The 57671-nt window shown below is 46.7% G+C and carries 58 protein-coding genes (2 of these 58 cut by a window edge); 11 read left to right on the forward strand and 47 right to left on the reverse strand.

Annotation, left to right across the window (positions count from 1 at the left end):
* Nucleotides 1–1580, reverse strand: partial view of a methyl-accepting chemotaxis protein gene (locus KNO87_RS11415; protein ID WP_214787362.1) — the 5' portion only. 64 nt of this gene lie to the left of the window's left edge; the window shows 1580 of its 1644 coding nt (coding positions 1–1580); its start codon is at nucleotides 1578–1580; its stop codon lies beyond the left edge, outside the window.
* The gene (locus tag KNO87_RS11420; protein WP_214795689.1) at nucleotides 1577–2548 is read right to left on the reverse strand and encodes a BMP family lipoprotein; all 972 of its coding nucleotides are present in this window, start codon (nucleotides 2546–2548) and stop codon (nucleotides 1577–1579) included. Before KNO87_RS11420 ends, KNO87_RS11415 begins: the two co-directional genes overlap by 4 nt.
* Nucleotides 2549–2800: 252 nt before the next feature.
* Here KNO87_RS11420 and KNO87_RS11425 point away from each other — a divergent pair, with 252 nt between their 5' ends.
* Entirely contained in the window at nucleotides 2801–3025 is a 225-nt protein-coding gene (locus KNO87_RS11425) for a hypothetical protein (protein ID WP_214795687.1), read from the forward strand.
* 67 nt (nucleotides 3026–3092) lie between these two features.
* Here the strand turns inward: KNO87_RS11425 and KNO87_RS11430 are convergent, their stop codons facing one another.
* Genes KNO87_RS11430 through KNO87_RS11440 form a run of 3 tightly spaced genes read right to left on the reverse strand, consistent with a single transcriptional unit; the run spans nucleotide 3093 to nucleotide 5539 of the window.
* Nucleotides 3093–4613, reverse strand: coding sequence for a flotillin lipid rafts scaffold protein FloT (locus tag KNO87_RS11430; RefSeq protein WP_214795685.1), 1521 nt, complete (start codon nucleotides 4611–4613; stop codon nucleotides 3093–3095).
* A 3-nt stretch (nucleotides 4614–4616) separates the two neighbouring features.
* Nucleotides 4617–5138: an NfeD family protein gene (locus tag KNO87_RS11435; RefSeq protein ID WP_214795683.1), complete on the reverse strand. Its 522-nt coding sequence runs from the start codon at nucleotides 5136–5138 to the stop codon at nucleotides 4617–4619.
* Nucleotides 5138–5539, reverse strand: a complete 402-nt coding sequence (locus tag KNO87_RS11440; protein WP_214795681.1) for a hypothetical protein — start codon at nucleotides 5537–5539, stop codon at nucleotides 5138–5140. Before KNO87_RS11440 ends, KNO87_RS11435 begins: the two co-directional genes overlap by 1 nt.
* 119 nt (nucleotides 5540–5658) lie before the next feature.
* On the opposite strand from KNO87_RS11440, the gene rnhC reads away from it, so the two are divergent.
* From rnhC to KNO87_RS11455, 3 genes are all read left to right on the forward strand, one after another.
* Nucleotides 5659–6573 (forward strand): ribonuclease HIII, encoded by a 915-nt coding sequence (rnhC, locus tag KNO87_RS11445; RefSeq protein ID WP_214795679.1) that lies wholly within the window; start codon nucleotides 5659–5661, stop codon nucleotides 6571–6573.
* 71 nt (nucleotides 6574–6644) lie between these two features.
* A complete protein-coding gene (locus KNO87_RS11450; RefSeq protein ID WP_214787348.1) occupies nucleotides 6645–7457 on the forward strand; it encodes an alpha/beta fold hydrolase in 813 nt (270 codons plus the stop codon).
* Nucleotides 7458–7757: 300 nt separating this feature from the next.
* Complete coding sequence (locus tag KNO87_RS11455; RefSeq protein WP_214787346.1) at nucleotides 7758–8780, forward strand: PTS sugar transporter subunit IIC; 1023 nt, start codon at nucleotides 7758–7760, stop codon at nucleotides 8778–8780.
* 41 nt (nucleotides 8781–8821) lie between these two features.
* Here KNO87_RS11455 and pheT read toward each other — a convergent pair whose 3' ends face one another.
* The 9 genes from pheT to infC all read right to left on the reverse strand — a co-directional run bounded on the left by pheT (nucleotide 8822) and on the right by infC (nucleotide 16373).
* Nucleotides 8822–11197, reverse strand: coding sequence for a phenylalanine--tRNA ligase subunit beta (gene pheT / locus KNO87_RS11460; RefSeq protein ID WP_214795677.1), 2376 nt, complete (start codon nucleotides 11195–11197; stop codon nucleotides 8822–8824).
* A 12-nt stretch (nucleotides 11198–11209) separates the two neighbouring features.
* Nucleotides 11210–12232: a phenylalanine--tRNA ligase subunit alpha gene (pheS, locus tag KNO87_RS11465; protein ID WP_214787342.1), complete on the reverse strand. Its 1023-nt coding sequence runs from the start codon at nucleotides 12230–12232 to the stop codon at nucleotides 11210–11212.
* A 302-nt stretch (nucleotides 12233–12534) separates the two neighbouring features.
* On the reverse strand, nucleotides 12535–13281 hold the full coding sequence (locus tag KNO87_RS11470) for a TrmH family RNA methyltransferase (RefSeq protein ID WP_214787340.1): 747 nt from the start codon (nucleotides 13279–13281) through the stop codon (nucleotides 12535–12537).
* A 1-nt stretch (nucleotide 13282) separates the two neighbouring features.
* Nucleotides 13283–14362 carry a M42 family metallopeptidase gene (locus tag KNO87_RS11475; RefSeq protein ID WP_214795675.1) on the reverse strand — a complete coding sequence of 360 codons (1080 nt, stop codon included), beginning with the start codon at nucleotides 14360–14362 and terminating at the stop codon, nucleotides 13283–13285.
* Nucleotides 14363–14381: 19 nt separating this feature from the next.
* A complete protein-coding gene (locus KNO87_RS11480; RefSeq protein ID WP_214795673.1) occupies nucleotides 14382–14864 on the reverse strand; it encodes a dUTP diphosphatase in 483 nt (160 codons plus the stop codon).
* A gap of 24 nt (nucleotides 14865–14888) precedes the next feature.
* Complete coding sequence (locus KNO87_RS11485; RefSeq protein ID WP_214795671.1) at nucleotides 14889–15143, reverse strand: hypothetical protein; 255 nt, start codon at nucleotides 15141–15143, stop codon at nucleotides 14889–14891.
* A gap of 86 nt (nucleotides 15144–15229) precedes the next feature.
* Nucleotides 15230–15589, reverse strand: a complete 360-nt coding sequence (gene rplT / locus KNO87_RS11490; protein ID WP_012726696.1) for a 50S ribosomal protein L20 — start codon at nucleotides 15587–15589, stop codon at nucleotides 15230–15232.
* Between the two features lie 28 nt (nucleotides 15590–15617).
* A complete protein-coding gene (rpmI, locus tag KNO87_RS11495; protein WP_012726697.1) occupies nucleotides 15618–15812 on the reverse strand; it encodes a 50S ribosomal protein L35 in 195 nt (64 codons plus the stop codon).
* Nucleotides 15813–15842: 30 nt separating this feature from the next.
* Nucleotides 15843–16373, reverse strand: coding sequence for a translation initiation factor IF-3 (gene infC, locus KNO87_RS11500; protein ID WP_074033409.1), 531 nt, complete (start codon nucleotides 16371–16373; stop codon nucleotides 15843–15845).
* A gap of 340 nt (nucleotides 16374–16713) precedes the next feature.
* Between infC and KNO87_RS11505 the strand changes: the two genes are divergently transcribed.
* A complete protein-coding gene (locus tag KNO87_RS11505) occupies nucleotides 16714–16923 on the forward strand; it encodes a hypothetical protein (protein WP_012726699.1) in 210 nt (69 codons plus the stop codon).
* Between the two features lie 95 nt (nucleotides 16924–17018).
* Here the strand turns inward: KNO87_RS11505 and KNO87_RS11510 are convergent, their stop codons facing one another.
* From KNO87_RS11510 to KNO87_RS11550, 9 genes are all read right to left on the reverse strand, one after another.
* Complete coding sequence (locus tag KNO87_RS11510) at nucleotides 17019–17432, reverse strand: DUF2231 domain-containing protein (protein WP_214787332.1); 414 nt, start codon at nucleotides 17430–17432, stop codon at nucleotides 17019–17021.
* 98 nt (nucleotides 17433–17530) lie between these two features.
* A complete protein-coding gene (locus KNO87_RS11515; RefSeq protein ID WP_214787330.1) occupies nucleotides 17531–18403 on the reverse strand; it encodes a DUF1002 domain-containing protein in 873 nt (290 codons plus the stop codon).
* 104 nt (nucleotides 18404–18507) lie between these two features.
* Nucleotides 18508–20451 carry a threonine--tRNA ligase gene (thrS, locus tag KNO87_RS11520; RefSeq protein ID WP_214782220.1) on the reverse strand — a complete coding sequence of 648 codons (1944 nt, stop codon included), beginning with the start codon at nucleotides 20449–20451 and terminating at the stop codon, nucleotides 18508–18510.
* Between the two features lie 298 nt (nucleotides 20452–20749).
* Complete coding sequence (dnaI, locus tag KNO87_RS11525) at nucleotides 20750–21664, reverse strand: primosomal protein DnaI (RefSeq protein ID WP_214787328.1); 915 nt, start codon at nucleotides 21662–21664, stop codon at nucleotides 20750–20752.
* A 4-nt stretch (nucleotides 21665–21668) separates the two neighbouring features.
* Nucleotides 21669–23021 carry a DnaD domain protein gene (locus KNO87_RS11530; RefSeq protein WP_214795669.1) on the reverse strand — a complete coding sequence of 451 codons (1353 nt, stop codon included), beginning with the start codon at nucleotides 23019–23021 and terminating at the stop codon, nucleotides 21669–21671.
* Nucleotides 23022–23061: 40 nt separating this feature from the next.
* Nucleotides 23062–23529: a transcriptional regulator NrdR gene (nrdR, locus tag KNO87_RS11535; RefSeq protein WP_012726705.1), complete on the reverse strand. Its 468-nt coding sequence runs from the start codon at nucleotides 23527–23529 to the stop codon at nucleotides 23062–23064.
* Between the two features lie 12 nt (nucleotides 23530–23541).
* Entirely contained in the window at nucleotides 23542–23913 is a 372-nt protein-coding gene (locus KNO87_RS11540; protein WP_214787324.1) for a hypothetical protein, read from the reverse strand.
* A gap of 112 nt (nucleotides 23914–24025) precedes the next feature.
* Nucleotides 24026–24412: an adenosylmethionine decarboxylase gene (gene speD / locus KNO87_RS11545; RefSeq protein WP_026825618.1), complete on the reverse strand. Its 387-nt coding sequence runs from the start codon at nucleotides 24410–24412 to the stop codon at nucleotides 24026–24028.
* 231 nt (nucleotides 24413–24643) lie between these two features.
* Complete coding sequence (locus KNO87_RS11550) at nucleotides 24644–25675, reverse strand: glyceraldehyde-3-phosphate dehydrogenase (RefSeq protein WP_214787322.1); 1032 nt, start codon at nucleotides 25673–25675, stop codon at nucleotides 24644–24646.
* 157 nt (nucleotides 25676–25832) lie between these two features.
* Here KNO87_RS11550 and KNO87_RS11555 point away from each other — a divergent pair, with 157 nt between their 5' ends.
* Nucleotides 25833–26315: a site-2 protease family protein gene (locus tag KNO87_RS11555; RefSeq protein ID WP_214795667.1), complete on the forward strand. Its 483-nt coding sequence runs from the start codon at nucleotides 25833–25835 to the stop codon at nucleotides 26313–26315.
* A 15-nt stretch (nucleotides 26316–26330) separates the two neighbouring features.
* Here the strand turns inward: KNO87_RS11555 and coaE are convergent, their stop codons facing one another.
* The 15 genes from coaE to dnaE all read right to left on the reverse strand — a co-directional run bounded on the left by coaE (nucleotide 26331) and on the right by dnaE (nucleotide 45957).
* Nucleotides 26331–26936 carry a dephospho-CoA kinase gene (coaE, locus tag KNO87_RS11560; RefSeq protein ID WP_214795665.1) on the reverse strand — a complete coding sequence of 202 codons (606 nt, stop codon included), beginning with the start codon at nucleotides 26934–26936 and terminating at the stop codon, nucleotides 26331–26333.
* A 12-nt stretch (nucleotides 26937–26948) separates the two neighbouring features.
* Complete coding sequence (gene mutM / locus KNO87_RS11565; protein ID WP_214795663.1) at nucleotides 26949–27776, reverse strand: DNA-formamidopyrimidine glycosylase; 828 nt, start codon at nucleotides 27774–27776, stop codon at nucleotides 26949–26951.
* Between the two features lie 21 nt (nucleotides 27777–27797).
* Nucleotides 27798–30392, reverse strand: coding sequence for a DNA polymerase I (gene polA, locus KNO87_RS11570; RefSeq protein WP_214795661.1), 2595 nt, complete (start codon nucleotides 30390–30392; stop codon nucleotides 27798–27800).
* Between the two features lie 230 nt (nucleotides 30393–30622).
* On the reverse strand, nucleotides 30623–32350 hold the full coding sequence (gene pnpS / locus KNO87_RS11575; protein ID WP_214795659.1) for a two-component system histidine kinase PnpS: 1728 nt from the start codon (nucleotides 32348–32350) through the stop codon (nucleotides 30623–30625).
* A complete protein-coding gene (locus tag KNO87_RS11580) occupies nucleotides 32347–33048 on the reverse strand; it encodes a response regulator transcription factor (protein ID WP_074033421.1) in 702 nt (233 codons plus the stop codon). Before KNO87_RS11580 ends, pnpS begins: the two co-directional genes overlap by 4 nt.
* A 182-nt stretch (nucleotides 33049–33230) precedes the next feature.
* Nucleotides 33231–34163, reverse strand: coding sequence for a malate dehydrogenase (mdh, locus tag KNO87_RS11585; protein ID WP_214746459.1), 933 nt, complete (start codon nucleotides 34161–34163; stop codon nucleotides 33231–33233).
* Nucleotides 34164–34200: 37 nt separating this feature from the next.
* Nucleotides 34201–35469, reverse strand: a complete 1269-nt coding sequence (icd, locus tag KNO87_RS11590; protein ID WP_214795746.1) for an NADP-dependent isocitrate dehydrogenase — start codon at nucleotides 35467–35469, stop codon at nucleotides 34201–34203.
* Between the two features lie 99 nt (nucleotides 35470–35568).
* The gene (citZ, locus tag KNO87_RS11595) at nucleotides 35569–36681 is read right to left on the reverse strand and encodes a citrate synthase (RefSeq protein WP_214787305.1); all 1113 of its coding nucleotides are present in this window, start codon (nucleotides 36679–36681) and stop codon (nucleotides 35569–35571) included.
* A gap of 185 nt (nucleotides 36682–36866) precedes the next feature.
* The gene (locus tag KNO87_RS11600; RefSeq protein ID WP_214795657.1) at nucleotides 36867–37331 is read right to left on the reverse strand and encodes a DUF441 domain-containing protein; all 465 of its coding nucleotides are present in this window, start codon (nucleotides 37329–37331) and stop codon (nucleotides 36867–36869) included.
* A gap of 67 nt (nucleotides 37332–37398) precedes the next feature.
* The gene (pyk, locus tag KNO87_RS11605) at nucleotides 37399–39141 is read right to left on the reverse strand and encodes a pyruvate kinase (protein WP_214782199.1); all 1743 of its coding nucleotides are present in this window, start codon (nucleotides 39139–39141) and stop codon (nucleotides 37399–37401) included.
* A 90-nt stretch (nucleotides 39142–39231) separates the two neighbouring features.
* Nucleotides 39232–40200: a 6-phosphofructokinase gene (gene pfkA, locus KNO87_RS11610; RefSeq protein WP_214787299.1), complete on the reverse strand. Its 969-nt coding sequence runs from the start codon at nucleotides 40198–40200 to the stop codon at nucleotides 39232–39234.
* A gap of 160 nt (nucleotides 40201–40360) precedes the next feature.
* The gene (locus tag KNO87_RS11615) at nucleotides 40361–41296 is read right to left on the reverse strand and encodes an acetyl-CoA carboxylase carboxyltransferase subunit alpha (RefSeq protein ID WP_371816645.1); all 936 of its coding nucleotides are present in this window, start codon (nucleotides 41294–41296) and stop codon (nucleotides 40361–40363) included.
* Nucleotides 41289–42143, reverse strand: coding sequence for an acetyl-CoA carboxylase, carboxyltransferase subunit beta (gene accD, locus KNO87_RS11620; protein WP_214787295.1), 855 nt, complete (start codon nucleotides 42141–42143; stop codon nucleotides 41289–41291). Before accD ends, KNO87_RS11615 begins: the two co-directional genes overlap by 8 nt.
* Before the next feature lie 14 nt (nucleotides 42144–42157).
* Nucleotides 42158–42712: a FadR/GntR family transcriptional regulator gene (locus tag KNO87_RS11625; protein WP_214795653.1), complete on the reverse strand. Its 555-nt coding sequence runs from the start codon at nucleotides 42710–42712 to the stop codon at nucleotides 42158–42160.
* Between the two features lie 77 nt (nucleotides 42713–42789).
* Entirely contained in the window at nucleotides 42790–45957 is a 3168-nt protein-coding gene (gene dnaE / locus KNO87_RS11630; RefSeq protein WP_214795651.1) for a DNA polymerase III subunit alpha, read from the reverse strand.
* Nucleotides 45958–46060: 103 nt separating this feature from the next.
* On the opposite strand from dnaE, the gene KNO87_RS11635 reads away from it, so the two are divergent.
* Complete coding sequence (locus tag KNO87_RS11635; protein WP_214787290.1) at nucleotides 46061–46252, forward strand: YtzJ family protein; 192 nt, start codon at nucleotides 46061–46063, stop codon at nucleotides 46250–46252.
* A 16-nt stretch (nucleotides 46253–46268) separates the two neighbouring features.
* Here KNO87_RS11635 and KNO87_RS11640 read toward each other — a convergent pair whose 3' ends face one another.
* Entirely contained in the window at nucleotides 46269–47237 is a 969-nt protein-coding gene (locus tag KNO87_RS11640; protein WP_214787288.1) for a DHH family phosphoesterase, read from the reverse strand.
* Between the two features lie 75 nt (nucleotides 47238–47312).
* Between KNO87_RS11640 and KNO87_RS11645 the strand changes: the two genes are divergently transcribed.
* Nucleotides 47313–47627 (forward strand): YtpI family protein, encoded by a 315-nt coding sequence (locus tag KNO87_RS11645; RefSeq protein WP_074033432.1) that lies wholly within the window; start codon nucleotides 47313–47315, stop codon nucleotides 47625–47627.
* A gap of 40 nt (nucleotides 47628–47667) precedes the next feature.
* Here KNO87_RS11645 and KNO87_RS11650 read toward each other — a convergent pair whose 3' ends face one another.
* Nucleotides 47668–48978, reverse strand: a complete 1311-nt coding sequence (locus KNO87_RS11650; RefSeq protein WP_074033433.1) for a DRTGG domain-containing protein — start codon at nucleotides 48976–48978, stop codon at nucleotides 47668–47670.
* Between the two features lie 165 nt (nucleotides 48979–49143).
* Here KNO87_RS11650 and KNO87_RS11655 point away from each other — a divergent pair, with 165 nt between their 5' ends.
* The gene (locus tag KNO87_RS11655; RefSeq protein ID WP_214795649.1) at nucleotides 49144–50241 is read left to right on the forward strand and encodes a M24 family metallopeptidase; all 1098 of its coding nucleotides are present in this window, start codon (nucleotides 49144–49146) and stop codon (nucleotides 50239–50241) included.
* A 48-nt stretch (nucleotides 50242–50289) separates the two neighbouring features.
* On the opposite strand, the gene KNO87_RS11660 is transcribed toward KNO87_RS11655, so the two are convergent.
* Together KNO87_RS11660 and KNO87_RS11665 are read right to left on the reverse strand one after the other, a co-directional pair.
* The gene (locus KNO87_RS11660; protein ID WP_214795647.1) at nucleotides 50290–51012 is read right to left on the reverse strand and encodes a metallophosphoesterase family protein; all 723 of its coding nucleotides are present in this window, start codon (nucleotides 51010–51012) and stop codon (nucleotides 50290–50292) included.
* Between the two features lie 11 nt (nucleotides 51013–51023).
* Complete coding sequence (locus KNO87_RS11665) at nucleotides 51024–51749, reverse strand: SDR family oxidoreductase (RefSeq protein ID WP_214795645.1); 726 nt, start codon at nucleotides 51747–51749, stop codon at nucleotides 51024–51026.
* A 183-nt stretch (nucleotides 51750–51932) separates the two neighbouring features.
* Between KNO87_RS11665 and KNO87_RS11670 the strand changes: the two genes are divergently transcribed.
* Nucleotides 51933–52370: a universal stress protein gene (locus tag KNO87_RS11670; RefSeq protein ID WP_012726732.1), complete on the forward strand. Its 438-nt coding sequence runs from the start codon at nucleotides 51933–51935 to the stop codon at nucleotides 52368–52370.
* A 54-nt stretch (nucleotides 52371–52424) separates the two neighbouring features.
* On the opposite strand, the gene KNO87_RS15530 is transcribed toward KNO87_RS11670, so the two are convergent.
* The 4 genes from KNO87_RS15530 to tpx all read right to left on the reverse strand — a co-directional run bounded on the left by KNO87_RS15530 (nucleotide 52425) and on the right by tpx (nucleotide 56207).
* Nucleotides 52425–53021 carry a 3D domain-containing protein gene (locus tag KNO87_RS15530; protein WP_214795643.1) on the reverse strand — a complete coding sequence of 199 codons (597 nt, stop codon included), beginning with the start codon at nucleotides 53019–53021 and terminating at the stop codon, nucleotides 52425–52427.
* A 376-nt stretch (nucleotides 53022–53397) separates the two neighbouring features.
* The gene (locus tag KNO87_RS11680) at nucleotides 53398–54609 is read right to left on the reverse strand and encodes an acetate kinase (RefSeq protein WP_214795641.1); all 1212 of its coding nucleotides are present in this window, start codon (nucleotides 54607–54609) and stop codon (nucleotides 53398–53400) included.
* 119 nt (nucleotides 54610–54728) lie between these two features.
* Nucleotides 54729–55622 (reverse strand): class I SAM-dependent methyltransferase, encoded by an 894-nt coding sequence (locus KNO87_RS11685; RefSeq protein WP_214795639.1) that lies wholly within the window; start codon nucleotides 55620–55622, stop codon nucleotides 54729–54731.
* 96 nt (nucleotides 55623–55718) lie between these two features.
* Nucleotides 55719–56207 carry a thiol peroxidase gene (gene tpx, locus KNO87_RS11690; protein ID WP_214795637.1) on the reverse strand — a complete coding sequence of 163 codons (489 nt, stop codon included), beginning with the start codon at nucleotides 56205–56207 and terminating at the stop codon, nucleotides 55719–55721.
* Between the two features lie 149 nt (nucleotides 56208–56356).
* On the opposite strand from tpx, the gene KNO87_RS11695 reads away from it, so the two are divergent.
* Nucleotides 56357–57175 (forward strand): NAD kinase, encoded by an 819-nt coding sequence (locus tag KNO87_RS11695; protein ID WP_214694006.1) that lies wholly within the window; start codon nucleotides 56357–56359, stop codon nucleotides 57173–57175.
* 52 nt (nucleotides 57176–57227) lie between these two features.
* Here the strand turns inward: KNO87_RS11695 and KNO87_RS11700 are convergent, their stop codons facing one another.
* A protein-coding gene (locus KNO87_RS11700) for an amidohydrolase (protein WP_214795635.1) crosses the window boundary here: on the reverse strand, nucleotides 57228–57671 show its final stretch. 1128 nt of this gene lie beyond the right edge of the window; only the last 444 of its 1572 coding nucleotides appear in the window; its start codon lies beyond the right edge, outside the window — the gene reads right to left on this strand; the stop codon is at nucleotides 57228–57230.

Below are 57671 nucleotides of genomic sequence, written 5' to 3' on the forward strand. Positions count from 1 at the left end.
ATCAATGTAAAGATTTGATCAAAGCTAGCCTGTTGTTCTTTCATCGAGGCCGCCACTTCCTCGTTTCCAGCCGCCAATTCTTCCGTTACGCCCGATACTTCCTCGACTCGTCGCAACACGTTATTCACTTCAGTACTTGATGTCCGCATCTCTTGTTCAATCGTACGGACGAATGAAGCGACATGGTCTGTACGCTCATGGATTCGGTTAAAGGCTTCCTTCGTCAATCCAAACGCTTCAAGCTGCGCTTCTTGTTCACGTTTCGATTCATTAACCGTTTCCGTCAAACGTACAACTTCTTGTTGAATCGTCTCAACGACATGGAAAATCGAACGGGTCGCCTTATTGCTCTCTTCCGCCAACTTTTTCACTTCGCTCGCTACGACTGCGAACCCACGCCCTGCTTCTCCTGCGCGTGCCGCTTCAATCGCTGCGTTTAAGGCAAGCAAGTTCGTCTGGGCCGCAACATCTTCCACGAGCTTCGCCATCGATTCAATCTCGGCCGTCTGTTTAGCAAAGTGATCCATTCTCGTGACAAGTACTTCATTTCGTTCACTCGAGCGATCAAGGATATGTTCCTGATCAGTTAACGTCTCAATCCCTGCTGCCACTTCACGAGTCATCTCCGACGTCTCTTCTGTCGTCTGTTTCGTTTGATTCAAGCTCGTCTCGAACGACGTTGCCATCGTATGGACCGAACTTAGCGTTTCTTGCAATTCATTGGCAATCGACTGCGCACCATGTGCCATTTCATCCACGGCATTCGTGATATTTGACGTCGTGCTGACGACCGCTTCATTTTCAGCTGCTGCCGTTTCAGTCATCCCATTCACTTTCATCGATGTCACGCGAATCGAACCGATGACCGTTTGTAGCGATGCCGTCATCTCACGCATGGCGCGTTCGAGTCGTCCGATTTCATCATTTCGATTCGACTCCGGCAATGTGACGAGGCGTCCAGAAGCAATAGCTTCTGCCACCTTCACATTTCGCTCGAGCGGGCGAGTGATGGAACGTGCAAAGAAGAAGTTGTAAATTCCAAGCGCTATGACGACAAGAACCGTTAACAAGATCGAGATGAACAATAGACGTTCTGTCTCATTCGCTGCCTCTACTTGTAGCGCTTCATAGAACGAACCGTTCTTTGCAATCAACGTATTGATATCATTTAACAAGCCTTCGAGTTTGGCAGCTTGAATTCGAGCACCAATCCCGCCTTCTAATGCAGATTCGACATCTTCATTCACTTGTTCATACTTCATCGTGGCACGATCTAGGTGATTCGAAAATTCTGGAATCAAGTATGATTGTTTTAATTCATCAAACGTTTCCGCATTTAATTCACGGACTCGTTCAAGCTGAACAAGTGTGGACTGATTCGACTGCTCTCCGAGTGATGTCCAGAGCGACTGTTCTTGCAAGAGTGACGTCTCGAGCTGAGACAATTCAATCATTTGACTACCGTACTGTTCATTGTATGTCTGCAAGCGATTTAAGGTCGATAACACATAGCTCATCATAAGGACAATTAAGACGACGGTGAACACCGTTGAGAAGATAAAACGTTTACGCAAACTCATTGTAGTGTCCCCTCCTTCAGTTGACGCTCGACCGATTCATACTGGGTCATCTCTTGTTCATCCCACTGAATACGACGAAGCGGCGCTAGGCCGACACCACCTTCTTCAATACCTAGAATGACATGATCGTTGAATGGTTGTTTTGTCACACGACCAGCGATTTCAACGATTGCCAAATCGACTTGTTTCAACATTGAAGTCACGACTGCATCAGGTGCAATCATCGATTGATCGCTATCGACTCCGATTGCTTTTATTCCATACTTTTCAGCAGTCTCAAGTACCCCGACTCCAGTGAGGCCCGCCGCTGCATAGAGAACGTCCGCTCCTTCTTTGATTTGTTTCTCCGCTAACTCGCGTCCAAGCTCTGGTGAGGCGAAGTCGTTGGAGAAGTCGACGAGCATCTCGACATCCTCGTTTACAGATTTTGCTCCTCGTTCAAATCCAGACTCGAACTTCTGGATAAGTTCAATATCCATTCCACCGATAAAACCGATTGTATCGGACGCTGTCTCGAGACCTGCAACCGCTCCCGCGAGCGCACTGCCTTCTCCTTCTTCAAACGTTACATTTAAGACGTTCGGCAGTTCTGACACGCCATCAATAAGGGCAAATTGTTGATTCGGATGCGCTGTCGCTACCGTCTCGAGATCTTCCTGACAAGCAAAACCAAGACCGACGATTACATCATGGCCCTCTTTGACCAACTCTTCAAACCCTGCTTGATACGTCTCGGTCTCAGATAATTCACGATAGTCAACGAACCATTCGCCCGTCTCGCGTAACTCCCCCATACCACGCATCGCCGCATCACTGAACGATTGGTCCCCGAGACCAACATCCGATAGGACGACACCCATCGTCTGACGTTCTTCAACAGCGGCAGTTGGGTCATCGATGACCGACTGGCAACCAGATAGCCACAACGAACAGGCTGTGAATGTACTGATTATTATACTTTTCTTCATGTATTCCATACTCCCTCTCTCTATTGGTCTGACAACTCTTTTATCGACAGAGAGGAAGCGGTTCTCCATAATTTTTTTTAAAAGTTGTGGGAATAAAATGTCGGGGATATCTGACAATGTGAGATGTTTCAAAAGGGGATTTTTCCCAATTGTTGAATTTATAAGATGAATGACGATGATGACAAATCCGAAGGGAGGATTGAGGGAATGATTGAAAAGATGATTTGACATAGTTGGAACGTCATATCTGGATTGTTTGTACTCGGATTATCACTTTGGTTGAGTGGTCCTGGTATAGCAGAAACAGATATCCCACAATATCATTGGTATTTCATGCTATGGTTCGCACTATGGACGGTCGGCTTTATCTTACAGTTCAGACCGCGGATGAAATGGATCGGCCTATTCATCACATTCATACCAACATTGTATTACTTGATTGATGTTCTAAAAGTGACAGAAGTCATCTCGTACTAGTCAATCATGCGTAACATCGTGCTACACAAAAAACAGAGCCATAGACATCGTCTATGGCTCGTGTCGTTTATTCTTTTGAAGCAGCGACTGTCGTATCTGCTAACTCTCGCTCCGGTGCAGGAGCTTTTGCGACATTCCCTTTACCTGCAAAGTTTTCAAGCAAATCTTTAATATCGATGCCTGATGATGCTTTCAACGTTTGTTGCAATGAAGCCATGAGGTCCGTTGCATATCCCGTCACTTTCCCTGCTCCACCGTTTTGACCACCGCCAGTATCGACGACCGTGATTTGATCGATATTGCCAAGTGGTGCAGCAATCTCCTTCGCATAATCTGGAAGCATTTTGACGACCATATCGAGAATCGCAGCCTGTCCATATTGAGCGAACGCCTCGGCGATTTTCTCTTTCGCTTCCGCTTCTGCAAGACCCGTCAAGCGAATGATTTCAGCTTCCGCTTCACCCTTCGCACGTTCAGAATCGGCTTCAGCAAGACCAGCCAATCGAACACGTTCCGCATCCGCTTTCGCTTGTGCTTCGATACGATATTTTTCCGCATCTGCGCTTGCGATTTGACGTGCTTTATCCGCAGCGGCCGACTGTTCGATCGAGTAACGGTCCGCATCGGCTTTTTTCTTCACTTCAGAATCATATTGCTTCTCACGACGCATGATTTCTTTCTCTTCGAGCTCGATTTGCTTTTGACGCTCGATGATTTGAACTTGCATCTGTTGTTCTGTAACTTCTTGCTTCGCACGTGCTTCCTCGAGTTCATACGCTTGGTCAGCCCGAGCTTTCGCGACGTCTTGCTCGCGACGGTATGCCGCAATACGGAGTTGATTCTCTTTTTCGGCTTCGGCAATTTCAGATGCTCGTTCTAGTTCTGCTTTTTTCGCATCTTTCATTGCTTCCGCCTGTTTGATGCGCGTCTCTTTGTCTGCTTCCGCAGTCGCGATATCGGCATCACGCTTCACCTGAGCGATACGAGGTTTACCGAGTGATTCTAAATAACCGTTTTTATCTCGAACATCTTTAATGGTGAACGAAACAATCACGAGTCCCATCTTCGCCAAGTCTTGTGAGGCGACACGTTGCACTTCTTGAGAAAACTTGTCTCGGTTTTTGTAAATTTCTTCGACTGTCATCGACCCAAGAATAGATCGCAAATGACCCTCTAACACTTCTTTTGCTTCATTCTCTCGTTCTACTTTCGGTTTTCCGAGGAACTGTTCAGCAGCTGTCGCAATTTCACTGATTGACCCGCCGATTTTAATGATGGCCGTTCCATCCGCCATGACCGGTACACCTTGTTCGGTATATACTTCAGGCGTCGTTACTTCTAATTTGCTTGAAAGTAAACTAAGTGGTTCTGCTTGTTGGAACACTGGTAAGACGAACGTCCCCCCACCACGAATAATTTTGACGCGGTTCCCGGAAGTATCACTATGTACATTTTTTTTGCCTAAATAACTACCCGTAACAATCAATGCTTCGTCAGGTCCGACTGTGCGATATTTCAACACGAATACAAACACGAGTGCAAGGATGATGACCCCGACGATGATGCTGACTAAAATAGCCGTATTCATAAGTTATTTCTCCTCTCGAATCGTAGGTTCGTCATATGTCATGACGATGGCAATATTACTCTTCATTTCAATAATAATGACTCGGTGGTCAGCTGAAATCGATGTCCCGTCCATACTTTGAGCCGTCTTCAAGAGAGACCCTGTTACTGTCTCGATCATCACTTCGCCATATCCACCTTCTGGTATCGGTACCGTCAACCGTCCAACTCGACCGACCAGTGCTTCATCCGTCAACCCGATTGATTCTTCAGCGTTTGATAATGGTAACAACACGAACAAATAGAGAAGTGTTGTTAGAGCGAGTGACCCGACCAATGCGACAGCCAGTCCAATCACCGGCGAAACATGCGCCAACGCGTTTAAAATGAGTCCGATTCCGGCACCTAATGCTAAAAATGATAAAATGACAGCAGGATTGAACCAGCCTTCAAACATGTCAAACGCATCAGAGAACATCATATAAATAAAGGTTCCAAAACCAGCGATGATCAACACCCACCAGTACAGTTGATCGATTGCCTCCATTACCACCCCTCCTCCTGTCGACGTTTCTGTTCCATCAGTAACATACGCCGAAGTTGCTCGACTTCAAGGGCGAGCTGATCCTCAATCGCATCCCACTCGGAAAGTGACGACGTAGATAAATCGTTCGCTTCCCGAACTCGTCCAATCGATTGTTCAATGCGTTTTCGATTGTATATATCGACGAGCTCTTGACGTTCGAGTCGCATCCTGTTTAAAAAATATTCGACTTCTTTTTGAACCTGAACCACTTGATCCGTCACGTCCTCAGAAGAATCTTGCATCAGCAGCCGACGCACTCTCACTTGATGAGCCACTAACTTGGCAATTCTCGCTTCTAGCTCGAGAATGTGCTTGTACAATTCCTCTACCTCATCTTGATGCGTGTCATCGCGCCACCACACGTCCACTTCACCTCACTTTGTTCTAATCACTTTCATATACGATAAAACCTCATCATCGGTTTCAAAAAATCATAAAAAAATGTAAAATGAATTTGCCAGACAGAAAGGAAGTGCTCATTTTGGGCAACCAAGTCATCAAGCTATCAACTGCTGACCAAGAAAAACTAAAAAATATGTATAAGAAGTACGCGGTCACACCTCCACCTTACGCAACTTTCAGCGCAAAGACACCTGGATTTGTCGTCACGATTTATCAATCAGGAAAAGTGATGTTTCAAGGAAAAGATGCAGATACCGAGGCAGTGAAATGGGGAACTCCTGCCGGGAAGAAACAAGCGTCTCCACCGAATACGACATTACCTAAAGGCTTTTCAGATTGGTCCGTCGTCGGTAGCGACGAAGTCGGAAAAGGTGATTATTTTGGCCCACTCGTCGTCGTTTCTGCTTTCGTATCACGGGACCAAATCGCACTCGTTAAAGAGCTCGGTGTCAAAGATTCAAAGCAATTGTCTGATCCCGAGATTATCCGAATTGCTAGAGATTTACACGCCACAATTCCTTATCAAAAAGCGACACTGCACAACCCAACGTATAACAAGATGCAACGTACGATGACACAAGGTAAAATGACTGCCATCGCGCACAACGCAGCGTTGCATGCGTTGCTCGACAAACTTGAACAGAAACCAGATGCCATCCTGATTGATCAATTTGCCGAAAAATCGGTCTATTATCAGCACTTACGGTCAGAACGCGATGTCGTCCGCGACGATGTTTATTTTTCAACAAAAGCAGAAGGACTGCATGTCGCAGTCGCAGCCGCATCCATCTTAGCCCGCGCCTTTTTCTTAAAAGAAATGGACAAACTAAGTGAACAGGCAGGATTGACGCTCCCGAAAGGGGCAGGAGCAAAAGTTGACCAAGTGGCCGCTCAGATCATCCGTCGACACGGGCAGGATTATTTACAAAAAATCGCCAAAGTCCATTTTGCCAATACCAAAAAAGCAATAACCTTGAACGAACGTCGTCTGTAGAGGTTCGTTATCAAATATGATATACTCGTTTTATGGTTAAATGAACTTAAAATTTTTGGAGGATAGCGTTCATGTTGCATTATAAAACCTACACGATCAGCGATGACCATCCTTGGGTCGTCTTTATTCACGGAGCCGGCGGAAGTTTGTCTCATTGGTATCGTCAACTCCGCCCATTCCGTAAGAAATATAATGTGTTACTCGTCGATTTGCGTGGACACGGTGGTTCATACGATGCCGAACAATCGCTTAAACAACCGTTGAACGCCTATACATTTGATGTCGTCGCCAAAGATGTCATCGAGGTGATGGATCACTTAGGTATTGAGAAAGGTCATATGGTCGGTCTCTCTTTAGGGACGATTGTCATCCAGGCGATGTTTGAGCACTATCCGGACCGGATTGCATCGGTTGTTCTCGGAGGCGCCATCGTCAAGTTCAACGTTCGTTCAACGCTTCTCATTCGTCTCGGTAGCCTCGTTCAAAATTTCGTTCCCTATATGTGGTTATACAAATTGTTCGCATGGATTTTACTACCGAAAAAACGTCATAAAAAATCGCGGATGATGTTTGTCCGAGACGCTGCAAATTTGTGTCAGCGTGAATTTATTCGCTGGTTTAAGATGACGGAGAACATCAATCCATTACTAAATCAAATTACTTCGATTCAAACGAACGTCCCCATTCTATATATTATGGGCGATGAAGATTACATGTTCCTCGAAGCTGTGGAACGGACCGCAAAACATCAACCGACTGCCAATGTTGAAATCGTTGCAGACTCTGGTCACGTCGTGAATGTGGACCAACCCGAGCAATTCAATTCATTGTCGATGAAATTCATCGATGATCAAATTCAAGCACTCGCACTCAAAATGAGCTGATTCAGGATGCCACCATACATCCTGAATTTTTTTCAGTTTATTTTCAGAAAATATTGATTATTACAAAAATAGATGGTATTCTTTAGCAAATCCAACAAAGAGGAGATGCTTGAGATGTTCAAACCCGTACATATGAACAGCCTGCTGATTATTATTCGACTGAGGGACTGAAATCGTTTTGTTCTTACAAACGACTTTTCAGGCCCTTGTTCCCGTGGTAATCGGACAGGCGCCTGTAGATGTAACCCGCGCCTATCCGAATCGGATAGGTTTTTTTATTGCTCTATAGACAAAGAGGAGATGATGGAAGTGAAGCAGTATATGATGGATCGAATGGTAAAAATTTCAGCAGGAATGGCAAACGCCGTACTCGTCACGCTCGGTGTTGGTCTATTGATTGAGACGATTGGTAATTTGACCGGGATTGCGATGCTCGTTCAAATCGGGCAAGTCGCTAAATCGTTGTTGGCTCCAGCTTTAGGAGCCGGCGTCGCCTTTCAACTCGGAGGCAATACGCTTATCTTGTTTAGTGCAATGATTGCCGCAACGATTGGCGGTGCCGCACTTAAAGCGACTGAAAGCGGTCTCGTCCTCGTACCTGGTCAACCGATTAGTGCGTTGATTGCAGCAGCTGCAGCAGTATGGCTCGGAAAACGTGTCCTCGGAAAAACAAAGTTCGATATGATGGTCGTACCCGTAACAGCGGTTCTCGGAGGCGGCATCGTCGGTGTGGCGGCTGCAGCTGTCACGACACCACTGATCAATTCAATCAGTCAAGGAATCACAGCATCTGTTGAAACATCACCCATTGCGACATCTCTTGTCATCGCCCTTGTCTTCAGTGTCATGCTCATGTCGCCGGCTTCGTCGGCCGCACTTGCCATCGCACTTCAGTTAGATCCGGTTGCCAGCGCTGCCGCATTGATTGGTTGTTCTGCTCAGTTTGTCGGATTTACATTGATGGCGTACCGTCAAACCGATCCAGGTGGATTGGTTGCCTCATTCTTCGTCACGCCGAAAGTTCAGTTCCCGAATATCATCAAAAACCCGAGAATCGTTGTTCCACCATTCATTGCTGCGATGATTTCTGCTCCGATTGCCACATTGATGTTCTCGCTTCAAGTTCCTTATGAAATTGCCGGTCTCGGACTTAATTCCCTCATTGCCCCGCTTCAGATTTTAGCGGTTCAAGGGATGGATGCGTTTCTCATTTTTACGGTAACCGGTGTCGTTCTTCCCGCACTCATTACTTGGGCACTTTATCGTGTCACAAGTCTTGTCGGTTGGACGAAGTTTGGTGACCTCGCACTTGAGATTCAATGAAAGAAAGGAGCGTTGTCCACATCGGACAACGCTCCTTATTTTTACGCTCGTACTTCAGCGCCGTGTGCTACACGGACCGCTTCAACGATTGTCTCATATGCTGCTGTTACTTCTTCATCTTGCAACGTACGTGTCGGGTCTTGGAACTTGAGTGAGAAGGCGATCGACTTCTCTTCTGGTCCGACATTCTCCCCTGTATACACGTCAAACAAGACAAGGTCAATCAAGAGTGGACCAGCCGCTTGGCGGATTGTTTGTTCCACTGCCCCAGCCGGAATCGAACGCGACAAGACGAGTGCCAAGTCTCGTGAAATCGATGGATAACGTGGCACGTCTTGATAAAGAAGGGTCTCTTCTCCACTAAGCGCCAATAGGTCGAGTTCAAATACATACACTTCTTTCATACCGTAAACGTCTTTTGACGTCCCTGGATGTACTTGTCCTACATATCCGATCACGTCACCGTTCATCAAGATGCTCGCCGTACGACCTGGGTGCATATCTGGCATAGATACCGCTTCATACGTGACATCGAGACGAAGTGTTTGAACTAACGTGTCGACAATCCCTTTCGCGACGAAGTAATCGACCGGGATTCGTGTACCTTGTGAACGATGATCCATCCAAAGGCCTGTGACGACACCTGCCACTCGTTCTTTTTCGCGTGGTAACGTATCACCATGCTCTGTATAGACACGTCCCGTTTCGTATAGTGCAACGTTCGCTTGTTGGCGCGCTGTATTGTAACGTGCTGCCTCCAACAATCCAGGAATGAGCGATGTACGAAGAACAGAACGCTCTTCACTCATCGGCATTGCCAGACGAACGAGCTGATCGGCTTGACCACCGAATCGCGTCGCATGTGCCTCACTCGTTAACGAGTAGGTGATTGCTTGTGATAAGCCGACACCTTGCAACAAGCGGCGTGTATTTCGGCGCAACACGTTGATCGCCGGCAAATATCCTTTCGAATGAGATGCAGGTAACGTCGACGGGAGGCTATCGTAACCGTATAGACGTGCCACTTCTTCCGTAATGTCAGCCGGAAGCTCTAAGTCAGGTCGACGGGAAGGGATATGAACGCTCAATACGTCATCGCCTTCTGTAGCAAGACCGAGACGCTCTAGAATGCGTTCGATCGTTTGACGCTCGAGCGTCATCCCTAAACGATTATTGATATAATCGACCGCGACCTCGATTTGACGAGCACGTGATTCTTTTTCACCAGACACAGTCGCTTCTCGAATGTCACCTCCACCAAGCTCCACAATTAATTGAGCGGCACGATCAAGCGCGAGCATAACACGCTCTGGGTCCACACCTTTCTCAAAACGAGCGCTTGAGTCTGAACGAAGACCGAGCGTTCGGCTCGTCTTACGTACCGAGGCAGGATCAAAGTAAGCGGACTCTAAGACGATATCTGTCGTTGAGGCATCTACTTCTGTGTTTGCGCCACCCATGACACCTGCGATTGCGACTGGCGCCTGACCATCTGTGATGACCATCATCGAAGCGTCGAGCGTACGTGTTACATCGTCTAGGGTAATCATCTCTTCTCCGTTTTCAGCCTGACGGACCACAATCGATTGACCGAGTTTTTTCGCATCGAACGCATGAAGAGGTTGACCGATTTCTAGCATCACATAGTTCGTCACATCAACAATGTTATTGATTGGACGAACGCCCTCGGCAATCAAAATATTTTTAAGCCATTGTGGAGATTCTGTGATTGTAACCCCTCGCACTTCACGCGCTGCATAATACGGGCAGTTCGGTGTAGCGAGCTCAATAGACACTTCAGATGCAGAAGAAGACGTGATGTCGGCCGTCGGTAACGTGTACGGACGCTCTAAGATGGCCGCTACTTCATGGATGATGCCATATAGGCTCAAGCAGTCCGAACGGTTCGGAGTCAAACCGAGTTCGATGACCTCATCATTCAAGTCGAGTAAATCGAGCACATCTGCCCCGACTTGAACATCTTCACGGAACGTATGAATCCCGTCTTGCTCATCTTCCCGAATTTGTTTCTTCTCGAACCCGAGTTCCTCAAGCGAACAAATCATCCCTTGAGATTCGACACCGCGAAGTTTCGCTTTTTTGATTTTTAATCCTGGTAAGCGTGCGCCAACTTTCGCTACGATGACGTATTGACCTTCACGTACGTTCGGTGCGCCACAGACGATTTGAACGGGATCACATTCCCCGATGTCTACTTTTGTCACGTTCAATTTATCCGCTTCCGGATGCTTCTCACATGAAAGGACATGCCCGACGACGATACCAGAAAGTCCTTCTCCACGGTTTGTGACACTTTCGACTTCAATCCCATTTTTTGTGATCAAGTCGCCAAGTGCTTCTCCACTCAAATCTGACACATCAATATATTGATTCAACCATTTTTTTGATAGTAACATCTGTCTTCCTCCTTAGAATTGCTCGATGAAGCGTAAGTCATTTGTGTAGAAGTGGCGGATGTCATCGACACCGTGTTTGAGCATCGCCATACGCTCAACTCCGATTCCGAATGCGAATCCTGATACTTTTGACGAGTCATAGCCTGCCATCTCTAACACATGTGGATGTACCATCCCGCCTCCGAGAATTTCAATCCATCCAGTTCCTTTACAGACGTTACAACCTTTGCCTCCACACTTGAAGCATGAAATATCGACTTCAACTGATGGCTCCGTGAATGGGAAAAAGCTTGGGCGAAGACGAATTTCGCGTGTTTCCCCGAACAATTGTTTCACGAACACCTCAAGCGTGCCTTTTAAATCTGCCATTGAAATCGACTCATCGACGACGAGCCCTTCGATTTGCATGAATTGGTGTGAATGCGTCGCATCATCTTCATCACGACGATATACTTTCCCTGGGCAAATGATGCGAATCGGTTTCCCATTCGCCTCTAACATCGTGCGTGCCTGTACAGGTGACGTATGTGTACGTAGCAAAGTTTCCTCGGTAATGTAGAACGAGTCTTGCATATCGCGTGCCGGATGGTCTTTTGGTAAGTTGAGCATTTCAAAGTTATATAAATCTGTTTCGACTTCAGGACCTTCTGCAATCGTATATCCGAGTCCAACGAATAAATCTTCCATCTCGTCGATGATTTGTTGCAACAGGTGACGGTGTCCAGGAGCCGATGTACGTCCCGGAAGCGTCACATCGAGCGTTTCCGCTTTTAACTTCTCTTCCAGTTCAATCGCCTTCACTTCTTCGATTCGAGCGTCAAGCGTACTTTGAATCGACGTACGAACCGTGTTCGCCAATTCACCAATGACTGGACGTTCCTCAGCGGATAGCTTGCCCATCCCACGAAGTACCTCGGTCATCGGTCCTTTCTTACCTAAATATTTGATTCGAACGTCATTTAATGATTTTTGTGTGGATGCCTGCTTGATTTCTTCAAGTGCTTCCATTTGTAACTGTTCTAATTGCTCTTTCATGTGTTCACTTCCTCCTCTACATAAAAAAGTCCCTTCAGTCGTTGACTGAAGGGACGAATCATCGCGGTACCACCCTACTTGGCCAATCATTGGCCCACTTGAGAGCATCGTTATCGAGATGCCAAACCGGTGTTGTCTCCAACACGACTCCAGAGTGAATTCAGCGACGATTCCGGCTTAGGCTTTCAGTCACGGCCTATGCTCCCTGAACGGAATCGGTTATTCGCTTACTATGTTCTTTCAACGTCATAATCTATTCATCGATGTGTTTAACCTATCACGTTTTTCACGTGCTGACAAGATTATTGTAAAGCGATGCGATACATTAAAATACCAGCAGCGACCGCTGCATTGAGCGATTCCGCCTCACCGAGTACCGGAATATGGACTCGGGTATCACAAAGAGCCAATACATCGGCATGTACCCCTTGTGCTTCATTTCCGATGACTAAGGCAATCTTATCCTCAAATGCTACCTGCTCATATGATGTCGCTTTCGAGAGGGCTGTCCCGTACACATGGAACCCTTCTTCTTTCAGTTCAGGTAGTTTATCAAGCAAATCAACCGAAGTCACATTCACGTGAAACAGGGAACCTTGTGTCGCACGAACGACTTTCGCATTGAACGGATCAACCGTTCCTTTCCCAAGGAGTACCGTATCAAATCCGGCCGCATCTGCAGTCCGAATCATCGTACCAAGGTTACCTGGGTCTTGCACTCGGTCTAACACGAGAACTTTCTTCATCTTGCGCTCGACCGGTGTCATCTTCACGACCGCAAACACACCTTGTGTCTTTTCTGTTTCCGACAAAAGATCAGCGACGTGATCAGATAATTCGAGAACCGGCATGTCCTCGATGCGCCACGTCTTTTTCGGTACGTATGATTCAGCCATGATGAGTTGTACAAGTCGACCTGCTCGAATCGCCTCATCGACCAGATGTTCTCCTTCTACGAGGAATTGACCGGTTTCTTGGCGTCCTTTTTTCGTCATCAATCGTTTTAATCGTTTAATCGTCTCGCTCTTCGTAGACGTAATCTTCGTCATATTATCCCTCTTTCAACCATTGGACCGTCTCGTGGTCTAAGCGTTTCGTCAATGCGACAACAAGTTCAATCGCTGCCTCGTAGTCATCTTTATGAATGATTGACACATTCGTGTGTAAATAACGTACAGGTACCGTCAACGCGATCGCCGGCATTCCAATCCCAGACAAATGGAATCGTCCTGCATCCGTTCCGCCTCCTGGTGTCAAATCGAGTTGGTATTTGATGTCGTTTTCTTTTGCTACATCGACAATGAGGTCGACGAGACGTGGATTCGTCACGGTCGTTGCATCAAAGAAGATGACCTGAACGCCATCGCCGAGCTTCGATAATCCTTCTGCAGGCGTCATTCCAGGTGTGTCACTTGGAATTCCTGTATCGACCGCAATCGCCACATCCGGTTGAATCAAGTTGGCCGCCGTGACAGCTCCACGTAATCCAACTTCTTCTTGAACCGTCGCTCCTGTAAAGACGACACCTGGGAACGATTCTTCTTTCAGACGTTTTGCAGCTTCAATTGCAATTGCACAACCAATACGGTTATCCCAAGCTTTCGCCATCAAGAAGTTCTCATTTTTCATGACCGTGAATTCGCAATGCGGGACGACCGTATCCCCCGGACGAATTCCCCATTCAGCCACTTCGTCTTTTGATGTCGCTCCGATATCTAAAAACATGTCTTTGATTTCAACTGGTTTTTTACGTGCTTCAAGTGGAAGGACGTGTGGTGGTTTCGCACCGATTACTCCTGGAATTTTCTCGCCAGAACGCGTCACCACATCCATTCGTTGTGCCAATAAAACTTGGTTCCACCATCCACCAAGCGCCTGGAAGCGTAGGAAGCCACCTTCCTCTATACGTGTGACCATAAAACCGACTTCATCCATATGACCTGCAATCATCACACGGGGACCTTCTGTGTCTCCTGTCACTTGACCGAACAAACTTCCAAGACCGTCTTGTTTAAACGACTCGACATGTGGTTCAAGATATTCACGCATCAATTGACGGACTTCACCCTCATTTCCCGGGACGCCAGTCGCGTCTGTCAGGCGTTTTAACATATGTAATGATTCATTCATCCCAATCCGCTCCTTTTCATTAATAGCCTAATCGCTGTCGCTCATGGTTCACTTCATTTTTATTCATATACGCCATGATGATCAGCTGCTCGTTGAAGCCAAGCGTATATCCTAGTTCAAGATACGCTGCCATCAGCGTCTCGTACATCGCTTCTGTTTTCGAAAGACCAAAGTTCGTCACTTTTCGATAAATATCTAAAAAAGCATCAGTCGCATCAAGATATGAGCTTCCCGCAGGAAATGCGTCTCGTTCATACCCAAGCGCAAGGCCGAGTGACAGTAAGAAATGAATGCCGTCTACATATTCTTCTAAGATCACATCTTGAGGCGACGGTCCTTTCTTCGACCAAAACTTAAAGCTACGTGTTTCGTTAGCCAGTTCACCGAGCTCGACAAGCAGCGCCAGTAACCGTTCATCAAATTGATTGCCGGATAATCCATGTTGTTCTTTGATCCGCTCGTCTAATTCGCGCTGCCGATCAAACAATGTTGTCCAGTTCACCGGATGTTCCTCCTCTATCTCCACTTATAGCAGTACTAAAATCATTAAAGACCAGCCTACCGCTAAAATCAATACTTGTAATTGAAGCAATTTTGGGGCATGAACGGTCTTTTTGCGTGTCAAATGGAGACCGAACAAGGCACCGATGGCTCCTCCCGCATACGCGTATAGCACGTTGAAATCACCATCGCCGTGCGTATAACGCTTTGCCTGAAAATAGGTATAAACGTTCAAGACAATCAGAGCAAGGGCAACGATTGCGACAACCGATTGGTTCATACGATTTCCTCCTTCTCTTAATTCTAAGAAATTCTGAAGAAAAAAGAAAGCGCCGAGAGAATGTCTCGGCGCTTTCGATTGAACGATTACGCGTTCAATTTTGATTTAGCTGTTTCAGCGAGTGACGCGAATGCCTGTGCATCTGTCACAGCAAGCTCAGCAAGCATCTTACGGTTGATGTCGATTCCTGCAAGCTTGAGGCCGTGCATCATACGGCTGTATGAGAGACCGTTTGTGCGTGCTGCCGCATTGATACGTGTGATCCAAAGACGACGGAAATCACGTTTCTTCTGACGACGGTCACGGTAAGCGTACATGAGTGACTTCATGACCTGTTGTTTTGCTACTTTAAATAGAATGTGTTTCGAACCAAAGTATCCTTTGGCAAGTTTAATTTGCTTTTTACGACGTTGACGAGTCGTATAACCGCCTTTTACGCGTGGCATATGGATTCCCTCCTAAATTGTTTCTGTATTACTTCGCGATCATGTTGCGAATGCGTTTGAAGTCTCCAGCTGATACGATAGCGCCTTTACGGAGCTTACGTTTCGCTTTAGTCGATTTGTTTGCGAACAAGTGACTTGTGTAAGCGTGTGAACGCTTGAGTTTACCTGATGCTGTACGTTTGAAACGTTTTGAAGCACCGCGGTGCGATTTCATTTTCGGCATGAGTATTTCCTCCCCACTGAGAATCGATGATTAATCTTCTTTGTTCGGAGCCAGCACTAAGAACATGCTGCGTCCTTCCATCTTCGGCTTTTGTTCAACTGTTGCCAAATCGGCACATTCCGCTGCCATTTTGTCCAAAACACGTTTCCCGATTTCCGAGTGTGTGATGGCACGTCCGCGGAAACGAATCGAAGCCTTCACCTTGTTACCTTTTTCAAGGAACTTGCGTGCGTTACGCAATTTTGTTTGGAAATCGTTGTCCTCGATTGTTGGACTGAGACGTACTTCTTTCATTTGGATGACTTTTTGGTTTTTACGCGCTTCTTTCTCCTTTTTCTGGAGTTCGAAACGGTACTTCCCATAATCCATAATTTTAGCGACCGGTGGATTCGCTTTATCCGCGACTAAGACTAAGTCTAGTTCCGCTTCTTCAGCTAAACGTAACGCATCGTTACGCGATTTCACACCGAGTTGTGCGCCGTCTGCGCCAATGAGACGTACTTCACGGGCACGAATGTTTTCGTTGATAAAGAGCTCTTTGCTAATGGTTAGCACCTCCATCGTGCAATTGCACGAGATTTAGATTGACAAGACAACATGGCAATAAAAAAAGCGTCGGCAGTTTCCCACCCACACATCAGTTGAGGTCATAAAACGGCAGACGATGCCGATTGAACCAAGAACTTGATGGACCTGCCTGATGTTTTTCAGACGAGGTGAAAAGCGGGTGCTTCTGCTTTGTTGTTTTTAATCACTATGTCATCTTAGCACTAGCAGGAAAAGATGTCAAGATATCGCGCATGAATAATTGGTAGCTCACACTTTTATGATGATACCAGTCATTCCCTCGTTTCGCAATACCTTTTCAAAGGGAATAATGAATTACAAAGGAGGGATTTACATGAACTGGCGAAAAGACGTCTCGCGCGAACATGACTATCACGACCAAGTTCAGCAGATTGTCAGCAAGACCATGCAAGCACACGGCTTAGAGGATGAGAAGTTACAGGCCGTGTTAACGGACTTATTGGAAGAGATGAATCGTATCACATTGAAAATCGTCGATGATCACGAGTCGGCTCAAAATTATATCCATAAAAGATGGTACTAAGCGAATCCAGTTGTACAATCTGATCGCTCTTTCATCATGCGTATATAAATATTAAACGTCCGCTCCACAATCAAGGAAACGGACGTTTTTTGTATTTACTGTGCATACACCATTTGACCACCGAGGTGACCGGCGTAAGCAAGGAGTCCTGCTCCAATGAGTGCGATCACGAAACTAAGTGTGGTCCACAGCTTCCCTTTCGCACGATATCCGACAGCAAGCAAAACAATCGTGATGCCAAACGCAATCAAACTATACAAGGCAAAATGTTCATGGTTTTCAATCATCGCTTCTGTGACCGAAGGAAGATTTGCTTCTGCATACTCCTCGGCACTATCACCGGATAGAAAGGCGACCCCACCTGAAAGTAATCCCGCAACGAGTGTGACGAGTGCAAACAGTCGAAAACTTGTCCATTTGAAACTGAGTAAAATTAAGAACGTCCCAAACAATAGTAGACCAATCGGAGCGTGCACGAGCAATGGATGTAGCGGGACCCCACCGAGCATAACGATTCCTCCTTAATAATTGGATAATAGATGAGAGTTATTTACCCAGTTCAATGATGTTTATATCCACTTTTCTATTTTTCCACAATGACACACAATCAATTCGTGAGCGATTTAAAGAAGTTGCTGATTGCTTCGAACAATCTCGCGAAAAATCCTTGCACTTCCTCTTGCTCAAGGAAAGCTTGTACGTCTTGACCCGCATCTTTTAATCCGTTACTGATTGCAGACCAGTCAAGATTTGCTTGTTGCATGTTCTCAAACAGCGTCGTCAATTGGTCGAGTTGTGCTTCGGATAATTGAACGTTATTTTGGTTCAGTACTTGAATGACGATGTCACGAATCTCAATGTTCGTCTCCGGCATCTGATTCGCAATCTCGGCTTTAATCTCGTTCATGAGACCTGCTACGTCCTCTTGACCGACCGTCTTTCCGATTTCAGACGTGACCGCCAACTCTTCTTGCGCAAGCTCTTTGCGCTCTTCAGACAATTCGATTCCCGTTTCGGCTGCTGTTTGATCATACGCCTTCATGATGCCTGTCAGAGCGGATGTCCCTGTCACGTTAATCGGTGACGTGATATAGATATCGGCATCCGTCACACCTGCCGTGACAAGCGCGTTCGCATACATATCCTTCGTGACCCATGTCACATTTTCAGTTTGAATATCAAGACCGGTACCGTCCGTCAATTTGATTCGTGCGGATGAATACATCCCGCCTCCACGTTGCGCTTGTGGGACAGAATCTCCCAAATATTTTTCTTCATCCGCGGCCGTTGTGATAATCGGTTCGATTCCTTCCGGCGCGTCCATACGCTCGAGTACCCATTTTTGTTGCTCCGAAGATAGCGACTCCCCGAGTGTGACGATCGTGTCGTTGACGATTGCCTCCGCCCCGACTTTCGGAAGTGCTCCTGTAAATGCGACTGCTCCAATAGTAAGTGCCAATACTGGCTTCATATAATTCATTCATTATCACTCCTTATGTTTACGATACGTGGAGACGCTTAAATACACATCCGTCTATAGACCGAAAAAAGGCCACCTTTCTAGATGGAAAGGTGGCCTTTCACTTAGCGTGAACGATTCGCAATCTCTTCTGTGAGCGATGCGATGAACTCGTCAAGTGATGCTGAAACTTGTTCTTGTTGACCGTAACGGCGAATGTTGACTGCGCGCTCGTCACGTTCTTTGTCTCCAAGAACGAGCGTCATCGGAATCTTCTTCATTTGTGCTTCGCGAATCTTGTAGCCAAGTTTTTCATCACGAAGGTCCGTTTCCACCCGGACACCACGTTTGACGAGTTCCGCTTTCACTTCAGCAACGTACTCATCATGGACGTGTGATACTGGAATCAATTTGACTTGTACCGGTGCGAGCCATGTTGGGAACGCTCCTTTGTACTCCTCAATCAAATATGCAACAAATCGTTCCATTGTCGAGACGACACCACGGTGCAAGACGATTGGACGATGGTCTTTTCCGTCTGGTCCTGTGTAAGTCAAATCGAAACGTTCCGGAAGCAAGAAATCAAGCTGAACTGTCGAAAGCGTCTCTTCTTTCCCGAGCGCCGTGCGTACTTGCACGTCGAGTTTCGGTCCGTAGAATGCCGCTTCCCCTTCCGCTTCGAAGTACGGAAGTTCGAGCTCGTCCATTGTTTCTTTCAACTGGCTCTGTGCCATTTCCCAAATCGCATCGTTATCGAAGTACTTCTCTTTATCGGCAGGATCGCGATACGAGAGACGGAAACGGTAATCTTTAATACCAAAGTCAGCGTACACTTCTTGAATCAAGTGAACGATGTCTTTGAACTCTTGTTTCATTTGTTCTGGTGTGACGAACGTATGCCCATCATTCAACACCATGTAACGGACACGTTGAAGTCCTGTGAGTGCACCTGACATCTCGTAGCGGTGCATCCCACCAAGCTCAGCGATTCGGAGCGGAAGCTCACGGTATGAGCGTGGCTCATGTTTGTAGATTGTCATGTGGTGCGGACAGTTCATCGGACGAAGGACGAGTTCCTCATTGTCCATCTCCATTTTCGGGAACATGTCATCTTGGTAATGATCCCAGTGCCCAGATGTCTTGTACAAATCGACCGATCCAAGCACCGGTGTATATACGTGTTGGTATCCAAGTTCGAGCTCTTTATCGACGATGTAGCGCTCGACCGTACGACGGATCGATGCACCTTTTGGAAGCCACATCGGAAGACCTTGACCGACTTCTTGTGAAACGAAGAAGAGATCGAGTTCTTTTCCGAGTTTACGATGATCGCGTTCTTTTGCTTCTTCAAGAAGACGCAAATGCTCTGCGAGTTGTTCTTTCGTCGCCCAAGCCGTTCCGTAAATACGTTGTAACATCTTGTTGTCAGAGTCGCCACGCCAGTACGCGCCAGCCACGCTCATCAATTTAAAGATTTTCAACTTTGAAGTCGATGGAACGTGTGGTCCGCGGCAAAGGTCGAAGAATTCACCTTGATGATAGATTGTAAGTGTCTGATCGGCAGGAATATCCTCGATCAACTCGATTTTCAGCGGGTCTCCCAACTCTTTATAACGAGCGAGTGCTTCGTCACGCGAAACGACTTCACGAGTGATTTCTAAGTTTTCATCGACGATGCGTTTCATCATCTTCTCAATCTCGGGAAGATCTTCCTCATTGATTCGTCGGTCCATTTCAATATCGTAATAGAATCCGTTCTCAATCGTCGGTCCAATCCCGAGATAAATGTTATTCTCTTCGCCATACAGACGTTTGATTGCTTGTGCCATCAAGTGTGCCGACGAGTGACGCATCAAATCGAGACCGTCCTCTGAATCTGGCATGACGAGTTCGATTTTGCCATCTTGTTCAATCGGACGACGGTAGTCGATGAGTTCTCCGTCTAATTTTGCTGCGATTGCCTTTTTGCGAAGTCCCGGGCTAATTGAGCCTGCGACGTCTTCTGCTGTGACGCCAGCATCAAATTCTTTTACCGCGCCATCTGGAAATGTCAATTGAATCATGTACATCTGTCCCCTCTCAAAAATGAATATAAAAAAAGCCCATCCCTCAAAAAGGGACGAGCTTTGATTCTCGTGGTACCACCCTCGTTCCCAAGCAAAGTGCTTGGCTCGAACACACGATAACGAGTGTGAATCGCCGCACGATTGACCCGTACGGTGCTCTGAGGGAGTAAATGCATCGTCGTCGTTAGGAAGCTTCCACCACCCTTCCCTCGCTAAAACTCGTCTCGATGATCCATATCCTCTTCTATGCATCACTTATATGGTTATTAGTATAGTCAACTCATCCAAGAAAAACAATCCTTTACCGACGGCGATTTTCACCCTTTAGTTCGATTTGTGTCGTCGTCGTTGAAATGCGCTGCATGAGACGCTGCGCTTTCATTTTATTTTGTGCGGATCCATCGATTGAAAAGTGCGTCTCGAGTTCTTCTCCACTAAAGTTTGAACTATATAACGTCGGGAGTCGGTGCATCATCCGATATTGAAGAATGATGCCGAACAACTCGTCTCGTACCCACGGACTGATCGCCTCTGCTCCGATATCATCAATCAATAAAACCGGCACGTGTTGAAACGACGTTAAAAACGAATCGAATGAGTCGGTACGGATTTTTCGTTTTGCCTCTGATACAAAGCCCGGAGCGTGGACCAAGATTGTCTCGATATCCGCCACTTTCAATTCATTGGCAATGGCGGCGAGTAAATACGTCTTCCCGACACCGAAGCTACCGTGCAAATAGAGTCCGTTCACTTTTTGTTTGGACTTCATACCCGTCACGAAACGCATCGCTTCTCGAAGCGCAATCTTACGTGCATCATCTGCCCAGTCGAACGACTCGAAGCTCGCCTCACGAACTTCTTCCGGTAAGAACAGGCTCTTAAACTTTCGATCCATCTCTTTTTGTCGTCGTCCTTGTCGGTGAGCGACCGTCTCTTCATAACGAATCGCAATCTGACCAAGATCGACATAGAGCACCGGTTGATGCCCAGGGATGACGGCCTGTTCCTCGATGAACGTCTTCCCGTCCATCTGTTCGGCATACTCACTCAGTTTCGTGAACCCAATCTCAATCGCTTTCTCATCTAGTTCAGGATGAGCGTTTAAAAAGGCGATCACGCCCGGATGGTTGAGTGTTCGTCTGCGAATCGACTCATACGCTTCCCGGACTTCTTTTCGATTCATCAACTGCGATAATGACTGGTTGATACGTTCCATCCCCTCACCCCTTCTCTTTCAATTCATTTAATAGTTTCACGAGCTCCGCGTCATCAGGTACGGAAGATTCCAATTCTTTCTTCCGTGCCTGATCGTAAGACCGCTGTTGTTTCGCTTCATCTTCTAGCCATTTCGGCATCTCACCTTGTTGGGGTTTCCGACGCGACCCGACAGTCGTCCGCTGCACATTTTCACGTTTTTGCTGTTTCTTCTCAATCAATGCATCTTGTGTTTCTTCGCGTTCTAATGCTTCTTTTGCGTTCGTATAGCCCGCAGTCTTCCAACTCGTGGCGATGCGGAGGACATAGTTCTCGCTCAGACGCGTCTGCTTTTTCACTTCGATACAATAATAGAAGAGTGCATTGATCACACCTGGAGCGAGTCCGAGCGTGTCGACAAGTTCGATGACTAATTGTTCGTCACTCTTCGATAACTGAGGTGTCTTCCGTAGTGTCGATACATATTGATGAGGATGAGCCGCTTCCATCACCTCAGGGTCATGAAGATCTCCTAGTTTTGTCTGTTCGAGCTCCACCGTTTTCTCTTTCCGATGACGCGTCTGTTTCTTCTTCAACTGCAATACCATCTGACGACATCCGTCCCGTTTCTCTTGCTCACTGAGCGGAAGATACGCTTCGTGGACGAAATATTCTTTTAACATTTCTGCCATCGTCTCTTCATCGAGTTGAGACACGTAAGCGAGTTTTGTGATGGTTTCGTCTAATTTTTTTGTGAAGAATCCGACCGGGAAATTCGTCAGTTTCTTCACAATGTCCATATCGAACGAATAGTTGATTTCAATCTTCGCACGGTCTGGTTTTTCGTAATTCTTTTGTGTGAACGCTCGATGATTGACACCTTTCACGTCAAATACTTCATTAAAGTCTTTTGTCACCTCGACGATTCCTGCCGGTAAAGGGTCGATGGTAAAGCGTCCTTGCAATTGTTTAAATCGCACTTCCCCAACTTTATAGAAGAGGAAGCTAGACAGTAGCCCATCATTTAAAAAAGTATGCGGTGCGAGCGGGACACGCAACTGATAAACGTATTGTGTCAAGCGAGCATCTTTCGTTTTATACGTTCTGACCAACCCGATTGCCTCTAATCGAAAGAGACTATCCGTCAATTCATTGATCGAGTAATCCAACATTTCACACAAGGCACTATGTGACATATAGTTCGACTTCATCTTCCCTGGTTTCAATTCGCTCCACAGCGTCTGGTAAAGTGCGAGCGCCTTCACACCAATGACAGGTTGATATAAATGATAGAGGGACTGATACGATTCACGGTCGACAAGACCCGTACTCATGATTAACAGTTCGTCCGTCCCAAAGATTGTACGTTCTTTCTCCATAGCTCTCTCCCCTGAAAAAGGGCGACCAGCAGGCCGCCCTTTAGTTGGTCGAATTTTCTTGCTTCATTAAATCTTCAAGTTCTTTAAAGAATACCGTGATGTCTTTGAATTGGCGATAAACCGAAGCAAAACGAACGTATGCGACTTCGTCGACACGTGCGAGTTCATTCATCACCAACTCACCCACTTGTTCACTCGGGATTTCCGACTGTGCGAGGGCACGGAGTTGCTGTTCGACTTTTGTCACGACTCCTTCAAGCTGTTCGAGGGTGACCGGTCGCTTTTCACACGCACGAATGATTCCGCGCAGCACTTTTTCACGGCTGAACTCTTCTCGATTTCCATCTTTCTTCACGATAATGAGCGGAGTCTGTTCCACCGTCTCAAAGGTTGTGAATCGATACCCGCATTTTTCACATTCACGACGACGTCGAATCGAATAATGGTCTTGCACCGGTCGGGAATCGAGCACTCTCGTTCCATTGTGATCACATTTCGGACAACGCATGCTCAAGCCTCCTTATCGTTCGACAGATTTATTTCCAATAGCACGAAGCGGGAATTGTTGTGTGAGCGCCTCATAATAGTGCGTGATGATTTGTGCAAGGTCTGCACCAAGTCGCTGTTCACGATTTAACGTGAAGTCGACCGCTGTACGACCACCGTCTACTTGCACGATTGTAATGAGCCCGTCCCATCCTTCACCAATAAATGAGAGTTCGCCTCGATTTGAATCAATCCGGCGTACCGTTTGACCATTCGATTGAACCTGACTTTCTAACCATTGTAAGATTGCGTTCGGAGATGCTGCGTAGTAACGCGTCCGAAGCGTTTCATTTTTATGTGTGTCTTTTGTTTCGATATGTGTTTGTAACTTATCTAACAGTCCCATAATCCACCTCAACGCCTGAGTTATATACGTTAAGCATATCAAAATTAAGGCGACAACAAAACAATTAAAAGGGCTGACCGTTAAACGGCCAGCCTCAAAAGGTTCTTCAGAATTATTTAGTTAGTGCAACTTGTGCTTCTGGAACACGAATCGGTCCCATCCCACGCTCAAGTTTCACATCTTCACGTACTTTTGCATCCAAACCTTCGGCGATGTATTGCGATGCCGTAGCTGGATCGATTCGATCTCCACATGTGAACACGTCAACTGACGCGTAGCCATGCTCTGGGAAACTGTGAATCGTTAAGTGTGATTCTGAAATGATGACGACTCCACTCACACCGTGCGGCGCAAATTTGTGGAAAGCGACTTCGCGGACTTCAGCGCCCGAACGAAGAGCAGCATCGACGAACAAACGCTCGATGTAGTCGATATCATTCAATTTGTCGGGATTGCACTCCCAAAGTTCTGTAATAATGTGACGTCCCATAGTATCCATATTAGTGGATCCCCCTTTACATCAATGGTCTCAAAGTAGTTGATGATCACTCACTTTGTGCCTGAATCGCCCACAACCACGGGGGCAAGTTAGTCCTAAGAGGTCCTAACCCTTTAAGCTGCGTTTGTCAGACCAATTGAAGTTCACGAAACTGAGTGTAACGTGTTTGGGACGTCGTTACAAGACATTTGTTTAAAAAAATCAGAAATATTTTTTAGAACGTAATATTTTTTAGGCGTGTGTTTCTTGTTGTCCGATTTGAAGGTAGCTCGCCACCATATCTAACAAGTCGACGACACGGCACGAATAGCCCCACTCATTGTCATACCACGCGAGCACTTTTACATGATTTCCGCCGAGTACCATCGTCGAATCCATATCGATAATTGACGAGCGATCGTCTCCATTGAAATCAATCGATACGAGTGGTTCATGAGAAACACCTAACACGCCCGTCATCTCTCCAAACGCTGCACGTTCAAACGCTTCATTCACCTCATCGACCGTGACGTCACGGTGAAGTTCGACGACTAAGTCGACAAGTGAAACGTTCGGTGTCGGGACGCGAAGTGCCATTCCGTTCAATTTGCCTTGAAGTTCCGGCATGACGAGCCCGATTGCTTTAGCCGCCCCAGTTGATGTCGGGATAATGGAACTGCCACAAGCACGCGCTCGACGTAAGTCTTTATGCGGGTTATCAATATTATTTTGGTCGTTCGTGTACGCATGAACAGTCGTTACCAAACCTGTTTCAATCCCGAACGTTGAATGCAATACCTTCACGACTGGACCTAGACAGTTTGTCGTACACGATGCATTTGAAATGATATGGTCTTCTTCTGGGCGATAATCCCGATCGTTGACCCCCATCACGATCGTACGTAAATCCCCTTTACCTGGTGCAGTCAAAATCACTTTTTTTGCACCTGCATCTAGATGTAGCTTCGCTCCGATATCAGAGTTGAATTTCCCCGTCGCCTCGACAACGATATCGATACCAAGTTCTTCCCACGGTAAACGTGATGGATCACGTTCTGAGATCAGTTCAATTCGTTTCCCATCAACTTCAAGCGCGTCCCCTTGCGCTCGAACTGTTAATCCGAATGGTCCGTGAATCGAATCGTGTTTGATGAGATGAGCGAGCGTTTCCGCAGGATAACTCGCGTTGATTGCCACAACTTCATGACGTCCTTCGAGCATCAATTTCCGGAATACCATTCTCCCAATTCGACCGAATCCGTTAATCGCAACTTTTGTCCCCATGCTAAATCCCCCTTTTTCTACATTACGGTTTCATTATAACGGATTGCTGTAAGCGTTTTCACTATGAATCGTCACATTTTTTTCGTTTTTCTTTGTTTATTTTTTGAAAATGAGGGAAATTTCTTGTCGTGAAGCACATTAGAAAGGAGGCGTCATCATGTTTGATTGGGGAGATATCGATAAATTCTTCATTTCATTCTTTATCATCTTACCGATTGTGACGTTGATTCATGAGTTCGGTCACTTCTTTTTCGCAAAATTGTTCGGTGGCTCACTCGACATGCAAATCGGGACAGGCAAGAAAATGTTTAAAGTAGGACGTCTTCAAGTGAACCGCGTCTATTTTTATGATGCGTGGTGTCAGTTTACAGATTTAAAATGGAGCAATAAGGTCACACGCTCTCTTGTATATGGCGGTGGAGCCATCTTTAATTTAGCGAGTATCTTGATTGTGAATGCGTTTATTTTAAGACGAGAGATTGAACCGACCCTATATACGTATCAGTTCGCTTATTTCTCGTTTTATTATATTTTCTTTTCACTGTATCCTATCTATTATTCAAACGGTCATCCGAGTGATGGACGGGCGATTTATGACACATGGAAGAAGGGGTCACCCGACTCCGATCCATTGAATTAAAAAAGAAGGCGATTATTATTCGCCTTCTTTTTCTATGGCTTTAAATTGTTCGACTAAGCGGTCGATTTGCGAGGGTAAATCCCCGAGTGAACCGTTGTTATTGACGAGAAAATCGGCCTGATGCTTTTTCTCCTCAATCGGGATTTGAGAATGGATGCGTGCGAGCGCCTCTTCTTTCGTCAATCCATTCCGTTCCATGAGACGCATCAATTGAATCTCTTCGCGGCAATAGACGACGACAGAATAATCGACGAGATCGAGCATTGTCCCTTCAAATAAGAGCGGAATATCAAAAATGACGACAGACTCCCCGGCCGCTTCATGTGAACGCATCTGCTCCTTCATCTCTTCACGTATCGCTGGATGCATCAACTGGTTTAACTGTTGTCGCTTCGTCTCATCATGAAAGATTTCGCGCCCTAATGCGGGACGGTTTAAGACATCACCGTTAAAACATTTTGGAAATGCCGTTTTTACACCCTCTATCGCCTTTCCACCGGGTTCGACTACCTTCCTCGCAATCAAATCGGCATCGATAATCGGGATCCCTCTTTCCCGAAATAGTCGAGACACCGTGGACTTCCCGGTTGCAATCCCACCCGTCAATCCAATCTTCAACATAACGCCCACTCCTTAACGTTGTTGACAGCGTGGACAATAATGCGTGCCACGCCCGCCTAATTTCATCTTTTCGATTTCCTGTCCGCAGCGACGGCACGGCTCACCCGCTTGTCCGTATACATAAAGCGTCTCTTGAAACGTTCCCGTCGCCCCGTCTGGGTTTGTATAACTACGAATTGTACTTCCCCCACGTTCAATCGCCTCACTCAGTACAGCGACCGCTTCCACGCGTACACGTTCTACTTCCTCACGTGTCAAACTAGCCGCTGGTCGTGTTGGATGCACGCCGGCGCGAAACAGTGTTTCATCCACATAAATGTTCCCTAATCCGACGAAGATCGATTGATCGAGTAGTGCCGTCTTGATGGCACGCGTCTTCATCCGTTCTAAACGTCGATGCAACGCTTCCGCTGTCACACGTTCGTCAAACGGTTCGAACGCAAGTAGCGAAAGAGGAGGTGTCGTGTGAACCGTTTCATTCGTCCGTAATTCCATCGTACCAAATTTACGCACGTCGTTATAATGTAACGTCGATTGATCCGTGAAGTTGATGATGACATGTGTATGTTTGGCCGGTTCTGTAATTGTCTCATAAGGGAAGAATTTCCCTTCCATGCGGAGATGGGAGACAAGATACCCGTTTGTTAATTTGAATAAGATAAATTTCCCACGGCGTTCCACATCCGTGATGGTCTCTCCAATCAAGTGGTGTACCCATTCATCAGGCTCATGTCCCCGAATGATTTTAGGGTCAAGCACATCGACGGACTGAATCGTCTTTCCGGAAACGGCAGGTCGCAATCTACGACAAACCGTTTCGACTTCTGGTAATTCTGGCATACTGACTTCCTTTCTATCCTCTTATTTCGTATCGAACCATGTTGTTCCCACGGCTCCGTCCGCGCGTAACGGTACATCGAGTGTCACCGTATGTTCCATCGCATCTGTCACCAATTTTTCTAATGCTTCCATCTCTTCTGCCGGCCCTTCAAAAATCAGTTCATCATGAACTTGTAGCAACAGTTTGGATTGAAGGTGTGACGATTGAAGAGCGTGATCGACGTCAATCATCGCTTTTTTGATGATATCAGCTGCCGTTCCTTGAATCGGAGTATTGATGGCTGTACGCTCGGCAAATCCTCGCAAGTTAAAATTACGAGAATGGATATCCGGGATGTTCCGCCGGCGTTTTAACATCGTCTCGACGAAACCATATTCACGAGCCCGTTCAATCGCGGCATCCATGAACGTCTTCACTCCTGGGAACTGCTCAAAGTACGTATCGATGAAGGTTTGCGCTTCTTTTCGCGTGATTCCTAGATTTTGCGACAGGCCGTAATCACTGATTCCATAAATGATTCCAAAGTTGACCGCTTTCGCCTGGCGCCGCATGAGGGAAGTGACTTCTTCATTTGCGACTTTGAAGACGTTCGCCGCCGTCGAGGTATGGATATCCTCATCGTGTAAGAAAGCAGCCATCATTTTCTCATCTTGTGACATATGCGCCATAATCCGGAGTTCAATCTGCGAGTAATCGACCGCATACAGGACCCAGCCAGGTTCGCTTGCGGTGAACGCCTTACGGATACGACGTCCTTCCTCTAATCGAATCGGGATGTTTTGTAAGTTCGGATTGACTGACGAGAGTCGCCCGGTTTGCGTCAACGTCTGCGTGTATCGAGTGTGAATCTTGCCGTCTTCTTTCACAACTTTCTGTAACCCTTCTACATAGGTCGACTGCAATTTACCAAGTTCGCGATAGTGCATGATTTTCTCGATGATGGGATGAAGCGGTGCCAACTTTTCAAGGACATCCGCTGCGGTCGAGTATCCCGTCTTTGTCTTTTTCACAGGAGGTAGCGCTAATTTTTCAAATAGGACAACCCCTAGCTGTTTTGGCGAATTGATGTTGAACGGTTCCCCGGCCAATTCATGAATCGTCACCTCAAGTGCGGTTAGACGCTCTCGAAGATCTGTCTCCATATGCTGAAGTGTCTCAACATTTACATGAATACCTGCCCACTCCATCTCAGCCAACACCGAGACGAGCGGTTTTTCGAGCGCTTCATACAGTTCCGTCTGCTCGTTTTCTTTCAGTTCTGAAACGACCCGTTCGAATAACGTCAAAATCGCATGTGCTTTTTCAGCGAGATGCGTATGGAACACATCCTCTTCCGGCACTTTGATTTTTGCACCTTTTCCATAGACCGTTTCATCTTCTTCAAGAGGGTATGCGAAATGAGAAGCAATCGAGCTGAGTGACGTTCCACCAGATAAGTTCAATAAGTAGCCGGCAACGAGTAAATCTTCATAACCGCGAAGGGATAGCTGTTGGCGTTTCAACTGAATGATTGTCTGTTTGGCATCGAGACAAATGGTCGTCCTGGATTCATCTTCAATCCATTCTTTGACTCGTTCATCTTGTAGCAGCGTCACATCGCCAATCGTCACTCCACGATCTGATGCGATCGCAACCCCGACGATAGTCTCTTCAAAATAATCGTCGTGCAACTGCTCAAGAAACAGAACGGCCCGCGACAAATCTTGATCAGAAAGGTCGATGGTCGGTCGTACTTCTTTTTCAACCGTTTCTTCTGTAGAGCTGTCCGACAGTTTGCCAATCAAGGATTTGAATTGAAGTTCCATGAACAGGGGCTTCACGGCGGAAGCGTCATACGGCTTGAACACGAGGTCGTCGACGGTTACATCAAGCGGGACGTCCGTATAAATGGTCGCCAATTGTTTTGACATTTTTGCTTCCCGCTCATTCGCCTCTACCTTTTCTTTTTGTTTCCCTTTTAGCTCATCTGTATGTTCATATAGGGCTTCGACGGTACCATACGTAGAAATCAGCTTGAGTGCCGTCTTTTCACCCACCCCCGGTATTCCAGGGATGTTATCCGATTTATCCCCCATCAGTCCTTTTAAATCGATCATCTGAATCGGTTGTAGTCCTTCATAACGTTCTTGGAATGCCGTCTCGTTCATTTTTTCGACATCGGTGATGCCTCGCTTCGTCAAGTAGACGGTCACGCGATCGTTGATGAGTTGCAATAAATCTTTATCTCCCGTAACAATCGTTACTTGATCAAACGATGCATCTTTTGAGAGCGTACCGATGATATCATCTGCCTCATATTGATCGAGCTCTAAGACAGAGATGCCAAAGGCCCGACAGACGTCGCGCACGAGGGGGAATTGTTCTCGTAATTCTCCAGGCGTTTTTTGACGCCCACCTTTGTACTCGGCAAACGTATCATGACGGAACGTCTTCTTTGATGCATCGAACGCAACAGCGAAATGCGTCGGTTGCTCGTCTTCCATCAACTTCAACAACATCATCGTAAAACCATACACCGCGTTCGTATTCCGACCTGACGCGTCCGACATCGGAGGCAGTGCAAAAAACGCACGATATGTTAAGGAATTCCCATCTAGGACTAGTAGTTTATTCATTCAATCGACCTCCATTCTTCTCTTCATCCATCATACCATACGGGTACATGCGTTCGAAAAAAAAGACCCTTTTCTACGAATAGAAAAGGGCCAAATTCTCGACCGCGTGGAGATGAGCACCGATCGAGTCACGAGATGATGAAGAGGTCTCATCCATAGAATAGCAAGGTTTTGTAAAGCAAATATGAATGAAATAGCAAGGTTTTGTAAAGTGAATGCAACCTGGAAAATTAATCCCTCGGGAACGTGATTGTGAACGTCGTCCCTTTCCCTTCGACACTATCGACATCGATTGATGCATGATGCAAATCAATGATGTGTTTCACGATGGCAAGACCAAGACCTGTCCCCCCTGAATTTCGACTTCTCGCTTTGTCGACACGATAGAATCGTTCAAAGATGCGACTCACTTCTTTTTCAGCGATCCCGATTCCATTGTCTTTCACTCGTAACTTGTATGCGTCCCCCTCCGCTTCGACAGAAATCTCAACGCGACTTCCTTCAGGAGAATAATTAATAGCGTTTGCGACAAGGTTCATGATGACTTGTTTCATACGGTTCAAGTCAGCTTGCAAGACAGCAGTCCCATGATGCTTGGCTTCTAGCTGAATTGACTTCTTGCTCGCTTTCTGACTGAGCAGGAGACATACTTCATCGACGAGCTGGTTCAAATCGACAGAGACCAGTTCCATCTGGAAATCATCACGTTCTAATCTCGACAGCTCAAGCAAATCTTCAACAAGCATCTGCATCCGCGTCGCCTCTTTTTGAATGATGTCTAAAAACTGGTCTCGGAGTTCAGGCACTTCTTTTGCACCGTCGAGAAGTGTCTCACTAAATCCACGAATGGACGTGAGTGGGGTCTTCAGTTCATGACTGACGTTCGCGACAAAGTCTTTCCGCATCTTCTCGAGTCGCTTCAACTCTGTGATATCGTTGAATAAAAGCGTGGTACCACGAAGCATTCCGGTATCACTGAAAATCGGCGCAGCAGATACCATATACGTCTTCTGATTAAAGCCGGTTCGAATCGACAGTTGACGGCGATGGACTTCTTCCGTCAAATAAACATCCTCAATCAGGGACTCGACGTCAGGACTCGGTAGAATCCCATGATAAAATTGTCCAATTGACAAGTCATCATATTGGAACATCTCCCGATACGATCGGTTGACTAACGTGACGATGCCTCGCTCGTCCACGAGAAGAAGACCAGCCCCCATATATTCAATCAGCGATTCGAGTCTCGCCCGCTGAACCGATTCTCCAAGTGAGATTGACTCCAGGTTTCTGGCGAGGACATTGATCGATCCCGCCAGACTGCCGGTCTCTTCATCGTTTCTCAGTTCATAAACACGAGCCCGGTAATTCCCATCCGCCAGCTCCCGTAAGACGATCGTCGCCTCATCGATTGGTCGGATGAATTGGTTCGTCAAATGTTGAAGGACGAACAAAATGATGAAAAATGAAAAGAATAGCGCCAGTGCAATCGTCAGCCAGATTCGATCATACACCCCTTCAAGGTCGGACACGTAACGAATGAACGTCAAGTAGACCGTTTCGCCTGTTGCTAGTTCGATTGGTTTTGTAAACTGAATCAGTTCGTCCTCATCCGCTTCACCGAACGTCCCTTCATCGGGTACTAGACTCGGTTCAATTTTATAATCGATTGATCCGACACGAAATGGAGTCCCGGCGATGACTTCCATCCTGCTGTTGAGTAGTAAAATGTCAAAGCTACTCCCATCATCGATTTGACCGACATACTCGCGAATCTCGTCTAGCTCTCCTCCTTCAAGATACAAGGCGGCCAGCTGAGCATCCTCTTTTAAGCGGTCTCGCTCAGAATCTAAATAAAAATCTTTGAACAGCTGACCGAGTACGATGCCAAGTGTCAGGAGGACGCCCGTGACGAGTAGGATGAGCGTCGTCATGAATCTAGAGCGATACGTCTTCATTCCGAAGTCGGCTCCTCCATTTTATAGCCGAGTCCACGAATCGTCTTGATGTACGTCGGTTTCTTCGTGACAGGCTCGATTTTTTCACGAAGGTGACTGATATGGACATCGACGATTCGCGTATCACCGACAAAATCATAATTCCAAATAGCCGATAGCAATTGATCTCGAGTGAGCACACGCCCTTTATTTTTTGCCAAGTAGGCTAACAACTCGAACTCTTTCGGTGTCAATTCGAGGCGTTCGCCTTGCTTGAACACTTCGTAGTTAGAGGCGACAATTTTAACGTCACCGATTTGAATGACATCTTCTTCGACCGCAGTCTCTTGTGGGGCAGAGCGTCTTAAAATCGCTTTGACACGTGCCACGACTTCGCGTGGACTGAACGGCTTCGTCAAATAATCGTCTGCACCGAGCTCAAGACCGAGTACCTTATCAAACTCATCGTCTTTTGCTGTCAGCATCAAAATTGGCGTATTGACTTTTTGTTGACGCAGCCGTTTACACACTTCAAGTCCATCCATTTCCGGAAGCATCAAGTCGAGCACGATTAAGACGGCATCTTTCTTTTCAGCCAATTCCAGTCCGGTTTTTCCATCATGCGCAGTCTCCACCTCGAAACCAGCTTGTTCTAAATTAAATTTTAATAACGTCGCAATCGATACTTCATCATCGACAACAATTACTTTATCAGCCACACTACTTCCTCCTCTTGATCCATCAAATGTCACTCTCTATTTTACAAATCAAAGCTTGAAACGACCAACCTCAAAGCAAATCTTTACAAAAACAAAACAAATCCACTTTTAGTGTAGCACGCCCCACAAGATGGAAACCGCAAAAAAAGTGCTTCCCACAAGATTGCAGGAAGCACTTTTACTTATAAGACGCCCAATACGGAGCGAACAGAGTCTGCAGATCGTGAAAGCGCCGCTTTCTCTTCATCCGTCAAATCGAGCTCGAGTACTTGCTCGATGCCATGTTTTCCAAGAATGGTCGGAACACCTAGATACAAATCGTTAAATCCATACTCGCCTTCTAAATAAGCAATAGCAGGTAAGATTCGACGTTGATCCTTTAAAATCGCCTCAACCATTTCTACGATTGCGGCAGCTGGCGCATAATACGCTGATCCATCACCTAACAGTTGGACGATTTCACCGCCACCTTTTCGTGTCCGCTCGACGATTTGCTCGATTCGCTCATGTGGTATGAGTTTTTCAAGCGGGATGCCACCGGCGTATGAATAACGCACGAGAGGCACCATATCGTCGCCATGTCCACCAAGAACGAATCCAGATACATCTTTGACGGAAACGTTTAATTCTTGTGCGACAAACGTTCGGAAACGAGCCGTATCCAGTACACCAGATTGTCCGATGACGCGTTCTTTCGGGAAACCCGATTCTTTGAACGCCGCATAGGTCATCGCATCTACCGGGTTCGTCAAGACAATCAAAATCGCTTCCGGCGAATAGCGAGCGATTTCTTTGACGACGGAACGCATCACGTTCGCGTTCGTTGCAACGAGATCATCTCGACTCATTCCAGGCTTACGCGCGATTCCCGCAGTGATGACGACGATATCCGAATCAGCCGTATCTGCGTAATCTGATGTTCCGGTAATCCAAGCGTCAAACCCTTGAATTGGTGCTGTTTCTTGCATGTCGAGCGCTTTCCCTTTCGTCGGTCCAACTTTTTCTTCCATATCGAGTAGGACGACATCCCCTAGCTCACGTTGAGCCAGATACAGTGCAGTAGTTGCACCGGTGAAGCCACTTCCAATTACAGAAATTTTGTTTCGACGAATCATGAGCTCTCCCCCTCAATTGGCGACTTATTCGTATGACTTACATATTTTTGATCAATTCATCCGCAAATTCAGAGCACTTCACTTCTGTTGCGCCGTCCATGAGACGTGCGAAGTCATAAGTGACAACTTTCGAAGCGATTGACTTCTCCATCGAGTTGATAATGAGGTCAGCCGCTTCGTTCCAGTTCATGTGACGAAGCATCATCTCACCTGAAAGGATGACTGAAGATGGGTTTACTTTATCAAGGCCCGCATATTTCGGAGCTGTACCGTGTGTCGCTTCGAAGATTGCATGTCCTGTGATGTAGTTGATGTTCGCACCAGGTGCAATCCCGATTCCACCTACTTGTGCAGCAAGTGCGTCTGAGATGTAGTCACCGTTCAAGTTCATTGTCGCAACGACATCGAACTCACGTGGACGAGTCAAGATTTGCTGGAGGAAGATATCAGCGATTGAATCTTTGACGATGATTTTGCCTTCAGCTTCAGCTTTCGACTGAGCTTCGTTCGCAGCTGCTTCACCAGACTCATCTTTGATGCGATCGTATTGTGCCCATGTGAACACTTTGTCGCCGTATTCCGCTTCAGCAAGTGCATAACCCCAGTTTTTGAATGCACCTTCTGTATATTTCATGATATTCCCTTTGTGTACGAGCGTGACCGATTTACGGTTGTTATCAATTGCGTACTCAATTGCAGCACGGACAAGACGCTCTGTTCCTTCAGAAGAAACTGGCTTGATACCGATTCCTGAAGTCTCTGGGAAACGAATCTTGTTCACGTTCATCTCATCTCGCAAGAATTTGATGAGTTTTTTCACTTCGTCGCTTCCTGAAGCGTACTCAATTCCTGCATAGATATCTTCTGTATTCTCACGGAAGATGACCATGTCTGTGTCTTCAGGACGTTTTACTGGTGATGGAACACCTGTGAAGTAACGAACTGGGCGAAGGCATGTGTATAAGTCGAGCTCTTGACGAAGTGCAACGTTCAATGAACGGATTCCACCACCGACCGGTGTCGTAAGCGGTCCTTTGATGGCAATCAAGTACTCACGAATTTGATCGAGTGTTTCTGCCGGGAGCCACTCACCTTTTTCGTTATAAGCTTTCTCACCAGCGTATACTTCCATCCATTCGATTTTCTTTTCGCCGCCGTATGCTTTTTCAACCGCAGCGTCAAATACACGAACAGCCGCATTCCAAATATCAGGTCCTGTGCCGTCACCGATAATAAATGGTACCGTCGGAACGTTTGGTACGTTCAATACACCGTTTTCAACTGTAATTTTTTGTCCTTGTGTCAACATAATGAATCCCCCTAAGTACATTACTGTAGGTCGACGCGTACGCCGACCTACGTCACTTGTTAGTTTACCAAACTTTTGTCTAAAATGTGTCTCGAATTAACGTTCGCTTACAGGAACATATTTACGGCTTGTTTCACCGACATATTCCGCGCGTGGACGAATCAAGCGGTTGTCCGCATATTGCTCGAGAATGTGCGCAATCCAGCCAGACATCCGTGATACGGCGAAAATTGGTGTGAAGAGGTCTTCTTCAAGACCGAGCGCATAGTATGTTGATGCCGAGTAAAAGTCGACATTTGGTTTCAATCCTTTTTCCGTCTCGACGAGATGATCGATTTTCTCTGACATCTCATACCATTTCGGCTCGCCGATTTGAGCAGTCAACTGACGACTCATTTCTTTCAAGTGTTTCGCACGTGGGTCGCCGTCCTTATAGACGCGGTGACCAAAGCCCATGATTTTCTCTTTGCGTTCGAATTTGCCACGTACATATTCTTCGACGCGGTCGACCGTGTCGATTTCATGGAGCATTTTCATAACTGCTTCGTTCGCACCACCGTGAAGTGGCCCTTTGAGTGCTCCCATCGCTGCCGTCACACCAGAATACATATCAGAGAGCGTCGCCACACAGACACGCGCTGTGAACGTCGAAGCGTTCAACTCATGGTCTGCATGGAGGATGAGCGCCTTATCGATTGTCTTTTCTGCGACTTCGCTTGGTTCCTCACCATTCAACATGTATAAGAAGTTTGCTGCATAAGAGAGACCTGGCTTCGGCGCAACAGGTTGCTCTCCTTTACGAAGACGCGCGAATGCCGTCACGATTGTAGCAACTTGAGCTTGAAGACGGATTGCTTTACGCATGTTTGCCTCGTCACTCATATCTTCAGATTCTTCATCATAGAGAGCGAGCTGCGAGAGCGCCGTGCGAATCGTCGCCATTGCATTGGCTGATTTTGGTGCACGTGCTAACGTATCAATCACTTCTTCTGGCAACGTCGCTTCTTTAACGAGTGCCTCCGAAAGCGATTTCAATTCTTCTGCATTTGGTAAGCGGTCATTCCACAATAAAAATACAACTTCTTCAAATGTGGCATGGTCCGCTAAATCATCAATGGTGTATCCTCCATAAGTCAATTGTCCGTCAATAATTGAGCTGACTTTTGAGGCTGCTGCCACAATACCTTCTAACCCTTTTGTCGTTGACATTCATAACTCCCCCTCAGTCTTGTTTGAAAGTGGTCGACCGTAAAAACAGTCTATGTGTAGGGAATAAGGATACGGGACGGGCTTTTCCCCTGCATTCACCCAGTCTCCGTTTACCCTGTCCTTTATATAGTATAAACAATTTATTGCAAAAAAGAAATGTAAGCGGCTTCAGTTGTCAGAAAATATCAAAACCATTTTTCGATGACTTGATATCCACCTAAAATCAAGGCCGCGATTCCAGCTCCTACAAGTGGTCCGACAGGTATCCCTTTCATGAATCCGACCGCTAGAATCGTGCCTGCGAGAAGCGCCGTCGTGACGACGGGGTCCACGCGCATCAATTGAACACCTTGTCCAGCCGCGATTGCTACAAACATTCCTGATGCAAATGCGACAATCCCGACAGGTCCTTTAATACTATTCCACAATTCTTTAAAACCGATATCTCCGGTTGCAATCGGTACGAGAACGGCGATTGTAATAATCGTCACACCCCAGCTGATTCCTTTTGCTGCGAGTGTCGGAAATAATTGATCACCGAAACCAATCGCTTTAATGATTAGCAAAACACTACTTGCAATAATGACAGATTGATTATTTGAAATGACACCGATTAACACGAGCATCAATAAAAAAAGATATGCACTCATACGTGTTCCTTTCTTCGAACGGAAAAAGAACCGACCTTTGAAGAAGGCCGGTTCGATTGTCGTTCAATTATGCGTTGTAGATTTTACCTGTGAGTGGGTCGATTGAAATCATCTGACCGTCACGAAGTGAAGTTGTAGCTGTATCCACACCTACGATGACTGGCTTACGAAGTGATGGTCCAACGATTCCAGCATGGCTTGTCAATCCACCGTCTTCAGTGATGATTCCAGCCGCTTTTTCGATAGCAGGCATCATTTCTTTATCTGTGAATGGTGCGACGAGAATCATGCCGTCTTTCGCTTTTGCGTTTGCTTCTTCCGCATTTTTTGCGACAACGACTTCTCCGACCACACCGCGCTCGCCGATTCCACGTCCGTCCGCGAGAGCGTGACCGACGATATGAACTTTCATCATGTTCGTCGTACCAGCTGTCGCTGCAGGAATACCAGCCGAGATGACAACGAGGTCACCGTCAGTGACGAATCCAGCATGACGAGCTGCTTCAGATGCTTGAACCAACATTTCATCCGTGTTGTTCGGCATCGTCTCAGCAACGATTGGGTATACACCCCAAACGAGGTTCAATTGACGTGCAACGCGCTCAGATTCAGTGACCGCGATGATGTTCGCTTCCGGACGGTATTTTGCCGTACGAGCCGCTGTGTATCCTGATTGTGTTGGTGTCAAGATTGCTTTGGCATTCAAGTTGATTGCTGTGTGGGCAACCGCTTGTGAGATTGCATCCGTTACCGTATGCTCACTACGCTTCTGACGATCTTTTAACAAGTTCTTGTAGTCGAGCATGCGCTCTGTACGCTCTGCGATAGCAGCTTGCATTTGAACTGACTCGATTGGGTAGTCCCCTGCTGCTGTCTCACCAGAAAGCATGACTGCATCTGTTCCGTCCAAGATAGCGTTCGCTACGTCAGATGCTTCCGCACGTGTCGGACGTGGGTTACGTTGCATCGAATCGAGCATTTGTGTTGCAGTGATGACTGGCTTACCGAGGTCATTACACTTCTTGATGAGTTCTTTTTGAACAGGTGTGACTTCTTCCGTCGGGATCTCGATACCGAGGTCACCACGGGCAACCATCAAGCCGTCAGAAATCGCCAAGATTTCTTCGATGTTATCCACACCTTCTTGGTTCTCGATTTTCGGATAGATCTTGATGTGTGACGCGTTATGCTTTTCAAGCAATTGACGAATTTCTACAACGTCAGACGCACGACGTACGAATGATGCTGCGATGACGTCGATGTCTTGCGAGATACCGAACTCGATGTCTGCGATATCTTTGTCTGTGAGGGCAGGAAGGTTTACCTTGACGTTTGGCAAGTTAACACCTTTCTTCGTCTTGATGATTCCTTCGTTTTCAATCACACAACGGAGGTCGCGGTTCGGAAGTTTCTCCACGACACGGAGTCCGATGAGACCGTCGTCGAGCATGATGTGTGAACCGACTTCTACATCTTCGTAAAGACCTTCATACGTCACAGAGAAACGATCTTTCGTTCCAACGATTTCTTCGCTTGAAACGATTGTAACTTCTTTCCCTTTTTCAAGAAGAGCTTTTCCATCTTCAAACGTATGTGTACGGATTTCTGGACCTTTCGTGTCAAGAAGTACTGTGACTACTTTTCCAGCTGCTTTCGCCGCTTCACGGATGTCACGGATACGTGCGCCATGCTCTTCATAGTCACCGTGTGAGAAGTTGAGACGGGCAACGTTCATTCCAGCTTCAATCATTTCAGGAAGACGCTTCTCAGAAGCCGGTCCAATCGTACATACAATTTTCGTTCTACGCATAATATAAAAACCTCCTAGGGGATATAGTGCAACTTACATGCAGAAAACGGGGGGCCGTAGACCTGATCCCGTCTCTGCAACTTACTTCGTTTAAATCGACAATTGGTTGACGAGGTCAATCAATTGCATATCGATCGTGTGCTTGTTGTTGTCGAGCGCCTCATCGATATCAAGATCCATCATCTGGTTATTACGGATCCCGACAACGCGGCCCGCTTTCCCTTCGAGAAGAATCTCAACAGCATAAGCACCCATACGACTTGCAAGTACACGGTCTGCAGCAGTTGGGGAACCACCACGTTGAATGTGTCCGAGAATTGTAACACGTGTCTCCGAGTTCGTCTTCTCAGCAATCAATTTACCGATTTCTTCGGCACTTCCAGCACCTTCAGCAACGATGACGATCGAGTGCTTCTTACCGCGCGCAATCCCGTGATTGATTCGTTCCACGATCGCGTTCAATTCTTCTGGGCGTTCTGGGACAAGAATCGACTCCGCGCCACCAGCGAGACCAGAATAAAGTGCGATATCACCAGCATCGCGACCCATTACTTCAATCACATATGTGCGTTCATGAGATGAAGCTGTGTCGCGAATTTTGTCGATTGCGTCAAGCGCCGTGTTGAGCGCTGTGTCGAAACCGATTGTCGCGTCCGTTCCCGGAATATCGTTATCAATCGTACCAGGAAGGCCGATTGTTGGGAATCCGAGTTCCGTCAATTTTTGAGCTCCGCGATAAGAGCCGTCTCCACCGATGACCACAAGGGCATCGATATTGAACTTCTTCAACTGTTCTACTGCTTTCGCGCGTCCTTCTTCTGTTCTGAATTCAGGACAGCGTGCAGAGCGAAGGAACGTACCTCCACGTTGAATGATGTCGCCGACTGATCCAAGGTTTAATTCGACTAAATCACCTTCGATTAATCCTTGGTAGCCGTTATACACACCGTACACTTCAAGACCTTCGAAAATCGCTTTTCGGGTCACGGCACGGACAGCAGCGTTCATTCCAGGAGCGTCTCCTCCGCTCGTTAATACCGCAATACGTTTTAAATTCACGTCACTCACCTCTTATGTGTTTTAACGAAATCTGAAAATAAAATACCATGTCTGACCTTTGTTTTACAACACAAGTATGTGAAAAAAATGCATAGGGTATCTCAAAAAGCAGTCACTTGATGAATGAATAATGCTATATTCAAAGCCATTGTTACCGTTTTCACTCACTAATTGTGCCAATTTGATGATATTTGGTCGCACGTCCTTGAATGAGCTGAGAAGTCGTCAGATCGAGCAACTCGTTCATATGCTGTAGTAATACAGGTTTCAAGAGTGATGACTGTAATGAGACATCAACGTGAGCACCGCCATATACTTCCCCTACAACTTCATCCACAATCCCTAAGTTGAATAAATCTTGTGCCGTAATTTTCATCGTTTCTGCTGCGCGTTCTGCTTGTTTGGCGTCCTTCCACAAAAGTGCCGCTGCACCTTCTGGAGAGATGACCGAGTACGTACTATTCTCAAGCATCAATAACCGGTCGCAAACACCAATTCCTAGCGCGCCACCAGAACCGCCTTCTCCGATGACGACAGATACAATCGGTACTTTTAATGTCGCCATCTCAAACAAGTTTCGAGCAATCGCTTCACTTTGACCTCTCTCCTCAGCGGCTTTCCCTGGATAAGCCCCTTTCGTGTCAATGAATGTCAAAATCGGACGGTTAAACTTCTCAGCCTGCTTCATGAAACGCAATGCTTTTCGGTATCCCTCCGGGTGTGGCATCCCAAAATTTCGCTTCATGTTCTCTTTCGTATTTCGACCACGCTGATGTCCGATGATGGTCACCGGAACACCTTCAAATGTCGCAAGTCCCGATACAATCGCCGCATCATCATATCCGTGTCGATCGCCATGGAGTTCCATGAAATCTGGGAACATATGATGAATGTAATCAAGTGTTGTCGGGCGTTTCGGGTTTCGCGCCAATTGTACGCGGTCCCACGGTTTCATATTCCCATAAATATCTTTTTCTAATCGGTCGAGCTTCAACTCAAGGTGACGGATCTCACGTGATAGATCAATCCCTTTTGTTTCGGCTGTTTCACGCAATTTATTTAATTGTTCGGTCACTTCTTTGATTGGGTCAAACATGATGAACACCCCCATCGTGTAATCCGATCATTTTCTTCAAGAACGAACGCATCTGTTCACGATGGATGACCGCATCCAATTGGCCAGACTCGAGCAAGAACTCTGCTGTCTGGAAGTTTTCCGGAAGTTTTTCTCGAATCGTCTGTTCAATGATTCGTCTTCCGGCAAATCCAATAAGCGCACCCGGTTCTGCGACGTTTAAGTCACCGAGCATCGCAAAGCTTGCTGAAACTCCACCCGTCGTCGGATGCGTCAAGTAGGCGATATAGAGAAGCCCAGCTTCATCGTGTTCTTTTAATGCGATCGACGTGTTCGCCATCTGCATTAAGCTGACCATCCCTTCTTGCATCCGTGCGCCACCTGATGCGGTGAATAAGACGACCGGTAGACGAAGTGACGTCGCTCGGCGGACAGCAGAAGCAATCGCTTCTCCTACGTAAGCGCCCATCGATCCCATTCGGAATCGAGCATCCATCACACAAACGACGAGTGGCAAACCATCAATCGTCGCCTTTCCACAAACGACCGCCTCTTCAATTCCTGTTCGCTCGCGGTCTTTACTCAACTTTTCTTCATAGTCAGGGAAGTCGAGCGGATTCGCTTTGACGGAAGGTCCGGCAAAACGTTCAAATGACCCTTCATCGACAAGCATGTCAATACGCTCCTGAGCATGAAGTGGAAAATGGTAGCCACAGTCACACACTTTATGGTTTTCGTTCAACTGTTTTGTATAATGCATATATTTACAAGATGGACATTTCGTCATTAATCCCTGTGGTGCGTCAATTTTTGGCTCTCTTTGACGCAATGGCATATATCGTTTTGGTTTCTTGAAAAAAGCAGTCATCGCTTCCCCCTCGTTCATTCCGGCATCCCCATTCCACGCCACGTCTCGACAAAACGCTTCCGTTCATCAAGCATATATAAATCCCCAACATCCAACCCTTCAAAAAATCGGTTCACTTCGCTCCAAATCCGAATGAACAAGTCATTCTCCAATTGAAAAATGAGTCGCTGTCGAAACGTTCGATCATCTTCAACCACTGCCTCTAATTGAGTCAGTCGCTCATCTGTCGGTTTGATTTCTGAAAATGCCATACGCTCTAACAATTTGAGCATCTCGACGATATCGGTCGCTTTCGTCTGTTTCGTCACAATAAACTCCGACAGGATTTCGATGTAGCGATGTCGGTCTTGTTCACATAAGAAGGTGCCGCCACCGCGCCTTGTCTCGACAATCCCTAAGAAGCTTAACGCGCGTAACGCCTCCCGGACAGAAGCACGACTAATCGATAGTGTTTCAGCAAGTTCACGTTCGGATGGAAGGCGATCTCCTGGAACCAATGAAGATTGGACAATTAATTTTCGTATCTTTGAAATATTTTCGTGAAATGAGGATGCGTGTTTTTCATGCATCTGACCGTTCAACTCCCTTTTTTGGATCACTTATCATACTTAAGTGGTCAGACCAATTAGTGCGATTATATCACTTTTTAGGACTTGGTACTAGTTTCTGGACCAACCATTTTCATATCGATTCGTTTTAAGATGACATTTTCTTCCCCAAATCGTTTCTTCGCTACTGCCACATATTCCTCGCTCGGATTGATTGAAAAAGCAGATGCCAATTGTTTCACTTCTTTCGAGTCTGTGAATCGACAGATGACCGGAACGTCTCCTTGAGCGCGCTGAATCCATTCTTCGAGTTCAGGGAAACGATCTAACGTGAGCCTCACAAACAAGGCCTGTCCATGCAACGGACGTACCCGTTCAACAATCAATTGTTTCCGTCCATCTCGTTCGTTCGAATGAACCTCAAGCAATAGAATGTTACCGACGTAAAGGGATCGTCCAAATTGAGCGAACGTTCGCGGAAAGACGACGACTTCTTCTTGCGTCACGCCATCGTCCACCATCATGACACCCATCCGTTCTTGTTTCTTCGTCATAAACGTACGCACGTCATCCACATAAACGACTAAATATCCGTCAGTCCCGTTCATGACGTCCTCAATCGTGGAAGGCTCAATCCCTACGTCAGGAATCGTCGTCAACGGAGAATGGACGACCCATGTCCCGAGCGCTTCCCGTTCTTCTTCGGACCAGTTCGGTTCTTTCGCTTTTTTCTGTTTGAGCCCGAGTGACGACAGTTCATCAGGCAAGAAGTGTGTGCCAGCCTCTTCCCGTAAACGTTCGACTGCTTCAAAAGCACTCGTTCGGTCGCCATGATACATCCGGTCGAGTGCCCCGGCACCAAGTAAACGTCTCAACTTCAGTTGATCTTTATTCTTCCATTCCATCGCTTCTTGAAGAGTTCTGACGTCTTTCAGTTGTCCATTTAGCTCAACAAGTCTTTCGACGTCTCGTTTCGTCAGTCCTTGGATTGCTTTTAGACCGAGTCGTACACCCGGTCCTTCTAATGTCGCTTCGGTATGACCGTGCAACACATCTGGCGGATACACGGGAATTTTATCTTTCCGCAACAGTCTTACGAGTTGACTCGTCTTTTCTGACGTCACCACATGAAAGACACGCGGATAATGCGCTTTGACATACGCCAGTCGATAACTAATTAAACTATAAGCGACCGCATGGGAACGGTTGAATCCATACCCTGCGAACTTTTCAATCCAAGAGAATATTTGGGATAGGACATCGCGATCATTCCCTTCGGATTGACGCAAAAATCGTTCTCGTTCCCGTTCAATCGTACTGGTATCTTTTTTTGCAATCGCCCGTCTGATCAAATCCGCCTCGGCATATGAATATCCACCGAGTTTCCGTAGAAGGCGCATGACCTGCTCCTGATAGACGAGTACTCCATACGTCGACTTCATGATCTCCTCAACGTCCGGATGAATTGGTTGATAAGGCATCCCATGTTTTCGCTTCGCATACGTTTCGATAAACTGCATCGGCCCTGGTCGATAGAGCGACATCGTCACGACGATGTCTTCAAACTCCGTCGGCTTGACTTGACGCAGCGCCTGTTTCATACCTGACGACTCAAACTGAAAGATTCCGTCCGTATCCCCTCTCGCTAATAGTCGATATGTTCGAGCGTCATGTAATGGAATGGTCTTCAGTGAGAACATCGCATCGGTTTCACGGACCAACTCCTCCATTTGACGAAGGCGACTCAAGTTCCGTAGACCAAGCAAATCGATTTTGAGTAGCCCGATTTCTTCCAAATCCTTCATATTATATTGTGTCACATGCTCATCAAGTTCTGGCTGGAGCGGGGTCACTTCTTCAATCGGTTGACGACTGAGTACGATCCCTGCAGCGTGAACGGACGATTGACGCGGCAATCCTTCTAACTGTTTCGCAATCCGAATCAACTGTTGACGCTTTTGGCTACCGGCGAACCATTTCATCTGCTTCGGATTTGCCATCAATTCGTCTAAGCCACCAGCCTTCACTTGTTTGCTTGCGGCTTGCCCTTCTTCTAACGTCATCCCGAGCGCTCTAGCGACGTCACGAATCGCTGCCTTTGCCCCGAAAGTTGCGAGTGTCCCGATTTGTGCCGCATGAGCTTCCCCGTATTTTGATAAGACGTACGAAACGACTTCTTCCCGGCGCTCATCTTCGAAGTCCAAATCAATATCCGGCATCGAGACACGTTCGGGATTCAGAAACCGTTCGAACAGTAGTCCATAACGAACCGGGTCAACTTCTGTAATGTGAAGCGCAAAACTGACGAGGGAACCTGCCGCTGAACCCCGACCCGGACCAACTTCAATCCCAGACTCACGGGCGAATCGGATGATGTCTTCGACAATCAAGAAATACGATGAAAATCCAGTCTTGGCGATGACATCTAGCTCGAACTTCGCTCGGTCGATATACGGTTCTTTCATGAGTTCCATCATCTTCAACCGCTCGCCGACGAGCCGCTTTAATTTTTGATCTGCATCTGGTAACTCTGGAATCGCACCTTCCGCTTGCGGAAGATGGTCGAGCTGAATGATTGTCTCGAATCGTTCAAGTTCGGCTAGTTCTTCGGCTGTGAACCAGTCGTTCATCTCGCTCGGAAGGCGGACATGCAACCCTTTTTGACGAACATCCTCTTCTGACATCACATCCCCTTCTCGAATGGCGGAGATCGCACGGAATCCTTCTACATCTTCTGGGCGCATATACCTCGTTTCAGGTACCGGAATCAACTGGACATCGAGTTCCTCCTTCATCAGACGGAGTTGCTTCAACAATTGTACTTGTTCTGTCGTCTGAGGTGCCGGGAGGCCAAGCCATAGCCTGTCCTCATCTACAAATGACAGTAGTTGATGATACAGACGACGTCGGTGGACCGGATCGCTCGCTTTCCAGTTTTCAGGTAGGACAATGAGAGGCATCGTCGTGCGTCCGTCAATCCCCCCTGTCTTGATGATTCGATATTGCTCTTTTAGTTCAGTCTCGTTCGATGCATAAGCAAGCACCGATACGTCGAGACCATCTAGTCGAAGGACGGTTCGCAGCCCAACGAGCGGTTTTACCCCATATCGCTTGCAGTATGTCAGAAACGACGGGACACCATAAAACGCATCGTCCGCAATCGCGACCGCGCGGCTCCCCCGCTCCGTCATCTGCATTACATATTGTTCTAGTCGAATCGTGCTTTGTAGTAAACTATAAGCAGTCCTGACATTAAGGTGAATCATCTTAGACCTCCTCTCTATATTACTGGAATTGTCAAACTCAATTCCCCACTTCTCTGATACAATAATTATAGACAAAACTCACGATAAAAGGGGGCAAAAGCGTATGATTATCAATCGGGGACAAATTGCGCGCGATAAGTTAGAAAAATTACAGAACGGTCAAACCGTATTTGCGGACAGTCCAGAAATCATCGACCGACTTCGAAAGTACATTGCAGAATACCAACTAGATGTCGTCGAGGACGTGACCGACCGTGGCACGTGGTTTATTCCAAAAGAAAACGGAGACAAATGAAGAGAGCTGACCGCGGTCAGCTCTCTTCATTTTCTTCAAACGTGAATTCCCCTGCCACTTCATTTAAAGCAGCAATCACGTCATCCATTTCTTCCCACGTATCAATCGTAGCGCCTGATGCCATCGGATGGCCGCCTCCACGGTAGCGCTTCGCCACTTCATTGATTACAGGGCCTTTCGACCGAATCCGGACACGAATCTCTTCTTTGTTTTCGACGAACATGACCCAACATTTTAATCCTTCTAGCCCAGAGAAGCTGTTGACGAGTTGCGATGCCGCTTCCGGGGATGCATGGAACGTTCGTAGCACATCTTTATCAATCTTTACGTAGCCGACGCCTTCTTCCGTAACGTTAACGTGTTGTAATACATATCCCTGTAACTGAAGCGTTGCCAAATTGGTTTTATACATGTGTCGGTACAGCTTGTTCGTATCGATGCCTTTGTCAATCAATCTCGAAGCAATCTCAAACGTGCGAGCCGTGGCATTACGGAACTGGAAGCGCCCCGTGTCACCGACGATACCGGCATATAATAAGAAGGCCGCTTCTTGATCAATCGGATAATCCCAAATGTTCGCTAATTCCACAATCATCTCGGACGTCGAACTGACCGTGGTGTCCACGATTTGTGTCATCGCATACGGGTCTTCATCAGGGTGATGGTCGATTTTAATGATTGTTTTTCCTTTTAGCGCATACGGTCCATCGATTCGTTCCTGATTCGCTGTATCTAGAATCAAAACGAGTGCATCCTTATACATTTCTTCCTCGACGTGTTCCATCTTCCCTAAAAATTCAAGGTCGGGTACCATACCGCCGACTACATAGATCTTTTTATCTGGATGAACCGACTTTAAAATACGTTGGAGCCCGAGCTGACTCCCCAATGCATCAGGGTCTGGTCTGACATGTCGGTGAATAAAAATGGTGTCAGCCGCCTCGATTTCTGTTTTGATTGAATCCGCTTTCTGCCATGCCCACATGATGATTCCTCACTTTCTTACACACTATTATGGTATGATGATAACAGATTACGAGAAAGAAAGGGGTTCCTTCACTTGCAACTTGTCATGATTGGACTCATTTTGTTCGCGCTCGGAGCGTACCTTGTCTTCAAGCGTCGTGCTTTTTTGACAAAGACGCCAAACCGTAAAGCTTTGTTCAATACACAAGCTTTAATCTGGTTAAGTTTATTCCTCGCGCTGTTTGCCGCGAACCAAATGGTTGGTGGATTCGGGCTGAATTCATCGGTCGGTTGGATTGTCAGCATCGTCATGTTGGTCGTTGGCTTAGGTAACGCGGTCGTTGGATTTATCCGTTATCGGAAAATCTATCCGCTCGCCGCAGAAGAACCGACGAATACACCTTCATAAACAAGAGCACCCGCTACTCATGTAGTGGGTGCTCTTTTCGTTACCGATCAATCAACTGTGCTGTGACAAGCGCCTTAGCGACAAGTTGTGTACCTTGTGTCATTTCCACATCAACTTTCCCGAACTTTCGTCCGAGGTCAAAGACGTTCGCCGACACTCGAATCTGACTCTCGATTTGAATCGGTTTCATGAAATAAACAGTGATGTTCTCGACCACTAAATCCCCTTTTTTCATATGACGCAGACTTCGCGTCGCTCCTTCGACTAATAGAGTCGTCAATACACCGGATGACGCAGTTCCCATATGGCTCGTCATTTGCGGTGCGACCTCGACAGTAAACGCGGTACCGTTCGATGCAGGATCTTCTTTTAATTGATTCGTGATCATATTGTCGAACGTTTCACCGACTTGAGGCTGACGATTCGCGAGTTGTAGCGCCTTCAATACATCCTGACGACTGATGATTCCGAGCAAACGCCCATAATTATCGACGACTGGGAGCATCTCGATGCCCTCCCACACCATTTGGTGCGCAGCGTTCGTTACGCTCGTCTGAACCCCGACCGTGATTGGACTTTTTGTCATAACTTTTTCGATATCGTAGTCATGAGATTTATCGATGACGTCCTTCGCCGTGATTACCCCGACTACTTTCATCTGCTCATCGATGACCGGATAACGATTGTGTTTCGTACGTTCATTCAATTCGTGCCAACGTTTTACCGTGTCATCCGATTTCAAATAAAACGTGTCGTGAAGCGGGATGACGATGTCCGAAACGAGAAGAATTTCTTTTTTGATGAGACGGTCATAGATTGCTCGGTTAATCATCGTTGCGACGGTAAAGCTATCATAAGAAGTGGAAATGACAGGCATATCGTACTTATCCGCCATTCGTTTCACTTCATCCGTCGTATCAAATCCACCAGTGATCAACACGGCCCCCCCGGATTGCAAGACGAGTTCATGCGCCTTTTCGCGGTTCCCGATGATGACGAGCGAGTCGACATCGATATAACGCATCATCGCTTCCAGTTTCATGGCTCCAATGACAAATTTAGATAACGTCTTGTGCAAGCCGTTCCGTCCACCCAACACTTGCCCATCAACAATATTGACGACTTCGGCAAATGTCAGTTTCTCAATATTCTCTTTTTGTTTACGCTTGATTCGAATCGTCCCTACACGTTCGATGGTAGAGACAAAGCCCAGGTTCTCAGCTTCCTTGATGGCCCGATAAGCCGTACCTTCTGATACAGCCAACTCTTTGGCGATTTGGCGGACCGAAATTTTTGACCCAACATCGAGTGACTCGATATGTGCTATGATCTGTTCATGTTTTGTGGTCATACGCGGAGTCCCTTCTCTCAATACATTTTCTACTCTTTTTAGTATACTGTATCAGTCAAACTTGTTCAAACTGTACTAATCAAATTGCAACATTTCCTTTCTGTTTTCGAAACAGCTATAATAGACGAGTAGTCAACGTAAGAGTGAGAAGGGAAGGGATTCATCTTGAATCAACGCACCAATCAAATTGCACAATCTTTAGCGACGAAAGGATTAGACGCGGCATTTGTCACGTCAAAGGCATCTGTATTTTACTTCTCGGGAGTATACGCAGAAGCACATGAACGACTAATCGCCATTCTAGTCCTAAAGAACGGGACAACTGCCATTATTTGTCCTGCCCTAGAAAAGGGAATTGTCGAATCAAGTGAGTGGACAGGTGAAATCGTGACATACATGGACCACGAGAATCCATGGGATAAAATCGTTAAGTTGTTCCTCGATAATCAAATCGTTCCTGAGCGCATCGGCATCGAAGGTGAGCATTTGACATTCAATCGTGTCGAACAGCTCCGCGCCGGTTTTGCCGGATTGTCGATTATCGATTTGACAGACGAACTTCAAACATTACGCATGATCAAATCACCAGATGAAGTTCGTACGATGAAACGTGCCGCTGAACTCGCAGACATGGCAATCGAAGCCGGTATTCGTTCACTCCGCGAAGGCGTGACCGAACTCGAGGTCATCGCGGATATCGAATATGCGATGAAACAACAAGGCGTTCGGGAAATGTCATTTGATACACTCGTATTGTTCGGTGAAAACAGCGCCGACCCACATGGTGTACCAGGCAACAATCGTTTGAAGAAAGGTGATTTCGCCCTGTTCGACCTTGGTGTCGTCTGGCAAGGATATTGCTCGGACATTACTCGAACGGTCGTCTTCGGTGAGGCGAGTACGAAACAACGCGAAATTTACGAAACAGTGCTACAGGCAGAAGAAGCAGCCATTGAGATGGCAAACGTCGGTACGACGCTTGGAGCGATTGATATCGCAGCCCGTCAAGTCATCACGTCTGCTGGATACGGCGAGTACTTCACGCACCGTATCGGTCATGGAATCGGAATCGAAGTTCATGAACATCCATCCATGGCGGCGAACAATGACATGACAGCTCAAGTCGGGATGACGTTTACGGTCGAACCAGGTATTTATCTACCGGGTGTCGGTGGTGTCCGTATCGAAGATGACCTCGTCATGACAGAGAGCGGTCCGATCACGTTGACGAGCTATCCGAAAACACTTCAAGAGATTCAATAAGAAAAAGGTGGGGTCCAATTTAGGATCCCACCTTTACCTATATATTCATCAATAGAACAATCGGAACATGACATCGCGTTGCGGCACTTCGAATCGCTCCATTTTTTCTAAAAAGGTTCGCTTGTCATATGGAACTGCCCTCATGTCAACCCGCATCCCGCGCTCACCTTCAGTTAAAATAGCAAAGCGCGCAAGTTCATCTCGGGCGACACCAAGCGCACCTGGATTGACGTAGCGCTTCTTCTCGTCTTGGAATAGGTGAACCGGGTGGTGATGACCAAATAAGATGACATCCCCATCGTACTCTCCATACAACCGTTGCATGTTTTCAAGTGTCGGTTCGAGAATTTCATGAAATGGCTCTTCGACAATCGTCGCTTGCCGCTTTTCGCTCGGGATATGGTAATGGATACCGAACGCCTTCTGACCTGCAACCTCACCTGTCATCGTTCGCGGAAGCGACTCAAGAACATCCACATATTTAGCATCAAGATGACGTGCGACCCATTCGTGATGCGGTCGTGTGTGCGCATAGCTTTCCGGGTGACCTTGTCCGGTTATGAGCGAGACGACCGCCTCGTCATGATTGCCGGAAATCATGTGTGCCCCGCGATCAATCAATCGCTCCATGACCGCGTTCGAGTCCGGTCCCATCGCAATCATGTCACCGAGCGACCAAATCACGTCGACCCGTTCTGTATCCAACGCGCGAAGGACCGCCTCTAGCGCCTCTAGATTCCCATGGACGTCTGTCACAACCCCAATCCTCATCTACCTTCCCCTCACTTTCGATATTGATGGACAACATTGACTCCGCCAGTCACATCAATGACGGCGCCTGTGATCATATCGGATTCCTCATGTAATAAGAAGGAAATAAGGCGGGCGATGTCTTCTCCAGTCCCATGTCGACCAACCGGTGTCCCTTCATCCACTTCCGCTTCCTCGATGCGCATTTCCTTTTGAGATCCGACGATATTCCCGGGATTGACCATATTCGCCGTAATCCCAAAAGGTGCTTCCTCGAGAGCAACCGATTTCGTCAAACTGACGAGCGCTGTTTTCGCTGCCGCAAAAGCTGAACGGTGAATCCACCCAGGAGCCGATGCACTTTCCGGAAACCCATATGAAATAATGCGCCCGAAACGTTTGGAGCGCATGGCAGGGATTGCTCGACGCATCAGCCAAAACGAGGCGGACAAGTTGCCGGTCACCACTTCATCCCACTCTTCATCCGTCAATTCGACGAGTGGTTTCCGTTCAAAAATATAAGGACCTGCGTTTAAAATCAATGCGTCCGGTTCACCAAACCGCTCGACTGCTTCCTCATAGGCGGAGAGCAGTTGTTCACGATCCGTCAACCCTGCCTCGATCATATGTATCCGCTCATGTTCCCAATCAATCGGATTTCGTTGCAATATACTGACGTGCCATCCTTCTTGTAACAGACGTTCCGTCACGACACGCCCAATTCCTTTCGCACCAGATGTAATCATTACATGTTTCATCGTCCAACCTCCTCCGCCTTATTTTACCCGTTCTGTCACGCGAATTCCAAACTTGGACATGTCGTGAACAACCTCATGAAAAAATTCACTCATTTTCATGACGAAAAAGCGTGAAAACCGAGAGAAGTGGTATACTATATATGTAAGCCGAACGTATATTTCGAGCGAAAGGTTGGGATTTACATGGCAATTGTATACAAACACATTCTATCTGCCGTCGACGGCTCTAAAGAGGCGGAACGTGCATTTGAGACCGCAATCGATGTTGCGATTCGTAACGAAGGAAAACTGTATGTAGGTCACGTGATTGATACGCGTACATTTGCGACCGTTGAAGCATATGATCGCACGATTACCGAGCGCGCTGAAACGTATGCCAAAGAGTTACTTGAAGACTATGTGAACCGTGCGAAAGAACGCGGCGTGAAAGAAGTCGAGACCGTCATTGAATACGGTTCTCCGAAAGTGACAATCGCTAAAAAGATTGCACCTAACCATGATATTGATCTTATTATTTGTGGCGCGACTGGGTTGAACGCTGTCGAACGCTTCTTTATCGGAAGCGTTTCAGAAAGCATTGTTCGCTACGCGAAGTGCGACGTTCTCATCGTCCGTCAATAACCGTCCATTCTCGAAAAAAGGGTCTTGCGCAATCGCAAGACCCTTTTCCTATTATTACAACACCTTGACCGTAACCGTTTTACGACCGAATTGAATCGCCGCACTGTGCGAATACATTAAGATATCGATTTTATTTCCTTTGATTGCGCCGCCTGTATCTGCAGCCGTATACGTGCCTAACAACTTGCTCCCTACATATACCTGAACTTTCGTTCCAAGCGGGATGACACGCGGATCGACCGCGATTACATTACGTTTTTGTGTACGAACATTCCAACCGAGTGCCGTCTTACCTGAACAGCCTTTGCAATAAGGTGTATACGCCGATGCTTTCATCGTATACGTTTTGCCGACAGACTGTTTCTTAGCTCCCGTTGTCGTGACATAGCTTGTCGCAACCCATGCTTTTTTCTTTTTATAATAAACTTGTGTCCAGGCCCCTTTCGAACCTAAACGTTGTAACTTTTGACCTTTGTTTAACTTACCTAAAATTTTAGTACCCATTCGTGCATCCGAACGGATATTTAAATCGTTCACTTTACTGACGACGTAAACTTTATTAGAAGAGGCAGCTTGCACTTGCGATTGTGGCAGGAAAAGCGTTGAAACTAAAATCGTAATTAGCATCATCCATCCTAACTTTTTAAGCATGCACTGTATCCTCCCTTAGTTCAGATCGTATCATCGATGAACTGTACATCGAATGTTTCGTCCAGATAACTATATGACGAAACATGAGTCAGTGCCGTTACACTTACGGTTCATTTGAATGTCATGAACGTTACAAATTGATGTCAAAACGGTCGTCTTCTTGCTCAAAATCGCAATTTTGAAACGAAGCAGAGTTTTTTATATAAATTAACATCCAATATATGGTTAATTCATGACTTAGATGTTACAAAACGATGCAAATAATCCACCTTATGTTACAAACAGAAAATCATTTGTCCCATTCAATCTCTACGCCATTAGGAAAAAAGGCTCAAAAAAACCCACGTTACGCGAAGTAACGTGGGTTTGAGTGATCTTATGCGTGCTCTTCAACGAGGTTTGCAATGCGAACTGTGTCACGCGCGATGACCAACTCTTCGTTCGTCGGGATGATGATGACTTTAACTGGTGAGTGCGGGTAGTTGATGAACAACTCTTTGCCACGTGCACCGTTGTTAAGTGAAGGATCCCAGTAAACGCCCATGAATTCAAGACCGCGAAGGATACGCTCACGGATGACGTCCGAGTTTTCACCGACGCCTGCTGTGAAGATGATGGCGTCGACACCATTCATCTCAGCGGCATATTGACCGATGTAACCGTGAATACGGTTTGAGAAGATTTTTAACGATACTTCTGCACGGTGGTTTCCTTCTGCAGCAGCTTGCTCGATATCACGCAAGTCACTCGAAATACCAGAGAGACCATAGACACCAGACTCTTTGTTCATGACGTTCAAGACGTCTTCTGCAGACTTCCCTGTTTTTTGCATCAAGAATGGGATAAGGGCTGGGTCAAGTGAACCCGAGCGAGTTCCCATCGTGATTCCTTCAAGTGGTGTGAAGCCCATTGTCGTATCGATTGAGCGACCGCCTGCAACGGCTGCGATTGACGCACCGCTACCAAGGTGACATGAGATTAAACGCAAGTCTTCGAGCGGACGACCGAGAAGTTCTGCCGCACGTTGTGTCACATACTTGTGGCTAGTCCCGTGGAAACCATATTTACGAACACCGTGCTCTGTATAGTATTCATACGGGAGACTGTACAAGAAGTTCTCTTCTGGCATCGATTGGTGGAATGCCGTGTCGAATACCGCAACTTGTGGAACGTTTGGCAAGATTGTTTGGAAAGCACGAATCCCAGTCAAGTTTGGTGGGATGTGAAGCGGTCCAAGCTCTGTGAAAGACTCGATGTTCTTCATGACTTCGTCGTCGATCACGACCGAATCCGCATACAACTCTTTCCCGTGTAATACACGGTGACCTACGCCAGAAATCTCGTCGAACGATTGAATGATATCAAGCTCGATCAATTTTTCTAATGCCAATTCAACCGCTTCTTTGTGCGTGTGAAGTGGTGTGACCACGTTGAACTTCTGTCCTTCACCGTACTTGATTGTAAAAATTGCATCTTCTTTCCCTACACGCTCAACCAATCCGACTGCGAGCAACTCTTCCGTTGGCATCTCGAGTAACTGGAACTTGAGCGATGAACTACCAGCATTGACTGCCATAATTTTCGTCATGTCATACACCTCTTACCTTTCGTTTTAAACGCGTTTCTTTATCTGTTCAATTTAAAACTGATAACTGTATCATAATGAAGATACTTGATTTTGAATACCTTTTTCAAGTATTTTGTCTATTATTTTTGCGTTGTTTTGAACCAATCATCAATCTGTTTCACTACATTGGCAACTGCTCGGACATCCGTAAATGACGGAAGCTCAACGAATAAGGCTTGTTTCGGACGTGTGACGCCCTCCCCTACTTTTTGAAGGAGCAACAAACTTTTCGCATACCGCTCGTCTTTAAACATCGTCGTCGGAAGTTGAATCACACCTTTGACAACCGCTTCACGGTCCATCCACTGTTTTAATTTCCCTTCGTCATCCTGTTCAAACAAATTGTTCGGAATGACGAACAATCCGTGTCCACCCGGTTTCGTGTGACGAATCGCCTGCTCCATCATCAAGAAATGAGAATAGGCGTGTCCTTCGTCACGTTTCATATCGTATTCGTCCGCGACTTCATCATTTGGGTAGTAACCGATTGGAAGATCCGCAAGTGACAAATCGCTCGGTTCGACAAATAGCGGGGCGAGCGCGTCTTGATGGAAGTATGAAACCGGCTCTCCTAATAAGTTGCTGATTGAATAAGAGAGACGAAGCAACAATTCATCGACTTCAACCGCTTGTGCCGTCGCTTCTTTCAATTGCGAGAGGACCGCATGCGTCAACGTGCCCGTTCCGCTCCCAAGATCAAGAATCGTCGCGCCATCCTTGAGTAACTTCGTTGCCAAATAGCCCATGAACAAGCTGACCGCATCCGGTGTCGGTTGGTTGTTCGGTGGGAGTTGCGTCGTTTCTTCGAGCACGAGTAGACTGACGGCTTTTCGCACGTCATCCATCTTCTCATTTTCGATGTCGACATGGTCAAACACTTGCACGAGTGCCTCAATCGGTAAGACATCAAGGTCGTTGACAAGTTTTTTCGCTTCTTTCTTCCAATCACGATACAGTTGTTCAAAACGTTCCATTTTCGTTCATCCTTTCCATACAAAACCGGCCCCCATAAGAGGACCGGTCGGTTCACGTACTAGTGTAAGCTATTTTAATCAATTTCGCCAAACGAATCAATTCGCTTGTTCGAACGCCTTGAGTGCTGCTTCGAAATCGACTTCATCCGTCATTTCATCCATATATTGAACGTACTGGACGACGCCGTTTGAGTCGACGACGAACACCGAACGAGCGAGAAGACGCATTTCTTCAATTAATACGCCGTACGCTTTCGCAAATGATAAATCAAGGTGGTCAGAGAGTGTGACCACGTTGTCTAGACCTGAGGCTGAGCACCAGCGACGCTGTGCGAATGGCAAGTCGTTTGATACAGTCAAGACTGTTCCACCAAGTGATGATGCTTTCTCGTTGAACTCACGCGTTTGTGCGTCACATACGCCTGTATCAATAGAAGGAATGACACTGATCAATTTTTTCCCCGGATAGCTTGCTAATGTCACTTCTTCTAGAGCTGTCGTCAAAACGCGGAAGTCAGGAGCCTGGTCTCCCACTTTTACCGGATTTCCTTGTAATGTCACGTTGTTCCCTTTAAATGTTGGCATGAACTCATCCCCTTTGTTGTAGTTACCTTCTCATCATATCGATGAAATTGAGCCTTTGACAAACTTCCTGCTTTTGGCTCTGTTTCAGTTTTCCCTATATTGGTTGAAGGAAACACGTTATAATAAGAGGGACACCATTGACAAAGGGGATGACTCAGATGAGAAATAACGTCTATTTGTACCATCGTAACGTCAACGAATTCACTAAAGAAGTGAAGAAGCTAAAAGAAATCGGGGAAAAACACGGGTTTAACATCGTCAATCAACCGGAAGATGCGAATATCATCGCTGCGGTCGGAGGAGACGGCGCCTTCTTACAGGCCGTTCGCTATACTGGTTTTCGTCAAGATGCCATTTATGTCGGATTCGGACGCGGATTGAACGAGTTTTATTGTGACTTTGACATACATAAACTCGATGAAGTCGACCGCCTCTTCTCGGACAACTCGACGCGAATCGAAGAAGGTCTAGAAGTACGCAAGTATCCACTACTCTCTGCATCGATTAACGAATCAACACCGCTTCTTTGTTTAAATGAAGCTTCCATTAAATCGAGTATCATTAAATCACTCGCCATCGAAGTCTATATTGATGACTTGCACTTCGAGACATTCCGTGGGGACGGAATGGTTGTGTCGACTCCTACCGGTTCGACCGCGTATAACAAATCGTTGAGCGGCGCGGTCGTTGACCCGCTCATTCCATGTATGCAAGTCAGTGAAATCGCTTCGGTCAACAATAACCGTTACCGTACACTCGGCTCTTCCTTTATCGTCCACGAATCGCGGAAGTTATCGCTTCGCATCGTTGAAGACGGAAACGATTACCCGATCATCGGTATGGATAACGAAGCGCTCAGTTTGAAGTACACGGACCGAATCGACATCGAACTCTCTGACAAAGTCATTAAGACTGTCAAGCTACGCACGAACTCGTTCTGGCATAAAGTACAACGTTCATTCTTCTAATACACAAGAGGAGCCGGTTGACCCTAGTTGGATCAATCGGCTCCTCTTTAGTTTATGATGTGACGACTTCTGCCTCATATACCGGCTTTCCTTCGACGACCGTCATGGCTAGACGATTTTGAAGGATGTCTTCTCCCTGTAATGTGAAGAAATCTTCGTCCCACACCGTGAAGTTCGCGTTGTAACTTTGAATCAATAACCCGTTTCTCCCGTGAGTGCCCGTCGCGACATGTGGTGAATACGTAAAGCTCCGAAGCGCCTCATACATGGACAGGCGTTCGCTTGGGTTTAACGTGCTCGATCCTTTAAATGACTGTCTTGCCACTGCACCGAACAATCCTTTTCGAACATCGACGGATGAAATCGGAGCATCACTTCCTCCTAATAGGAGTGCCCCCGTATCGAGGAGTGATTTGAACCGATACACGTCGTGAACGCGCTCATTCCCTAGTCGTTCAAACAACATGTCCAAGTCGTCTGAAAGGAAGACCGGTTG

It is taken from the genome of Exiguobacterium sp. s34, assembly GCF_018617435.1.
GTDB lineage: Bacteria > Bacillota > Bacilli > Exiguobacteriales > Exiguobacteriaceae > Exiguobacterium > Exiguobacterium aestuarii.

Excerpts from the sequence above, each read along its gene's own strand:
- pheS (WP_214787342.1), bottom strand. The coding sequence starts at position 12,232 with ATGAAAGAGCAATTAGAACAGTTACAAATGGAAGCACTTGAAGAAATC.
- KNO87_RS11625 (WP_214795653.1), bottom strand. The coding sequence starts at position 42,712 with ATGCATGAAAAACACGCATCCTCATTTCACGAAAATATTTCAAAGATA.
- KNO87_RS11615 (WP_371816645.1), bottom strand. The coding sequence starts at position 41,296 with ATGTTTGACCCAATCAAAGAAGTGACCGAACAATTAAATAAATTGCGT.
- coaE (WP_214795665.1), bottom strand. The coding sequence starts at position 26,936 with ATGTTGAAGATTGGATTGACGGGTGGGATTGCAACCGGGAAGTCCACG.
- mdh (WP_214746459.1), bottom strand. The coding sequence starts at position 34,163 with ATGATTCGTCGAAACAAAATTTCTGTAATTGGAAGTGGCTTCACCGGT.
- dnaI (WP_214787328.1), bottom strand. The coding sequence starts at position 21,664 with ATGGAACGTATCAACCAGTCATTATCGCAGTTGATGAATCGAAAAGAA.
- KNO87_RS11680 (WP_214795641.1), bottom strand. The coding sequence starts at position 54,609 with ATGACGAAAATTATGGCAGTCAATGCTGGTAGTTCATCGCTCAAGTTC.
- KNO87_RS11640 (WP_214787288.1), bottom strand. The coding sequence starts at position 47,237 with ATGTGGGCATGGCAGAAAGCGGATTCAATCAAAACAGAAATCGAGGCG.
- rpmI (WP_012726697.1), bottom strand. The coding sequence starts at position 15,812 with ATGCCGAAAATGAAATCGCACCGCGGTGCTTCAAAACGTTTCAAACGT.
- KNO87_RS11670 (WP_012726732.1), top strand. The coding sequence starts at position 51,933 with ATGGCAATTGTATACAAACACATTCTATCTGCCGTCGACGGCTCTAAA.
- KNO87_RS11485 (WP_214795671.1), bottom strand. The coding sequence starts at position 15,143 with ATGAACCAATCGGTTGTCGCAATCGTTGCCCTTGCTCTGATTGTCTTG.
- pnpS (WP_214795659.1), bottom strand. The coding sequence starts at position 32,350 with ATGAAGACGTATCGCTCTAGATTCATGACGACGCTCATCCTACTCGTC.
- pyk (WP_214782199.1), bottom strand. The coding sequence starts at position 39,141 with ATGCGTAGAACGAAAATTGTATGTACGATTGGACCGGCTTCTGAGAAG.
- pheT (WP_214795677.1), bottom strand. The coding sequence starts at position 11,197 with ATGTTACTATCAAAAAAATGGTTGAATCAATATATTGATGTGTCAGAT.
- KNO87_RS11475 (WP_214795675.1), bottom strand. The coding sequence starts at position 14,362 with ATGAATGAATCATTACATATGTTAAAACGCCTGACAGACGCGACTGGC.
- KNO87_RS11650 (WP_074033433.1), bottom strand. The coding sequence starts at position 48,978 with ATGACCACAAAACATGAACAGATCATAGCACATATCGAGTCACTCGAT.
- KNO87_RS11685 (WP_214795639.1), bottom strand. The coding sequence starts at position 55,622 with ATGGAACGTTTTGAACAACTGTATCGTGATTGGAAGAAAGAAGCGAAA.
- KNO87_RS11430 (WP_214795685.1), bottom strand. The coding sequence starts at position 4,613 with ATGAATACGGCTATTTTAGTCAGCATCATCGTCGGGGTCATCATCCTT.
- KNO87_RS11555 (WP_214795667.1), top strand. The coding sequence starts at position 25,833 with ATGTTTGATTGGGGAGATATCGATAAATTCTTCATTTCATTCTTTATC.
- KNO87_RS11470 (WP_214787340.1), bottom strand. The coding sequence starts at position 13,281 with ATGACGAAGATTACGTCTACGAAGAGCGAGACGATTAAACGATTAAAA.
- speD (WP_026825618.1), bottom strand. The coding sequence starts at position 24,412 with ATGGATACTATGGGACGTCACATTATTACAGAACTTTGGGAGTGCAAT.
- KNO87_RS11450 (WP_214787348.1), top strand. The coding sequence starts at position 6,645 with ATGTTGCATTATAAAACCTACACGATCAGCGATGACCATCCTTGGGTC.
- polA (WP_214795661.1), bottom strand. The coding sequence starts at position 30,392 with ATGAATAAACTACTAGTCCTAGATGGGAATTCCTTAACATATCGTGCG.
- KNO87_RS11660 (WP_214795647.1), bottom strand. The coding sequence starts at position 51,012 with ATGAGGATTGGGGTTGTGACAGACGTCCATGGGAATCTAGAGGCGCTA.
- mutM (WP_214795663.1), bottom strand. The coding sequence starts at position 27,776 with ATGCCAGAATTACCAGAAGTCGAAACGGTTTGTCGTAGATTGCGACCT.
- KNO87_RS11665 (WP_214795645.1), bottom strand. The coding sequence starts at position 51,749 with ATGAAACATGTAATGATTACATCTGGTGCGAAAGGAATTGGGCGTGTC.
- tpx (WP_214795637.1), bottom strand. The coding sequence starts at position 56,207 with ATGCCAACATTTAAAGGGAACAACGTGACATTACAAGGAAATCCGGTA.
- KNO87_RS11695 (WP_214694006.1), top strand. The coding sequence starts at position 56,357 with ATGACTCAGATGAGAAATAACGTCTATTTGTACCATCGTAACGTCAAC.
- KNO87_RS11455 (WP_214787346.1), top strand. The coding sequence starts at position 7,758 with ATGATGGAAGTGAAGCAGTATATGATGGATCGAATGGTAAAAATTTCA.
- citZ (WP_214787305.1), bottom strand. The coding sequence starts at position 36,681 with ATGTCAACGACAAAAGGGTTAGAAGGTATTGTGGCAGCAGCCTCAAAA.
- KNO87_RS11505 (WP_012726699.1), top strand. The coding sequence starts at position 16,714 with ATGAACTGGCGAAAAGACGTCTCGCGCGAACATGACTATCACGACCAA.
- accD (WP_214787295.1), bottom strand. The coding sequence starts at position 42,143 with ATGACTGCTTTTTTCAAGAAACCAAAACGATATATGCCATTGCGTCAA.
- KNO87_RS11600 (WP_214795657.1), bottom strand. The coding sequence starts at position 37,331 with ATGAGTGCATATCTTTTTTTATTGATGCTCGTGTTAATCGGTGTCATT.
- KNO87_RS11635 (WP_214787290.1), top strand. The coding sequence starts at position 46,061 with ATGATTATCAATCGGGGACAAATTGCGCGCGATAAGTTAGAAAAATTA.
- rplT (WP_012726696.1), bottom strand. The coding sequence starts at position 15,589 with ATGCCACGCGTAAAAGGCGGTTATACGACTCGTCAACGTCGTAAAAAG.
- KNO87_RS15530 (WP_214795643.1), bottom strand. The coding sequence starts at position 53,021 with ATGCTTAAAAAGTTAGGATGGATGATGCTAATTACGATTTTAGTTTCA.
- dnaE (WP_214795651.1), bottom strand. The coding sequence starts at position 45,957 with ATGATTCACCTTAATGTCAGGACTGCTTATAGTTTACTACAAAGCACG.
- KNO87_RS11530 (WP_214795669.1), bottom strand. The coding sequence starts at position 23,021 with ATGGAGAAAGAACGTACAATCTTTGGGACGGACGAACTGTTAATCATG.
- KNO87_RS11510 (WP_214787332.1), bottom strand. The coding sequence starts at position 17,432 with ATGCTCGGTGGGGTCCCGCTACATCCATTGCTCGTGCACGCTCCGATT.
- KNO87_RS11550 (WP_214787322.1), bottom strand. The coding sequence starts at position 25,675 with ATGGGGACAAAAGTTGCGATTAACGGATTCGGTCGAATTGGGAGAATG.
- KNO87_RS11420 (WP_214795689.1), bottom strand. The coding sequence starts at position 2,548 with ATGAAGAAAAGTATAATAATCAGTACATTCACAGCCTGTTCGTTGTGG.
- KNO87_RS11435 (WP_214795683.1), bottom strand. The coding sequence starts at position 5,138 with ATGGAGGCAATCGATCAACTGTACTGGTGGGTGTTGATCATCGCTGGT.
- infC (WP_074033409.1), bottom strand. The coding sequence starts at position 16,373 with ATGGAGGTGCTAACCATTAGCAAAGAGCTCTTTATCAACGAAAACATT.
- KNO87_RS11515 (WP_214787330.1), bottom strand. The coding sequence starts at position 18,403 with ATGAATTATATGAAGCCAGTATTGGCACTTACTATTGGAGCAGTCGCA.
- nrdR (WP_012726705.1), bottom strand. The coding sequence starts at position 23,529 with ATGCGTTGTCCGAAATGTGATCACAATGGAACGAGAGTGCTCGATTCC.
- thrS (WP_214782220.1), bottom strand. The coding sequence starts at position 20,451 with ATGTACATGATTCAATTGACATTTCCAGATGGCGCGGTAAAAGAATTT.
- KNO87_RS11540 (WP_214787324.1), bottom strand. The coding sequence starts at position 23,913 with ATGGGACTGTTAGATAAGTTACAAACACATATCGAAACAAAAGACACA.